45 protein-coding genes and 1 pseudogene are annotated in these 50,654 nt (G+C 68.7%); 28 read left to right on the top strand and 18 right to left on the bottom strand.

Annotation, left to right across the window (positions count from 1 at the left end; translation table 11 throughout):
• Positions 1-112: 112 nt before the first annotated feature.
• From E5S69_RS30840 to E5S69_RS30830, 3 genes are all read right to left on the bottom strand, one after another.
• Positions 113-604 carry a DUF421 domain-containing protein gene (locus E5S69_RS30840; RefSeq protein WP_171518114.1) on the bottom strand — a complete coding sequence of 164 codons (492 nt, stop codon included), beginning with the start codon at positions 602-604 and terminating at the stop codon, positions 113-115.
• A 142-nt stretch (positions 605-746) separates the two neighbouring features.
• On the bottom strand, positions 747-1,745 hold the full coding sequence (locus E5S69_RS30835; protein WP_171518111.1) for a Bug family tripartite tricarboxylate transporter substrate binding protein: 999 nt from the start codon (positions 1,743-1,745) through the stop codon (positions 747-749).
• 100 nt (positions 1,746-1,845) lie between these two features.
• Positions 1,846-2,940: a porin gene (locus tag E5S69_RS30830; RefSeq protein ID WP_171518110.1), complete on the bottom strand. Its 1,095-nt coding sequence runs from the start codon at positions 2,938-2,940 to the stop codon at positions 1,846-1,848.
• A gap of 329 nt (positions 2,941-3,269) precedes the next feature.
• Between E5S69_RS30830 and E5S69_RS30825 the strand changes: the two genes are divergently transcribed.
• The 13 genes from E5S69_RS30825 to E5S69_RS30765 all read left to right on the top strand — a co-directional run bounded on the left by E5S69_RS30825 (position 3,270) and on the right by E5S69_RS30765 (position 16,546).
• Positions 3,270-4,148: an alpha/beta fold hydrolase gene (locus E5S69_RS30825; protein WP_171518109.1), complete on the top strand. Its 879-nt coding sequence runs from the start codon at positions 3,270-3,272 to the stop codon at positions 4,146-4,148.
• A 258-nt stretch (positions 4,149-4,406) separates the two neighbouring features.
• On the top strand, positions 4,407-4,712 hold the full coding sequence (locus E5S69_RS30820) for a recombinase-like helix-turn-helix domain-containing protein (RefSeq protein ID WP_171518108.1): 306 nt from the start codon (positions 4,407-4,409) through the stop codon (positions 4,710-4,712).
• Positions 4,713-4,753: 41 nt separating this feature from the next.
• Positions 4,754-5,815, top strand: a complete 1,062-nt coding sequence (locus tag E5S69_RS30815; protein WP_171518107.1) for an aromatic ring-hydroxylating oxygenase subunit alpha — start codon at positions 4,754-4,756, stop codon at positions 5,813-5,815.
• On the top strand, positions 5,808-6,581 hold the full coding sequence (locus tag E5S69_RS30810; RefSeq protein WP_171518106.1) for an SDR family oxidoreductase: 774 nt from the start codon (positions 5,808-5,810) through the stop codon (positions 6,579-6,581). The genes E5S69_RS30815 and E5S69_RS30810 overlap by 8 nt, the downstream gene beginning before the upstream one ends.
• Positions 6,582-6,631: 50 nt before the next feature.
• Positions 6,632-7,168: a cupin domain-containing protein gene (locus tag E5S69_RS30805; RefSeq protein ID WP_171518105.1), complete on the top strand. Its 537-nt coding sequence runs from the start codon at positions 6,632-6,634 to the stop codon at positions 7,166-7,168.
• Positions 7,169-7,199: 31 nt separating this feature from the next.
• A complete protein-coding gene (locus tag E5S69_RS30800) occupies positions 7,200-8,051 on the top strand; it encodes an IclR family transcriptional regulator (protein ID WP_171518104.1) in 852 nt (283 codons plus the stop codon).
• Between the two features lie 5 nt (positions 8,052-8,056).
• On the top strand, positions 8,057-8,860 hold the full coding sequence (locus tag E5S69_RS30795; RefSeq protein WP_171518103.1) for an SDR family oxidoreductase: 804 nt from the start codon (positions 8,057-8,059) through the stop codon (positions 8,858-8,860).
• Positions 8,853-10,565 (top strand): thiamine pyrophosphate-binding protein, encoded by a 1,713-nt coding sequence (locus E5S69_RS30790; RefSeq protein WP_171518102.1) that lies wholly within the window; start codon positions 8,853-8,855, stop codon positions 10,563-10,565. Before E5S69_RS30795 ends, E5S69_RS30790 begins: the two co-directional genes overlap by 8 nt.
• Positions 10,566-10,577: 12 nt before the next feature.
• Positions 10,578-11,378, top strand: coding sequence for an aspartate dehydrogenase (locus E5S69_RS30785; protein WP_116339255.1), 801 nt, complete (start codon positions 10,578-10,580; stop codon positions 11,376-11,378).
• A 151-nt stretch (positions 11,379-11,529) separates the two neighbouring features.
• Positions 11,530-13,008, top strand: a complete 1,479-nt coding sequence (locus E5S69_RS30780) for an aldehyde dehydrogenase (protein WP_171518101.1) — start codon at positions 11,530-11,532, stop codon at positions 13,006-13,008.
• 23 nt (positions 13,009-13,031) lie between these two features.
• Positions 13,032-14,006, top strand: a complete 975-nt coding sequence (locus E5S69_RS30775) for a VOC family protein (protein WP_171518100.1) — start codon at positions 13,032-13,034, stop codon at positions 14,004-14,006.
• Between the two features lie 27 nt (positions 14,007-14,033).
• Entirely contained in the window at positions 14,034-14,990 is a 957-nt protein-coding gene (locus tag E5S69_RS30770; protein WP_171518099.1) for a PDR/VanB family oxidoreductase, read from the top strand.
• A 248-nt stretch (positions 14,991-15,238) separates the two neighbouring features.
• Positions 15,239-16,546 carry an MFS transporter gene (locus E5S69_RS30765; protein ID WP_216621507.1) on the top strand — a complete coding sequence of 436 codons (1,308 nt, stop codon included), beginning with the start codon at positions 15,239-15,241 and terminating at the stop codon, positions 16,544-16,546.
• 81 nt (positions 16,547-16,627) lie between these two features.
• On the opposite strand, the gene E5S69_RS30760 is transcribed toward E5S69_RS30765, so the two are convergent.
• The 3 genes from E5S69_RS30760 to E5S69_RS30750 all read right to left on the bottom strand — a co-directional run bounded on the left by E5S69_RS30760 (position 16,628) and on the right by E5S69_RS30750 (position 19,771).
• A complete protein-coding gene (locus tag E5S69_RS30760; RefSeq protein ID WP_171518098.1) occupies positions 16,628-17,581 on the bottom strand; it encodes a tripartite tricarboxylate transporter substrate binding protein in 954 nt (317 codons plus the stop codon).
• A gap of 133 nt (positions 17,582-17,714) precedes the next feature.
• The gene (locus E5S69_RS30755) at positions 17,715-18,602 is read right to left on the bottom strand and encodes an isocitrate lyase/PEP mutase family protein (protein ID WP_171518097.1); all 888 of its coding nucleotides are present in this window, start codon (positions 18,600-18,602) and stop codon (positions 17,715-17,717) included.
• Complete coding sequence (locus tag E5S69_RS30750; RefSeq protein WP_171518096.1) at positions 18,599-19,771, bottom strand: TauD/TfdA family dioxygenase; 1,173 nt, start codon at positions 19,769-19,771, stop codon at positions 18,599-18,601. Before E5S69_RS30750 ends, E5S69_RS30755 begins: the two co-directional genes overlap by 4 nt.
• A gap of 123 nt (positions 19,772-19,894) precedes the next feature.
• Here E5S69_RS30750 and E5S69_RS30745 point away from each other — a divergent pair, with 123 nt between their 5' ends.
• Positions 19,895-20,794, top strand: a complete 900-nt coding sequence (locus E5S69_RS30745; protein WP_171518095.1) for a LysR family transcriptional regulator — start codon at positions 19,895-19,897, stop codon at positions 20,792-20,794.
• A gap of 11 nt (positions 20,795-20,805) precedes the next feature.
• Here the strand turns inward: E5S69_RS30745 and E5S69_RS30740 are convergent, their stop codons facing one another.
• A complete protein-coding gene (locus tag E5S69_RS30740) occupies positions 20,806-21,333 on the bottom strand; it encodes a MarR family winged helix-turn-helix transcriptional regulator (protein ID WP_171518094.1) in 528 nt (175 codons plus the stop codon).
• Positions 21,334-21,653: 320 nt separating this feature from the next.
• Here E5S69_RS30740 and E5S69_RS30735 point away from each other — a divergent pair, with 320 nt between their 5' ends.
• From E5S69_RS30735 to E5S69_RS30705, 7 genes and pseudogenes are all read left to right on the top strand, one after another.
• A complete protein-coding gene (locus E5S69_RS30735; protein WP_423766674.1) occupies positions 21,654-22,652 on the top strand; it encodes a tripartite tricarboxylate transporter substrate binding protein in 999 nt (332 codons plus the stop codon).
• Between the two features lie 62 nt (positions 22,653-22,714).
• Complete coding sequence (locus tag E5S69_RS30730) at positions 22,715-25,006, top strand: xanthine dehydrogenase family protein molybdopterin-binding subunit (RefSeq protein ID WP_171518093.1); 2,292 nt, start codon at positions 22,715-22,717, stop codon at positions 25,004-25,006.
• Complete coding sequence (locus tag E5S69_RS30725) at positions 24,999-25,865, top strand: FAD binding domain-containing protein (RefSeq protein ID WP_171518092.1); 867 nt, start codon at positions 24,999-25,001, stop codon at positions 25,863-25,865. Before E5S69_RS30730 ends, E5S69_RS30725 begins: the two co-directional genes overlap by 8 nt.
• Before the next feature lie 9 nt (positions 25,866-25,874).
• Positions 25,875-26,351 (top strand): (2Fe-2S)-binding protein, encoded by a 477-nt coding sequence (locus E5S69_RS30720; RefSeq protein WP_171518091.1) that lies wholly within the window; start codon positions 25,875-25,877, stop codon positions 26,349-26,351.
• Positions 26,341-27,057 carry an SRPBCC domain-containing protein gene (locus E5S69_RS30715; protein WP_171518090.1) on the top strand — a complete coding sequence of 239 codons (717 nt, stop codon included), beginning with the start codon at positions 26,341-26,343 and terminating at the stop codon, positions 27,055-27,057. Before E5S69_RS30720 ends, E5S69_RS30715 begins: the two co-directional genes overlap by 11 nt.
• Positions 27,058-27,158: 101 nt before the next feature.
• Positions 27,159-28,010 carry an IclR family transcriptional regulator gene (locus tag E5S69_RS30710; protein ID WP_171518089.1) on the top strand — a complete coding sequence of 284 codons (852 nt, stop codon included), beginning with the start codon at positions 27,159-27,161 and terminating at the stop codon, positions 28,008-28,010.
• 36 nt (positions 28,011-28,046) lie between these two features.
• Positions 28,047-29,065 (top strand): annotated as a pseudogene (locus E5S69_RS30705) (Bug family tripartite tricarboxylate transporter substrate binding protein).
• On the opposite strand, the gene E5S69_RS30700 reads toward E5S69_RS30705, so the two are convergent.
• From E5S69_RS30700 to E5S69_RS30685, 4 genes are all read right to left on the bottom strand, one after another.
• Positions 29,052-29,897, bottom strand: coding sequence for an IclR family transcriptional regulator (locus E5S69_RS30700; RefSeq protein ID WP_171518088.1), 846 nt, complete (start codon positions 29,895-29,897; stop codon positions 29,052-29,054). The pseudogene E5S69_RS30705 and the gene E5S69_RS30700 sit on opposite strands and share 14 nt — an antisense overlap.
• Positions 29,898-29,967: 70 nt before the next feature.
• Complete coding sequence (locus E5S69_RS30695) at positions 29,968-31,104, bottom strand: FAD-dependent monooxygenase (RefSeq protein ID WP_171518087.1); 1,137 nt, start codon at positions 31,102-31,104, stop codon at positions 29,968-29,970.
• A 759-nt stretch (positions 31,105-31,863) separates the two neighbouring features.
• Complete coding sequence (locus E5S69_RS30690; protein ID WP_171518086.1) at positions 31,864-33,099, bottom strand: acyl-CoA dehydrogenase family protein; 1,236 nt, start codon at positions 33,097-33,099, stop codon at positions 31,864-31,866.
• A gap of 55 nt (positions 33,100-33,154) precedes the next feature.
• Positions 33,155-34,306 carry an acyl-CoA dehydrogenase family protein gene (locus E5S69_RS30685; RefSeq protein WP_171518085.1) on the bottom strand — a complete coding sequence of 384 codons (1,152 nt, stop codon included), beginning with the start codon at positions 34,304-34,306 and terminating at the stop codon, positions 33,155-33,157.
• A 255-nt stretch (positions 34,307-34,561) separates the two neighbouring features.
• On the opposite strand from E5S69_RS30685, the gene E5S69_RS30680 reads away from it, so the two are divergent.
• Together E5S69_RS30680 and E5S69_RS30675 are read left to right on the top strand one after the other, a co-directional pair.
• On the top strand, positions 34,562-36,109 hold the full coding sequence (locus E5S69_RS30680; RefSeq protein ID WP_171518084.1) for an AMP-binding protein: 1,548 nt from the start codon (positions 34,562-34,564) through the stop codon (positions 36,107-36,109).
• Between the two features lie 167 nt (positions 36,110-36,276).
• A complete protein-coding gene (locus E5S69_RS30675; protein WP_171518083.1) occupies positions 36,277-39,039 on the top strand; it encodes a LuxR C-terminal-related transcriptional regulator in 2,763 nt (920 codons plus the stop codon).
• 30 nt (positions 39,040-39,069) lie between these two features.
• Here E5S69_RS30675 and E5S69_RS30670 read toward each other — a convergent pair whose 3' ends face one another.
• Both E5S69_RS30670 and E5S69_RS30665 read right to left on the bottom strand, forming a co-directional pair.
• Entirely contained in the window at positions 39,070-39,741 is a 672-nt protein-coding gene (locus E5S69_RS30670; protein WP_171518082.1) for a nitroreductase, read from the bottom strand.
• Between the two features lie 33 nt (positions 39,742-39,774).
• Positions 39,775-40,650, bottom strand: coding sequence for a crotonase/enoyl-CoA hydratase family protein (locus E5S69_RS30665; protein WP_171518081.1), 876 nt, complete (start codon positions 40,648-40,650; stop codon positions 39,775-39,777).
• Here E5S69_RS30665 and E5S69_RS30660 point away from each other — a divergent pair.
• The 3 genes from E5S69_RS30660 (at position 40,649) to E5S69_RS30650 (ending at position 43,631) form a co-directional block, all read left to right on the top strand.
• A complete protein-coding gene (locus E5S69_RS30660; protein WP_336510624.1) occupies positions 40,649-41,839 on the top strand; it encodes a nitronate monooxygenase family protein in 1,191 nt (396 codons plus the stop codon). The genes E5S69_RS30665 and E5S69_RS30660 overlap by 2 nt on opposite strands.
• 4 nt (positions 41,840-41,843) lie before the next feature.
• Positions 41,844-42,311, top strand: a complete 468-nt coding sequence (locus E5S69_RS30655; RefSeq protein WP_171518079.1) for a PaaI family thioesterase — start codon at positions 41,844-41,846, stop codon at positions 42,309-42,311.
• Between the two features lie 144 nt (positions 42,312-42,455).
• Positions 42,456-43,631, top strand: a complete 1,176-nt coding sequence (locus E5S69_RS30650) for an acetyl-CoA C-acetyltransferase (RefSeq protein ID WP_171518078.1) — start codon at positions 42,456-42,458, stop codon at positions 43,629-43,631.
• Positions 43,632-43,802: 171 nt separating this feature from the next.
• Here E5S69_RS30650 and E5S69_RS30645 read toward each other — a convergent pair whose 3' ends face one another.
• The 3 genes from E5S69_RS30645 to E5S69_RS30635 form a co-directional block, all read right to left on the bottom strand.
• Positions 43,803-44,477, bottom strand: coding sequence for a histidine phosphatase family protein (locus E5S69_RS30645; protein ID WP_171518077.1), 675 nt, complete (start codon positions 44,475-44,477; stop codon positions 43,803-43,805).
• Positions 44,478-44,659: 182 nt separating this feature from the next.
• On the bottom strand, positions 44,660-45,346 hold the full coding sequence (locus E5S69_RS30640) for a TetR/AcrR family transcriptional regulator (protein ID WP_171518076.1): 687 nt from the start codon (positions 45,344-45,346) through the stop codon (positions 44,660-44,662).
• A 238-nt stretch (positions 45,347-45,584) separates the two neighbouring features.
• Positions 45,585-46,487: a LysR family transcriptional regulator gene (locus tag E5S69_RS30635; protein WP_171518075.1), complete on the bottom strand. Its 903-nt coding sequence runs from the start codon at positions 46,485-46,487 to the stop codon at positions 45,585-45,587.
• Positions 46,488-46,585: 98 nt separating this feature from the next.
• On the opposite strand from E5S69_RS30635, the gene E5S69_RS30630 reads away from it, so the two are divergent.
• Positions 46,586-47,236, top strand: a complete 651-nt coding sequence (locus tag E5S69_RS30630) for a glutathione S-transferase family protein (protein ID WP_171518074.1) — start codon at positions 46,586-46,588, stop codon at positions 47,234-47,236.
• 46 nt (positions 47,237-47,282) lie between these two features.
• Complete coding sequence (locus tag E5S69_RS30625) at positions 47,283-48,257, top strand: pyridoxamine 5'-phosphate oxidase family protein (protein WP_171518073.1); 975 nt, start codon at positions 47,283-47,285, stop codon at positions 48,255-48,257.
• Positions 48,258-48,264: 7 nt separating this feature from the next.
• Here the strand turns inward: E5S69_RS30625 and E5S69_RS30620 are convergent, their stop codons facing one another.
• Together E5S69_RS30620 and E5S69_RS30615 are read right to left on the bottom strand one after the other, a co-directional pair.
• Complete coding sequence (locus tag E5S69_RS30620; RefSeq protein ID WP_171518072.1) at positions 48,265-48,705, bottom strand: hypothetical protein; 441 nt, start codon at positions 48,703-48,705, stop codon at positions 48,265-48,267.
• A gap of 121 nt (positions 48,706-48,826) precedes the next feature.
• Positions 48,827-50,422 (bottom strand): exonuclease domain-containing protein, encoded by a 1,596-nt coding sequence (locus tag E5S69_RS30615; RefSeq protein ID WP_171518071.1) that lies wholly within the window; start codon positions 50,420-50,422, stop codon positions 48,827-48,829.
• Positions 50,423-50,654: the final 232 nt, after the last annotated feature.

Below are 50,654 nucleotides of genomic sequence, written 5' to 3'. Positions count from 1 at the left end.
TTCAGTTGCTCGTCGTGTCTCACCATGAAAAACACCCCAAGGTTGGATCGGCGTCCAACTCTTGGGGTGCAGTTCATCACCGGCGGGCTTTGCTTTTCTGGCCGAGGGTCTCTTATTTCTTCTTGATCACGCTGACCTTGCCGTCCGCCTCCAGGTACAGCGCCTTGACCTGGTCCAGCGAATCGACGCCTTCCTCGCGGTACTTGGCTTCGAGTTCCTCGTCGGTGATCGATTCGCGCCGCATGTTTTCGCGCAGCTTGGCGCCATCGCGCACCAGCAGCACCTTGCGCGGCGTGGCAAAGCGCTGGAATGCCGGGAAATGGAAGGACAGCAGGTCGATCAGCCGGTTCCAGGCGATCAGCGTGACCACCAGCAGCACGGCATCGGCGACGCTCTCGCCCTTGCCGGCCATGCCGTTCTGCGCCGCATCGGCAACGATCACGATCACCAGCAGGTCGGCAATGCCGAGCGAGCCGACATCGCGCCGCGCGACGAAGCGGAACAGCACGAACAGCGCCCAGTACATCAGCGTGCCGCGCACGATGATCTCGAGCGGCGAAAGGGTGAAGAGGAGGGCTTCGCGCCAGTCGAACGACAGGTCCATGCGCGAGACCCAGCAACTTCCAGGCCACATTGCAACGCAGGTTCCTGTGGTGCCGGCGCCGCCGCACCCGGGTAATTTTTACATCCGTAGCGTATGGTTTGCCGCGAGGCTGGGCCGACTAAGCCGGCCCAGCAGAGCCGGCTTAGTCGGCCTGGATGCCAAACTCCTTCACGACCTTGGCGTAGCGCGCCGTGTCGGCGGCGATCAGCTTGCTCAGCACGGCCGGGTCGCCACCCGAAGGCGTGACCGCGATGGTGGCCATGCGCGCCACCACGTCGGGCATCTTCAGGATCTCGTTGACGTGCGCGTTGAGCGTGCGCACCACCTCGGCCGGCATGTTCTTCGGCCCCAGCAGCGCCTGCCAGGCACCGATCTCGACGTCCTTGTAGCCCAGTTCGGCCAGCGTTGGCACGTTGGGCGCGAACGGCGAGCGCTTCGGATCGGCGACGGCCAGCGGCACCAGGCTGCCATTGCCCACGTACTGCGAAATCGCGCCGTAGGTGATGTAGGTGACCGGCACCTGGCCGCCGATCACGTCGACGATGGCGGGCGCCAGGCCACGGTACGGCACCTGGCTGATCTTGATGCCGGCGGACTTGTTGAACAGCTCGCCCATGATGTGCATCGGCGAGCCGTTGCCGGGCGTGGCATAGGTCTCGACCTTGCCGGCCTTGGCGCGTGCCACCAGGTCGCTGACCCTGGTGATGCCGGTGCCCTTGTTGACCACCACGAACAGCGACTGCGTGCCGATCTGGCTGATCGGCGTGAAGTCTTGCTGCACGTCGTAGCTGGCCCCGGTGCCGGTGCGCAGCACCAGCGGCGCGATGGCGACGGTGTTGGGCGCGAGCAGCAACGTGTGGCCGTCCGGATTGGCGCGTGCCACGTAGGCGCTGCCGATGGTGCCGGCGGCGCCGGTGCGGTTTTCCACCACCACGGATTGCTTCAGGCGCGGCGCCAGTTTCTCGGCAAGCATGCGGGCCAGCACGTCGACGTCGCCACCGGCAGGGTAGGCGACGACGATGGTGACGGGCTTGCTCGGGTACGCGCCCTGGGCAAGCGCGTTGCCCGCGCCGATCAAGGCGGCGGGGGCGAGCAGGGCGGCGGCCAGCGTGGCCAGGAGGGTGCGTCGTGCAGACTTCATGATGTTCATAGCTCGGTAAAACCGGGCACCTGCCCGGAGGCGGTGCCGCGTGGGGGAACCCGGCGCCCGGCGCCGGCGGCCCGGATGGATTGGGGCGGACTCAGAAGACGTGCTTGATGCCGAGCATCGAGCCCCACTGGTTCTCGCCCGGGCGCGGGGCGGAACCGGGCGAGCCCCCGCTCACCGACATGGCAAGCTGGCCGCTGTTATTGATAAAGCCCGCGGAGGCATAGACCGAGGTGCGCTTGCTGAAACTGTAGGTCGCGCGCAGTGCGTACAGCATGGCCTGGTTGTCGCTGCCGTGGTAGTTCAGGAAGTACACCTGCCCCGCCACGTTGACTGCCGGCGTGATGTCGTGCGAGACGCCGGCGTAGTACAGGTCGCTGACCGGCGTGGGGCTGCCCTCGTTGTCGCGGCGGATCCAGCCGGCGCCGAGCTTGGTGTTCTTCAGCAGCATGTAGCCGCCCAGCGACAGGCGATCGTCGGTCAGGTTGCTGTTGGTCAGTCCGGCGAAGGCGCCCGGACCGCCGCGCTGCGAGTCGTACGCCGCGATCACGCCCCAGGTCTTGTTGTCGTAGCCCAGCATGGCCGACCATTCGCGGCACGCCTTCTTGTCGGCCGGGTTCTCGCCGGCGCAGTTGGTGCCGGCGGGGCTGGGGCCCGCGTTGACCGCGTCGCGCCCGAAGCTGTAGGTGGCGCCCACCACGAAGCCGTTGAAGTTGGCCTTGTACGCGACCGCGTTGTCGGCGCGAGTATTGGGCAGGTAGCTGTCGAGCGAGCCGGAGCCGTGGACGTTGGGGCCCAGGATGTCGCTGTCCAGGATGGCCCAGAACAGCATCGTGTACTGACGGCCGAACGACAACTGGCCGTACGGATTGCTCAGCCCCACCAGCGCCTGGCGCCCGAACAGGCGACCGCCCTGGTTGGCATTGCCGGTGTCCGGCGAAAAGCCCGACTCCAGCACGAACAGGCCCTTCAGGCCGCCGCCCAGGTCTTCCGTGCCACGGATGCCCCAGCGCGACGGCACCGTGGCGGTGTTGTTGGGCATGCGCACCAGGCCGTTGCCGTTGGCGCCGACGTTGCTCACGTACTCGACACCGCTGTCGATCACGCCGTACAGCGTCACCGACGATTGCGCCGAGGCCAGCAGGGGGGAAGCCGCAAGCAGGGCCGCGGCGGTTCGTGCAAGTTTCATCTACCAGTTTCCTTCCGTTTTCCGTCTTGTGGTCTTTGGTCTTTTGGTCTTGTTCTCCGGTACCACTGCGGATGGCGGCACCGGATGTCCTTATCGCCTCTTTTGTGTTTTATATATGAAACATCAAACAACATAAGAAACGTTGAGCAAAATATAGCCGTGACTTTCCGGAAAATGTGAGGAGGGTTATCCCTAAAGCGAGAACTGCGGCGGACCGCAGCTGGCGCCACGCCGGGCTTTCCGGTCGCCCTATCGTTAACCCTGATCCCGCCGGCAACGGGGCAGCGCCTATGCTTGGAGAGTTTTATTTGCCAACAGTGGTTTTATATATGGAACAAAATATGTCCCTGACGACCCCGGAACCCGATCGCCGCCTGCTGGACGACCTCGACCGCGGGTTTGCCCAGGGGGTGGCGCAAGTGGGCGACGCGCGCGTGGCCTACCGCTGCGGCGGCGGGACGGGGCCGGTGGTGGTGCTGCTGCACGGCATCAGTTCCGGCGCGGCGTCCTGGCTGCCCTGCGCCAGCTTGCTGGCCGCGCATGCGCGCGTGATTGCGTGGGACGCGCCGGGCTACGGCGACTCCACCCCGCTGGCGCAGGCGCGCCCGGCCGCCGCCGACTATGCGCAGCGGCTCGAGGGGCTGCTCGCGGCGTTGGACCTGCAGCCGGCGCTGGTGGTCGGGCATTCGCTGGGCGCGCTGATGGCTGCCGCCTATATCGCCACGGCGCGACGGCTGCCGGCGCGGCTGCTGTTGCTGAGCGTGGCGCAAGGCTATGGCGCGGCCGGCAAGGAGGCCCAGGCCAGCGCGGTGGCACGCCAGCGCCTGGAGGCGCTGGCCGCGCAGGGCGTCGACGGGCTGGCCCAACGCGGCCCGGCGCGGCTGCTCAGCGAAGCGGCCGATGCCGGCGCGCAGGCCTGGGTGCGCTGGAACATGCGGCGGCTGAACCCGGACGGCTATCGCCAGGCCGTGGCGATGCTGTGCGGCGACGACATCGACGCCTACCTGGCGCGCCGTCCGCCACAGGTGCCGACGCAGATCGCCTGCGGCGGCCGCGACGTCGTCACCACGCCGCCGGCCTGTGCCGCGCTGGCCGAACGCTTCGGCTTGCCGTTCTCGCTGATCCCGGATGCCGGCCATGCTTGCTATATCGACCAGGCCGCCGCCACCGCGCGGCTGATCCGCGCGGCCCTGCCTGCCGGCGACTGACCCTTCGAAACGGCGCCTGCCGGCGCTGGTCCAGCGGGTAGCGCGGCGCAGAAGCCTCAACTTCTCAGCCAACCCGCAGCCAACCCACCCAGTAGCGGGTTAACCCCAGTCAATTTTTATGTCGCGGTTGTCTATAGTCGTACCTGTGTTCAATATCTAAACCAGTGTTTCATTAGTAAAACTTAGCGCGGCCACCGGCAGACGGCTGGACGCGCACGTGGAACACGGTCCCCGCAGCAAGACATGGAGCCAAGCGCAATGGAAAGCCTCTCGTACAACCCGAACCTGGTGCCCTGGGAGCGTCCGGCGCCGAACAACGTGGCAGGCAAGGGCCATATCGAGCAACCCGGCAAGGTCGCCAACATCGTCTGGCAGACCCGCGCCGCTGCGCCGAGCGCCTACGAAAACGCGCTGGGCGATGCCCTCGAGGCTGCGTTCGAAGGCGGCGCGCAGAACCCGCAGGACATCGTGCGCGCGTTCAATGACGCCGGTTTCCTCGGCGTTGACGGCCAGCCCTGGACCGAAGCGCGCTTCCTGGCCGAAATGCGCCGGCTGGGCGCCTGAGTCCGCCCCGTCCACGTCCAGCCCCGAAGCGAGAAAACCCCATGGAATCGAACAAGCAAGCCCGCACCGAAGCCCGCCTGAACAGCGGCCTGCGCAACTATTGGTACCCCGTCGCCGCCTCGTGGGCGGTATCGCATGCCCCGATCGGCATCACGCGACTGAGCCAGAACATCGTGCTGTGGCGCGACGGCGCCGGCCAGGTCCACGCCCTGGAAGACCGCTGCCCGCATCGCGGCGCGCGCCTGTCGATGGGCTGGAACCTGGGCGACCGTGTCGCCTGCTGGTACCACGGCGTGGAAGTCGGCGGCGACGGCCAGGTCAAGAGCGTGCCGGCGGTGGAAAGCTGCCCGCTGGAAGGCCGCACCTGCGTGCGCAGCTACCCGGTGCAGGAGAAGGCCGGCGCAATCTTCCTGTGGTTCGGCGACCAGGCCCCGCAGGGCGAGGGCAGCCCCGACGAACTGCGCCTGCCCGAGGAGCTGGCCAGCGACGAGCACAGCCACTTCCTGTGCGTGGCGCACTGGGACTGCAACTACCGCTATGCCATCGACAACGTGATGGACCCGATGCACGGCGCCTACCTGCATGCGGTGTCGCACTCGATGGCGTCGGGCGAGAAATCTGCCGTGATGCAGATCCGCGAGACCGAGCACGGCCTGGTGTTCGAGAAGACCGGCCAGCGCGGCGTCAACTTCGACTGGGTCGAATTCGGCGAGACCGGCACGCTGTGGCTGCGCCTGGCGATCCCGTACCGCGCCAAGGTCGGCCCCGGCGGCCCGTTCGGCATCGTCGGCATGGCTACGCCGGTGGATGAGGACCACTGCATGGTGTTCTTCTGGCGCACCCGCCACGTGCAGGGCTGGGAGCGCGACGTATGGCGCTTCCTGTACCGCAACCGCCTGGAGCAGCTGCACTGGGACGTGCTCGAGCAGGACCGCGTGGTGCTGGAGATGATGGCCCCCAACGCGCGCGACCACGAGATGCTGTACCAGCACGATGCCGGCATCACGCGCGTGCGCCGGCTGCTCAAGCGCCGCGCCGAGCAGGAAGTCGCCGACGAGCCGGTGGCCATGCTGCAACCCGCCGGAGCCGCCAGCCATGCCTGAGGCGACCCAGCACAACACGCTGCTGGCCGGACGCAAGGTGCTGGTCACCGGCGCCGCGCGCGGCCTGGGCCTGGCCTTCGCCACGTCGCTGGCCGAAGCCGGCGCCAGCGTGGCGATGGCCGATATCCTGGCCGAGCGCCTGCAGCAGGAAGCCGATGCGCTGCGTGCGCGCGGCCTGAAGGTGGTGCCGGTCACGCTGGACCTGTCCGACCCCGCCTCGGTGCAGGCCTGTGCCGACGCCGCCGTGAAGGCCCTCGGCGGCCTCGATGGCCTGGTCAACAACGCCGCCGTGACCGACTCGGGCGGCCGTGACGCCGGCGCCATCGATATCGCCACCTGGGACCGCGTGATGAACGTCAACGTGCGCGGCACCTGGCTGATGACCGCCGCCTGCCTGCCGGCGCTGCGCGCCAGCGGCCGTGGCGCGGTGGTCAACCTGGCCTCGGACACGCCGCTGTGGGGCGCGCCCAACCTGCTTGCCTACGTGGCCAGCAAGAGCGCCATCATCGGCATGACCCGCTCGCTGGCACGCGAACTCGGCAAGGACCAGATCACGGTGAATGCCGTGGCCCCGGGCCTGACCCTGGTCGAGGCCACCGAATACGTGCCCCAGCACCGGCACGACCTGTACCGCGAGCAACGCGCGATCCAGCGCGAGCAACTGCCCGACGATGTCTGCGGCGCCGTGCTGTTCGCCTTGTCCGACCTTGCCCGCTTCGTGACCGGACAGACCCTGGCGGTCAACGGCGGCTTTGTCATGCACTGATCCACCGATCCACGATCCACCGAAAGCCACATCAAGCAGAAGGAATCCAAATGAGCGATCTTTCCCAACAACAGAACATCAAGCGTTCCTGGGACCAGCCGGAGGGCGCCTCGTTCGACCAGTGGATGGAAAGCCGCGTCGCGCGCTTCTCCACGCGCAAGTACGACTGGGACGCGCTGAAGTTCCAGGCCGACCACGACCCCAAGTACCGCCGCGCGCAGATGCGCTACCTGGGTACCGGCGGCACCGGCGTGGCCGCCGACACCAACACCGTGCCGTCGGAGCACTTCACCTTCTCCACGATGATCATCCCGGCCGGCCATGAAGGCCCGTCGCATATCCACACCGACGTGGAAGAGGTGTTCTTCGTCATGCGCGGCAAGATCAAGCTGATCCTGGAAAAGGACGGCGAGCGCTTCGAGACCATCCTGACCGACCGCGACCTGGTCTCGGTGCCGCCGGGCGTGTACCGCGAGGAAATCAATATCGGCGACGAAGACGCGCTGATGTGCGTGATGCTCGGCGCCCAAAAGCCGATCACGCCGACCTACCCGCCCGAGCACCCGCTGTCGAAGATCAAGCGCTGATGCGCCCTCGGCCCGACCGCACGCACCGACCATGAGCACCCACGCCATCCCGACCACGCCGGCCGCCAACGAGACCCCGGACAAGTACATCGTCCCGGGCCTGGAGCGCGGGCTGCGCCTGCTCGGCGAGTTCAGCAGCAAGGACCGCACCATGTCGGCCGCGGAACTGGCGCGCCGCCTCAAGGTGCCGCGTTCCACCGTGTTCCGCCTGCTGGCCACGCTGGAAATGCTGGGCTTTGTCGAGCGCGCCGATGGCGGCCGCGATTTCCGGCTGGGGATGGCGGTGCTGCGGCTCGGGTTCGAGTACCTGGCTTCGCTGGAGCTGACCGAGCTGGGCCGACCGCTGCTGGAGCGGCTGCGCGACGAAATCGGCTACCCGACCAACCTGGTGGTGCGCGACGGTCGCTCGATCGTCTACGTGGCCAAGGCGGTGTCGCCGCGCCCCTTCGCCAGCTCGGTCAACGTCGGCACGCGTTTGCCGGCGCATGCGACGGTGCTGGGCCGGGTGCTGCTGGAGGACCTGACGCTGGCGGAACTGCGCGCGCTGTATCCGGAGGCGCAGCTCGAAGTGTTCTCCGACAGCACGCCGCGCACGGCCGATGCGCTCTTCGCCATCGTCCAGCGCGACCGCGAGCGCGGCTACGTGCTGCAGGAAGGTTTTTTCGAATCGAGTATCTCGACCATCGCGGCACCGGTGCGCGACCGCACCGGCAAGGTGGTGGCGGCGCTGGGCGCGACCATCCCCGCCGCGCACATCGACCCGGAGCAGCTGGACGCGATGGTGGAGAAAGTCAGGGATAGCGCGGGCGAGCTGTCGCGCCTGCTCGACTACCGGCCGTCGCTGCACAGCGCCGGCAAGGTCGTCAATCTGTATCGGGAGTGAGGACAATGTCCATGATTGATCTCGGCGGCAAGGTTGCCGTCGTTACCGGCGGGTCCTCCGGCATCGGGCTGGCGACCGTCGAGCTGCTGCTCGAAGCGGGCGCCGCCGTCGCCCTGTGCGGCCGCGACGAAGCCCGCCTGCGCAGCGCCGAAGCGCGATTGCGCGAGCAGTTCCCGGGCTGCCGGCTTCATGCCGCCACCTGCGACGTGCTCAGGCCGGAGCAGGTCGCCGCCTTTGCCGCCGACGTGCAGGGCAGGTTCGGCAACGTCGCCATGCTGGTCAACAACGCCGGCCAGGGCCGCGTTTCCACCTTCGCCAATACCGAGGACGCGGCCTGGATGGACGAGCTGCAGCTCAAGTTCTTCTCGGTGATCCACCCGACGCGCGCGTTCCTGCCGCAGCTCGAGCAGTCCGGCCAGGGCGCCATCGTCTGCGTCAACTCCCTGCTGGCACAGCAGCCGGAGCCGCACATGGTGGCCACTTCCGCCGCGCGCGCCGGCGTGCTGAATCTGGTGCGCTCGATGGCCACCGAGTTCGCGCCCAAGGGTGTGCGCGTCAACGGCATCCTGATCGGGCTGGTTGAATCGGGCCAATGGCGCCGCCGCTTCGAGGCGCGTCCCGAAGAAGACCGTCACCTGGACTGGGCCGCGTGGACCGCGCGCCTGGCCCAGCAGAAACATATTCCACTTGGCCGCCTGGGCCTGCCGGTCGAGGCAGCCCGCGCCATCCTGTTCCTTGCCTCGCCGTTGTCTTCGTACACCACGGGCAGCCATATCGATATCTCCGGAGGACACTCCCGTCATGCCTAATCAACACCAGTACGAACCACAGCAGGTCACCGTCGGCTGCGCCATCACTGCCTTCCTCGAGCAATGTGGGGTCAAGGCCGCCTTCGGCGTGATCTCGATCCACAACATGCCGATCCTGGATGCCATGGGCGAGCGCGGCCAGATCCGCTTCGTGCCGGCGCGCGGCGAGGCGGGCGGCACCAACATGGCCGACGCCTATGCGCGCACCACCGGCGGCCTGGGCGTGTGCCTGACCAGCACCGGCACCGCCGCGGGCAATGCCGCCGGCGCCATGGTCGAGGCACTGACCGCCGGCACGCCGATGCTCCATATCACCGGCCAGATCGAGACCCCGTACCTGGACCAGAGCCTGGCCTACATCCACGAAGCGCCGGACCAGCTCACCATGCTGAAGGCCGTGTCGAAGGCCGCCTTCCGCATCCGCAGCGCCGACACCGCGATCAGCACCATCAAGCTGGCGGTGCAGACCGCGCTGACGGCGCCGACCGGCCCGGTCAGCGTGGAGATCCCGATCGACATCCAGGCCGCGCTGATCGACATGCCGGTCGACCTGCAGCCGCTGCCGGTGCCGCGGCACGTGCCGTCGCCGCACGCACTGGATGCGCTGGCCGAGCGCCTGGCCAAGGCCCGGCGCCCGCTGCTGTGGCTGGGCGGCGGCGCGCGCCATGCCAGCAAGCAGGTGCAGCGCCTGCTGGACCTGGGCTTTGGAGTGGTCACCAGCACGCAGGGCCGCGGCATCGTGCCGGAGGACGATCCGCGCTCGCTGGGCGCGTTCAACCTGCACAAGCCGGTCGAGGCGTTCTACCAGACCTGCGACGCGATGCTGGTGGTGGGCTCGCGACTGCGCGGCAATGAAACCCTGAAGTACGAGCTGAAGCTGCCGCGACCGCTGCTGCGCATCGATGCCGATCCCGCCGCCGAAGGCCGTTGCTACATGAGCGACTACTTTGTCAGCGGCGACGCAGCGCTGGCGCTGGATGCGCTGGCCGACCGGCTCGAGCAGCGCATGCAGGTCGACCCGGCCTTCGCCGCCGACCTGCGCCGCGCGCACGACACCGCCGTCAGCGGCCTGGTCGATGGGCTCGGCCCGTACTCGGCGCTGGTGCAGGCGCTGCAGGGCGCGGTCGGCCGCAACTTCAACTGGGTGCGCGACGTGACCGTGTCGAACAGCACCTGGGGCAACCGCCAGCTGCGCATCTTCGACTCGCGTGCCGGCGTGCATGCGCTGGGCGGCGGCATCGGGCAGGGCCTGGCGATGGGCATCGGCGCCGCGATCGGCGCTGCCGCCACCGGCTCGGGCAAGAAGACCTTCACGCTGGCCGGCGACGGCGGTTTCATCCTGAACCTGGGCGAGCTGGCCACCGCGGTGCAGGAACGCGCCGACATGGTGATCGTGCTGATGAACGACAAGGGCTACGGCGTGATCAAGAACATCCAGGACGCGCAGTACGGCGGCCGCCGCCACTATGTGGACCTGCATACGCCGGACTACGCCACGCTGGCGAAGTCGCTGTCGCTGCGCCACGCCCGCGTCAGCAACCTGGCCGAGGTCGGCGCCGCACTGGAAGCGGCCAGCTCCGAGTCCGGCCCGTTCCTGCTCGAAATCGACATGCTGTCGATCGGTTCCTTCAAGACCATCTTCGCCGGCCCCCCGGTGAACAAGGACGAAGAGCCGGCGCGCGAGCAAACCACTGTCACGGCCTGAGGGAGACCCGCGATGCTGCATGTGTCCATGGTTGGCTGCGGCGCGATCGGCCGCGGCGTGCTGGAATTGCTCAAGAGCGATCCGGACGTGGTGTTTGACGTGGTGATCGTGCCCGAGCACACGATGGACGAGGCTCGCGGCGCGGTCTCCGCGCTGGCGCCGCGAGCGCGCGTCGCCACGCACCTGGATGACCAGCGGCCCGACCTGCTGGTCGAGTGCGCCGGCCACCATGCGCTGGAAGAGCACATCGTGCCGGCGCTGGAGCGTGGCATTCCGTGTATGGTGGTGTCGGTGGGCGCGCTGTCCGAACCGGGCATGGCCGAGCGGCTGGAAGCCGCGGCACGCCGCGGCGGCACGCAGGTGCAGTTGCTGTCGGGCGCGATCGGCGCCATCGATGCGCTCGCCGCCGCCCGCGTCGGCGGGCTTGACGAGGTCATCTACACCGGCCGCAAGCCTGCGCGCGCCTGGACCGGCACGCCGGCCGAGCAGTTGTTCGACCTGGACGCGCTGACCGAGACCACGGTGATCTTCGAAGGCACCGCGCGCGACGCCGCGCGCCTGTACCCGAAGAACGCCAACGTCGCCGCCACGGTGTCGCTGGCCGGCCTCGGGCTGGACCGTACTTCGGTAAAGCTGCTGGCCGATCCGCATGCGGTGGAGAACGTGCATCACGTAGAAGCGCGCGGGGCGTTTGGCGGGTTTGAGCTGACCATGCGTGGCAAGCCGCTGGCGGCGAACCCGAAGACCTCGGCGCTGACGGTGTTCAGCGTGGTGCGGGCGCTGGGGAACCGGGCGCACGCGGTATCGATTTGATTGGAAGGACAGGGCGCTAACGATCGCTGGCGGTTTGCTCCCCTCTCCCGCAAGCGGGAGAGGGGGTTCCGCAGCAGCATTTGAGAATGCCGTCGCAACAGGACACCGCAGCAAGATCCCGCAGGCAAAGACAGACTTAGCAGGCAACGACATGAAACACCAAGAAGTACTCCCCATCTGCATCGCGGGCGAATGGCGCCTGGGGACCGGCGACCGCTACGGCACGCGCTACCCCGCCACCGGCGAAGTCGTCGCCGAGCTCAACGCCGCCAGCCTGGCTGACGTGGAAGAAGCCGTGCAGGGCGCTCACCACGCTTTCCTCACCAGCGGCTGGGCGCAACGCAAGCCCCACGAGCGCGCCGCCGTGCTGTACCGCGTGGCCGAGCTGATCCGCGCCAAGGGCGAGCAGCTGGCGCAGCGTCAGCGCCTGGACAACGGCAAGCCCATCAGCGAGACGCGCGCGCTGGTGGCCAGCGCCGCTGGCACCTTCCAGTTCTTTGCAGCGGCTTGCGAGACGCTGGAAGAGACCATCACCCCGCAGCGCGGCGACTGCCTCACCATGAGCGTCTACGAGCCCATGGGCGTGGTCGCGGCGATCACGCCGTGGAATTCGCCGATCGCCAGCGAGGCGCAGAAGATGGCGCCCGCGCTCGCAGCCGGCAACGCCGTGGTGGTCAAGCCTGCCGAGGTCACGCCGCTGATGGCGCTGGAGCTGGCGCGCATCTGCGAGGAAGCCGGCGTGCCCAAGGGCCTGATCAGCGTGCTGCCCGGCAAGGGCTCGGTGATCGGCGACGCCATCACCAAGCATCCGCTGGTGCGGCGCGTGTCGTTCACCGGCGGCACCACCACCGGCAAGCACATCGCCCATATCGCCGCCGACAAGATGATGCCGGTGTCGCTGGAGCTGGGCGGCAAGTCGCCGACCATGGTGTTCGACGATGCCGACCTGGACCACGCGGTCAACGGCGTGCTGTACGGCATCTTCAGCTCGTCGGGCGAATCGTGCATCGCCGGTTCGCGCCTGTTCGTGGCGCGTTCGCAGTACGAGGCCTTCATGGACCGGCTGGCGCACGGCGCGGCGCAGCTGCGCGTGGGCGATCCCGCCGACGAACGCACGCAGATGGGGCCGCTGATCACCGACCGCCATCGCGATTCGATCGAATCGTATGTCGCGGCGGGCGTGGACGAAGGCGGGCAACTGCGCAGCGGCGGCGTGCGCCCCGACGTGGCCGGGCTGCCAAATGGCTATTTCTACACGCCGACCATCATCGAGGGCCTGGATAACCACGCCCGCATCTGCCAGGAAGAGATCTTCGGGCCGGTGTTGGTGGCGATCCCGTTCGACGACGAGGACGACCTGATCGCGCAGGCCAACGACAGCGTGTACGCGCTCGCCGCCGGCATCTGGACGCGCGACTACAAGCGCGCCTGGCGCGTGGCCCGCGCGGTGCAGGCGGGCAATGTGTGGATCAACACCTACAAGCAATTCTCGATCGCGACGCCGTTCGGCGGCTGGCGCGACAGCGGCCTGGGCCGCGAGAAGGGACGACTGGGCATCCTGCAGTACATGGAGCAGAAAAGCGTGTACTGGGGCCTGAACGAACAACCGCTGCCGTGGGCCAACCACTGAACCCGGCAAGCTGGAGAGAAGCCATGATCAAGGTATTGGGAATCGACGAGATCGTGTACGGCGCGGATGACTTCGACGCCTGCCGCGGTTTCTTCACTGACTGGGGCCTGGCCATCAAGCGCGATGACGCGCAGGGCCTGGACTTCGAAACGCTGAACGGATGCCGCGTGCTGGTGCGCCGCATCGACGATCCCTCGCTGCCGCCCGCGATCGAGTCCGGCCCGACGCTGCGCGAAGTGGTGTGGGGGGTCGAATCGCAGGCATCGCTCGATCGTCTGGCCGACGCGATCGCCGATGCGCCGGGTTTCGTCAGGCAAGGCGAAGGCGCCACGCTGCGCATCGGCTGCACCGATCCGAACGGCCTGGCGGTGCGTTTCCAGGTCACGCGCAAGCACGAGGTGCAGGTCGAATGCGCGCTGATGAACACCTGGAACGACAAGCCGCGCATGAACCAGCGCAGCCCGATCTACGACCACGCCACGCCGATCGAAGTCGGCCACGTGGTGTTCTTCGTCAAGGACGTCAAGGCCACCGAGCAGTTCTATGTGGAGAAGTTCGGCTTCGTGCCGTCCGACCGCTATCCGGACCGCGGCGCGTTCCTGCGCTGCGCGCCGGACGGCGGCCACCATGACCTGTTCCTGCTGCAGCTGCCGGAACCGAAGAGCGGCCTCAACCATGTCGCCTTCACCGTGCGCGATATCCATGAGGTGTTCGGCGGCGGCATGCACGTGTCGCGCAAGGGCTGGGACACGCAGCTTGGCCCGGGCCGGCATCCGATTTCTTCCGCGTACTTCTGGTACTTCAAGAACCCGGCTGGCGGCCTGATCGAGTACTACGCCGACGAAGACCAGCTCGACGAACACTGGGAGCCGCGCGCCTTCGAGCCGGGCCCGACCATGTTTGCCGAATGGGCGATCGAGGGCGGTATCGACGGCAACACGCGCCGCCAGAAGAACGCCGGTGGCCCGGCAGGCAAGTTCCTGACCGAGAAGCGGTAAGCAGCAGCGCAACAGAAGGAAGCAGCAATGAGTGCCCACCAGTCCCTGACCCTGCGGGTCCAGGCCATGCGCTACGAAGCGCGCGGCGTGGTCAGCATCGAACTGCAAGACCCCGAAGGGAAGACCCTGCCCGAGTACAGCCCGGGTGCCCATATCGACCTGCACCTGGGCAACGGCCTGGTGCGCAGCTACTCGCTGTGCGGCGCGCCGGAAACGCGCACCCGCTACACCGTGGGCGTGCTGCTGGACCGCGGCAGCCGCGGCGGCTCGCGCTACGTGCACGAGCAGTTGCGCGTGGGCGCCACGCTGACCGTGGGCGCGCCGCGCAACAACTTCGAACTGGACGAGAGCGCCGCGCATACCGTGCTGGTCGCCGGCGGCATCGGCGTCACCCCGATCGTCTGCATGGCGCGCCGGCTGGCCGAGCTGGGCAAGTCGTTCACGCTGATCTACTGCGCGCGTTCGCGTCCCGAGGCGGCGTTCGTCGAAGCGCTGTCGGCCTACGGCGACGCGGTGCGCTTCCATTTCGACGACGAAGCGGGGGCGCCGCCAGACCTGAAGGCCCTGCTCGGCGGACTGGACGCACAGACCCACTTCTACTGCTGCGGCCCCGGGCCAATGCTGAATGCGTTCGAGGCCGCCTGCGCGGCGCATGCCTACGCCAATGTCCATATCGAGCGCTTTGCCGCAGATCCGTCGACCGAGGCGGTGCAGGAAGGCGAATACGTGGTGCAGCTGTCGCGCACCGGCTCGCTGGTCAGGGTGCCGTCGGGCAAGTCGCTGCTCGACGCGCTGCTCGACTCCGGCGTGGAAGTCGAATACAGCTGCCGCGAAGGCGTGTGCGGCTCGTGCGAGACCGCCGTGCTGGAAGGCTGCCCCGACCACCGCGACAGCGTGCTCAGCAACAGCGAGCGCGCCAGCAACAAGACCATGATGGTGTGCGTGTCGGGGTGCAAGGGCGGCAAGCTGGTACTGGATTTGTAGGCCTGGATTGGTAGGCCAGTTCCCCGAGTGTTTTCTCCCCTCTCCCGCAAGCGGGAGAGGGGAGAAACCCCCAAAGACTCAAACCGAGAAGTCCCGTGCTAACCCAGAGACAAGACGCAGCGTCCCCCGGCGCACCGGTGGCCGCCACCGCAGGTATCGTCACCGCGGCGGACAGCGCCGGCCAGAGCGCGGCGAGCGCGCGCCGCGGCCCGCTCACGCGCGGCAACATCGTGGCCCGCATCGAGCGCATGCCCGGCAACGCCATGCATGTGCGGGCCCGGCTGCTGATCGGCCTGGCCACCTTCTTCGACGGCTTTGACGTGATCGCCATCGCCGCGACGCTGCCGCTGCTGATCGCGCAGTGGTCGCTCACGCCAGGCCAGATCGGCTTCCTGATCGCCGCGCCTTCGGTCGGCCAGCTGGTCGGGGCGCTGCTGTTCCCGGGGCTGGCCGAGCGCTTCGGGCGCTTGCGCTCGATCGGCTGGAGCGCGGGCATCATCGGCCTGATGAGCCTGGCGTGCGGCTTTGCCCCGTCGTTCGAGATCTTCGCGTTGTTGCGTATCGTGCAGGGCCTGGGACTTGGCGGCGAACTGCCGGTGGCCGCGACCTATATCAACGAAGTCACGCGCGCCCATGGGCGCGGGCGCTTCGTGCTGCTGTACGAAGTGGTATTCCCGATCGGGCTGATGGTGTCCAACGGCATCGGTGCCTGGCTGGTGCCGCACTACGGCTGGGAAGTCATGTACTTCATCGGCGCCGCGCCGCTGGTGCTGTTCTTCATCCTGCGTCGCGTGATTCCGGAATCGCCGCGCTGGCTGGCGGAGAAGGGCCGGCTGGAAGAGGCCGATGCCGCGCTGCGCGCGTTCGAGGCGCGCGCCCGCACGCCGTTGCCGCCTCCGGCTGATGCCAGCGCCTACGAACGCATGGGCCAGCACCCGCGCCGGCGCGTGCGCGACCTCGTCAGCAAGGCCTATCTCGGCCGCACGCTGGCGGTGTGGATGCTGTGGGCCACCTGCGGCTTTATCCAGTACGGGTTGTCGACCTGGCTGCCGACGGTCTACAAGACTGTCTACCATGCGCCGCTGCAGCTGGCGCTGAACCTGGCCGCCGGGGCCTCGGTGCTGGGCGTGGTGGGGTCGCTGGTCTGCGCCATGATCGTCGATAAGGTCGGGCGCAAGCCGGTGATCAACGTGTCGTTCCTGCTGTGCGCGCTGTCGCTGGTGCTGGCGGGGGTGTTCCATGCCGCCAACGTGTATGTGGTCGCGACCCTGTGCGCGCTGGCGCTGGGTTTCCTGGCCAGCGGCTTCATCACGGCCTATGTCTATACGCCGGAGCTGTATCCGACCAGCGTGCGCGCCATGGGCTGCGGCCTGGGCGGCGCATGGCTGAAGCTGGCGGCTATCTTCGCGCCGGGGCTGATCGCCAGCACCATCGGCAGCGGCGACCTCAGCTTTGCCTTCTTTGCGCTGTCGGTGGTGCCGGCGCTGGCGGCCGTCACCGTGCATTGCCTCGGCATCGAGACCAAGGGGCGGGTGCTGGAAGAACTGGAGGTCTGAACGGGCGCTTGCGGGTCCCGTGCTCTCGTGACAGGGTTGCGCCGCGATCCGGCGCGGCCCTTTTTTTCTTGCGCGGGGCGCTCAGTTCATGCGCGTGCCCGTGACCGCCACCACCTTGCTCCAGCGCGCGATTTCCGCCTGCAGGAACTGCGTGAAGCGGGCCGCATCGTTGCCCACCGGCACCAGTCCCTCCGAGGCCAGGCGCTTGCGCATTGCCGGCGAAGCGACCGCCGCACGCACCGCCTGTTCCAGCTGTGCCACCACGTCGGCCGGCATGCCGGCCGGCCCCAGCAGGCCATACCACGAGCTGTAGTCGAAATTTGGCACCACCTCGGCGATGGGCGCGATCTGCGGGAACGCGGGCAGGCGCTTCAGGCTGCTGACGCCCAGGCCCTTGACCTTGCCGGCATGCAGCAGCGGCTGCACGGTGGCGACGTTGCCCAGCAGCAAGTCGGCCTGCCCGGCGACCACGTCGGCGATCGCGGGGGCAGCGCCCTTGTACGGCACGCTGACGAGGTCGATGCCCGCCTCCTGCTTGAACATCTCTCCGGCCAGGTGGTTGGCGCTGCCAAGACCCGCGACGGCGATGCTGAGCTTGCCGGGCCGGGATTTGGCCAGCGCGACCAGCTCGCGCACATTGTTCGCGCCCAGGTCCGGGCGCGACACCAGCAGCAGCGGCGAGGTGGCGATCAGCGAGATCGGCGTGAAGTCCTTGATCGGGTCGAACGGCTTCTTGTCGAACAAGGCCGGATTGATGGCGTGGCTGGTATAGCAGAGCAGCAGCGTGCCGCCATCGGGGTCGCCCTTGGCTACGGCGGTCGCCGCGATGTTGCCGGCCGCGCCGCCGCGGTTCTCGACGATATAAGTGTGTTTCAGGCGCTGCTCGAGTTCGGCGGCAAGCGCCCGTGCCACCAGGTCGGTGCCGCCGCCGGGCGTGGCGCCGACCAGCAGCCTGGTCACGGCTGGGGCGGCCTGAGCGCCACCGGGCAGCATCGCGCTGGCCGCCAGCAGCGCGAGGAATTCGCGTCGTTGCATCGGTTGTCTCCGTTTCTCTGCTTATGTTTCTGGACGATGGGGGCATCGTCAAAGCGGCTTGCGAATCGCCTGCGGCGGGGCAAGTCCGTCAAGGGGCGTCGGGCTGGCGCCGGCAATGGCGTGGTGCCCAACGTCAGTCGCCGTCGGCGTAGCGGCGGCCGGCGTCGAGCAATTGGGGCGTGCCGAGCAGCCGGTTCAATGCATCGAAGTCGTTCATCTCCTGCTTGAAGGCGCGGGTGCTGCCGTCCGCCTTCAGACCGGCGAAGTAGCGCTGCAGCTGGTGCGAGGCGAAACGCACGGTGCCGCCCGGGTAGATCACGATGCGGTAGCCGCGCGCGCCCAGTTCGGCCGCGCTCTGGATCGGGGTCTTGCCGCCCTCGACCATATTGGCCAGCAGCGGCACGCGCGCGGAGAAGCGCCCGCAGACGCGGTCCATGTCAGCGGCGGAAACCACGGCCTCGATAAACAGCCCATCGACGCCGCAGGCCAGGTAGGCTTCGGCGCGCTCGATGGCGGCGTCGAGACCTTCGACGGCAACGGCGTCGGTGCGCGCCAGGATCAGCGTGTCCGGGCTATGGCGCGCGTCGAGTGCGGCACGCAGCTTGCCACACATCTCCCGGACGGGAACCAGCGACTTGCCCGCGAGGTGGCCGCAACGCTTGGGAAAGCCCTGGTCCTCGAGCTGGATCATCGCCGCGCCGGCGCGCTCGAACGCGCGTACCGTGCGCTGTGTGTTGAGCGCGTTGCCGTAGCCGGTGTCGCCGTCGACGATCACGGGCAGCGATACGCGGTCGGTGATGCGCGCCAGCACATCGGCGGTCTCGGTGGCCGTGGTCAGCCCGACGTCGGAGCGGCCCAGCAGCGTGTAGGCAACCGCGCCCCCCGACAGGTACAGTGCCTCGAAGCCGGCCTGCTCGGCCAGCAGCGCGCTGAGGGCGTCGTAGACGCCGGGCGCCAGCAACGGCTCGGGCCGGCGCAGCCGCTGCTTCAGTGAGGGGGAAGGCGTGCCGCCGCCGTTCATGCGGTGGCTCCCGCCGCGGCCCTGGCCGCCTGTCCGGCCAGGATGCGCGCCATGTCTTCCTGGCGCACCTGGGGACGCCAGGGCTCGAACAGCATGCCGAGCGCGGCCGCCTGGCGTTTCTCGTAGTCCAGGAACGCCTGCGTGATCTCACTGCCGCGCACGCCGCCGCGCACCGATCCGGCACGCACGTCGCCGTAGTACTCCTTCCAGTCATCAGGCAGCGGTTGCGAGCCGGGCACGGACAGCCACAGGCGGAACAGGTGGCGCTTGCGGTCCGGCTCGTCAAAGTCCTCGAACGGCGTGCGCGAATGCAGCGTGACGTAGTTGTTCAGCAATTGCAGGTCGCCCTGTTCCAGTTCCATGGTGAAGCACAGCAGCTCGCTCGGCATCAGCTCGTCGAGCAAGTCCAGCGCTTCGACCTGGGCCGGCGTCAGGCGCGGCAGTTCGGCAAAATCGCGCTGGGCGGCGTCGGTGTTCTTGCGGTTGGCGCGCGCCGAGAAATACTCGGGATGGCTGCCGAAGACCGGGCAGCGGTAGTACGGTGGCTGGCTGGGATCCTGGGTGCCCTGGTAGCTGTGGAAGAAGGAACCCTTGAGCACCGGAATCAGGTCGGGGCGGCGGCGCTGGACTTCGTCATGCAGTGCGATCGAACTGATCACCTTGCTGGTGCCGCCCGCGCGCGCGGTGCGCCGGCACAGCAGGCCGACCACGTCGCAGGAGTCCTGGTGGAAATCCAGGCCGGCGTTGGTGTTGTACCCGCGGCCGCCCTTGACCTTGTATTCGCCGCCTTCATTGCGCACGTCGTTCATGAACTGGCTGGCCCGGTTCTGGGTGCGGCCGACGCCCATGTACAGGCTCATGCCCCAGTAGGCCAGGCGCGATTCTTCCTCGGTCCATTCGTCGACCGGGAAGCCCTTGACCAGGCACATCCCCCAGCCGCGCTGGGTGATGTCGATGGCGCGCTGGAGCACGGCGCGCGCGGCATCGTTGAGCGGGAAGTCCGCCTGCTGCATCTCCAGCAGCGGCTTGTCCAGCGCCTTGGCGTGGCTGAGCGCGTCGCGCATTCCCTGGATCTCCGTTTCGCTCATGCGCAGGATCCACGAGCGGTCCTCGCGGGCTTGCTGGGCGGTCCAGGCGACGGGGCGTGGCGATGCGGCGATGACTGACATGTTCCGGGCTCCTCCGTGTTCTGCGTCTTGCAGGGGTCGTTCTCAATCGGATGAGCCCAGTCTAGCGAGGTCGCCTATGATTAGAAAAGCGAACTTATTTGAGTTGCCTGATAAGAATTTTTGATGAAGATAGAAACCTTCCGTACGCTCGAGAGCGTGCTGCAAACCGGTTCCTTCGCCGGGGCCGCGCGCCAGGCCAACGTCACGCCCAGCGCCGTCAGCATGCAGATGAAGCAGCTGGAGCAGTACCTCGGCAAGCCCCTGTTCGACCGCTCTGGTCTGCAGGCGCGGCCCAACCAACTGGCGCACGAAGTGGCCGACACCATGCGGCGGGCGTTGCAGGACCTGGAGGCGCTGCGCGCCGGCGGCGGGCTGGTGGTGGAGGGGGTGGTGCGGCTGGGAGTGATCGAGTCGCTGCAGCCGGTCGTGCTGCCCGGGCTGGTGCGCTACGTGCGCGAGCGCCATCCCCGGCTGGAACTGCGCCTGGTGCGCGGACGCAGCAGCACGCTGACGGCGTCGGTCAAGGCTGGCGATATCGATGCGGCGCTGGTGGCGCAGCCCGTGGCCGGCGGTTCGGCGCGGCTGCGCTGGACGCCGATGATGCGCCGCGAACTGGTGCTGATCGCGCCCCCGGGCGCGACCGAGCCCAACGCGGCCGCGCTGTTCCGGCAGTACGACTGGATCCGCTATGACCGCAATACCGTGTCAGGGGCGATGGCGGCGCAATATGTGCACACGCATGTGTCCGGAATCCGCGGCACGCTGGAATTCGACAGCGCGCCGGCGATCGTGGCGATGGTCAGCGCGGGGCTTGGCGTATCGATCCTGCAGGGGCCCGATCCGACGCTGCTGCAGAACTACCCGGTGCGGCTGGTGCGGCTGGGCCGTTCGGCGCCGGTGCTGACCCTGTCGCTGGTGACCCGCAAGGGGGATGACGACAACCGCTCGGTGGCTGCCGTGCGCGACGCCATGCGGCAGACCCTGGCGACATACCAGCGTCAGAGCGTGGCGGCGCGCCACTGAAGCCGCCGCGGTCAGGCCTGCGCGCGCAGCAGCTTGCGCAGCCCCTGGTACACCGCCTCGCGCTCCTGCGGCGACAGTTGGCGGATCACCTCCGCCTGGCCGCGCCGCGCCAGCGGCATCACCTGGTCATGCAGCGCGGTGCCGGCTTCGGTGATCTCGCACAGCAGCTTCTTGCGCGGCGTGTTGCCGGCCGAGGCCAGTTGCACCAGCCCGCGGTCTTCCAGCAGCCGCAGCGTGCGGCTCACCAGCGCCTTGTCCGAGGTTGATTGCGTCACCAGTTCGGCAAACGGCAACGCGCGCGCATGCGCCAGCAGCGCCAGGATGCGCCATTCCGGCACGGTCAGGCCGAACTGTTCCGCATAAGGCTTGGTGACCGTGCTGCGCAGCGCGGTCACCAACTGGCTCAGCATCGTGGTCAGGAAGTTATCAACGGTCAGGCCGCTGCCGGCCTCGTCGAGGTCGGTCCAGGGGCTGGTGTTGTCGGCGGGGGTGGTGGCGGGCGCGGGCTTGCCGTGGGCGGGCGCGGCATCACGGGACATGCGTTCCTCTTGGTCTGGTCTGCCGGCCAGGATGCGTGGCCGGTGGGCGGGGCAGATTGTCTCACAGGCGCTTGCCAATGCCGCCATCGTATCTCCACCCGGTGAATGCAGAATGACCCTAATAAATGGTTGTTAGTCAATTGGTATTTAACGTAAGTTGAGTTGTCAACTTACGCGACCTACGATGTTTGTGTTCCCTGATGGGATCAACGTTTTACCAATAAAACAACCGAATAGAGTTGTAACGCGAGCCAACCGTGTTTTCGCGACGTGCTGACCGCCACGCCGGCGTCGCGAGTGCGCCCCCACAGGAGCTGTAGATGAGACAACGTCCCCAACGCCCCCTTGCCGGTTTCGTCGCCGCCACGGCCATGGCCGCGCTTGCGCTGGCCGCCGGCAGTGCGCTGGCCACCGCCGCCTATCCGGCCAAGACCGTGACCATGGTGGTGGCCTACCCGCCCGGCGGCGACACCGACGCCATGGCCAGGCTCTACGCCGACAAGCTGTCGGCCCGCCTAAAGCAGCCGGTCATCGTCGAAAACCGACCCGGCGCCGGTGGCGTGGTTGGCGCCGCGTTCGTCAGCCGCGCGCCGACGGACGGCTATACGCTGCTGTACACGCCCAACCCGTTCACGCTGGCGCCGATGGTGCTCAAGCTGGCGCCGTCGGCCAGCTATGACCCTCTGCACGGCTTCACGCCGGTGATCCAGACCGCGGTGCAGGCGGTGCTGCTGGTGGCCAACCCGCAGGCGGGCGTCAAGACCGTGGGCGAGATGGTGGCGGCGGCCAGGGGCGGCAAGGCGCTGACCTATGGCAGCCCGGGCGCCGGTTCGCCGATGCACGTCGCCGGCGAGATGCTCAATCGCGCCGCAGGCGTGAAGATCCAGCACGTGCCCTACAAGGGCGTGGCGCCGGCGGTCAACGACGTGGTGGCGGGACATGTGAACTTTGCCTACGTCACGCTTGGCCCGGTGGCGCAGTACCTCAATACCGGCCGGCTGATCGCGCTGGCGATCACCGATGCCCGGCGCTCGCCGCTGCTGCCCAACGTGCCGACGCTGGCCGAGTTGGGCTACAAGGACGTGGTGGTCGGCGCGTGGCACGGCGTGATGGCGCCCAAGGGCACGCCGCCCGAGGTGGTCAAGGTGCTGAACCAGCAGCTCAACGACGTGCTGCGCCTGCCCGACGTGGCCGACAAGATGGCGACGTTCGGCGCCACGCCCGTGGGCGGCGCACCGGCCGCGCTGGAGAAGGTCAACGCGGCCGACTACGAGCGCCTGGGCAAGGTGATCCGCGACCTGGCGATCACCGCGGAATGACCCGCGCCAGCGCCATCGCATCGCCGTCACACCCCATGAACAACGACAGTCAGGAGGCCGGCATGAGCAAGGCCATCGTGGGCGCGTCCACGCCGCAGGTGACCGCGCGGGAAAAGGTCATGGGCCGCGCGCAGTATGCCGGCGACCTCAAGCTGCCCGGCATGCTGCACGCCAAGGTGCTGCGCAGCCCGCACCCGCACGCACGCATCGTGCGCATCGACACGACCGCCGCGAAGGCACTGCCAGGCGTGAAGCTGGTGGCGACCGGGTACGACGTGCCCGCTCGCCACTGGGGCCCGCACCGCAAGGAGCAGCGCATCCTGGCCTGCGGCGTGGTGCGCCATGTCGGCGAGGAAGTGGCCGCGGTGGTGGCGGCCAGCGAGGAAATCGCGCGCGATGCGCTGGACCTGATCCACGTCGAGTACGAGGTCCTGCCCGCACTGCTGACGCCGGCCGCGGCCCTGGCGGAGGGCGCGCCCGAGATCCACGCCGGCACGCGCAATATCGGCCATGAAATGCGCATCGTGCGCGGCGACGTCGATGCCGCGTTCGCGGCCTGCGCCGCGGTGTACGAAGCCACCTACGACATGCATTCGCAGTACCCGGGCTATCTCGAGCCGATGGCGTCGGTCGCGGCGCAGGACGGCAACGGCCGGCTCACGGTGTGGGCGTCGACGCAGTCAGTGTTCCTGGCGCGGGCGCGGCTGGCCGAGGCGCTGGACCGGCCGGTGTCGAGCCTCCGCGTGGTGCAGGCCACCACCGGCGGCGGCTTCGGCGCCAAGATCGTCGAGGAAAACAACAGCCTGATCTGCGCTTACCTGGCCAGCCGGCTGGAGCGTCCGGTGCGGCTGGTCAACAACCGGCTGGAAGACTTCCAGGGGGCGCGCGCCAGCGTGCCGATGCAGGTGTGGCTGCGCCTGGGCCTGTCCGCCGACGGCGTGATCCTGGCCAAGGACGTGCGCATCACGGCCGAGTGCGGCGCCTACTCCGGACTTGCCGGGGATGTGATGCACGTTACCGCCATGCGCAGCGACAACATGCACCGCATACAGAACGTGCGCTCGCACGCGGTGATGGCCTATACCAACAACCCGCCGCGCGGCGCCTTCCGCGGCTTCGGCGGGCAGCAGATGCAGTTTCCGCTGAACTGCCACCTGACCGTGCTGGCCGGCATGCTGGGCATCGACCCGATCGAAGTGCACAAGCGCAATGCCATCGGCGCCGGCGAGACCAGCGTGCATGGCTGGAAGATCAGCAGCACCGGCATGGCCGAATGCCTCGACATGACGCGCCGGGCCATCGGCTGGGACGAAAAGCGCGCGGCGCCGCGCGGCACCGGCACGCGCCGGCGCGGCGTCGGCATTGCCGCGGCGATGCATGTCAGCGGCAACCGCACGCTGGGCAACTGGGACGGCTCGACCATCTTGCTCAAGATGAACGAGGACGGCCGCGTGATGCTGCAGACCAGCGAGTGCGACATGGGGCAGGGCGCCAATACCATGCTCAGCCAGATCTGCGCGCAGGAACTGGGCATACCGCTGTCGCACGTTACCGTGATGGCGCCCGATACCGATACCGCGCCGTTCTGCCTGGGCTCGCTGGCGTCGCGCGTGACCATTATCTCCGGCAACGCGGTACTGCGCGCGGCGCGCGAGGCGCGGCAGAAGCTGCTCGCGCTCGCGGCGGAAAAGCTCGGGGTGGACGCGCAGCAGCTGGTGATCGCCGATGGCCGCATTGGCGTGCCGGGGCAGCCCGGCCAGTCCGCCACGCTGGCCGAGATCGCGCGCCTGCATATCTTCCGCCACGGCGGCGAGGGCATCCACGTGCGCGCCAGCTACGACGCGCCAACGGTGATGCACGATGCCGATTACTACGGCAACGTCGCGCCCGCGCATTCGTTCGCGGCGCAGGCGGTGGAGGTGGAGGTCGATACCAGCACCGGCCAGGTCACCGTGATCGACAGCTTTGTCGCCGACGACTGCGGCAAGGCCATCAATCCGCTCGCCGTGCATGGCCAGACCCATGGCGCCACCGTGCAGGCGATCGGCTGGACCCTGTACGAGAACCTGCAATACGAGGATGGCCGCCTGATGAACGGCAACTTTGCCGACTACACCATGCCGACCGCCGACGCGGTGCCGATGCTGCGCACCGACGTGGTCGAGTCGAACGATCCCAACGGCCCCTACGGCGCCAAGGGCGCCAGCGAGACCGCGATCCTGCCGGGCGCGGCGGCGATTGCCAATGCCGTCTTCGATGCCGTCGGCGTGCGCATCCAGTCGCTGCCGATCACGCCGGAGAAGGTGTTGGCGGGCCTGCGCGAACTAAATAAAACGGAGGCCGCCAGTGCGTGACTTTGCCTTTCTTGAGCCGGCCACCGTGGCCGAGGCCAGCCAGATGCTGGCCGACCTGGGCGACAGCTGCCGCATCTTTGCCGGCGGCACCGCGCTGATGCTCGGCATGCGCCAGCGCATGCTGACGCCGAGCCACCTGGTCTCGCTGGGCCGGCTCGACGCGCTGCGCGGCATCACCTTCGATGCGCGCGAGGGTCTGCGCATTGGCGCGCTGGCGCTGCACGCCGAGGTCGCGCGCTCGCCGCTGGTGCAGGCGCACTATCCGATGCTGGCCAGCATGGCCGCGCGCGTGGCCAATCCGCAGGTGCGCAACCAGGGCACGCTCGGCGGCAACCTCTGCTATGCCGACCCGGCCACCGATCCGCCCGGCTGCCTGATGGCGCTGGGCGCGCAGGTCGTGGTCAGCGGCCGCGGCGGCGAGCGCGTGATCGGCCTCGAAGACTTTCTGGTCGACTACTACGTCACGGCTCTGGCGCCGGATGAGATCGTCACGCAGATCCGCCTGCCCGCGCCGGCTGCCGGAGCCGATGGCCGCTATGCCCGCTTCCTGCGCACGGCCGCCGAGCACCGCCCGCTGGCCAGCGTGGCGCTGGCAGTGCGTCGCGAGGGCGCGTTCTGCATCGAGGCCCGACTGGCGGTGGGCGCGTCCACGCCGGTCCCGGCCCGGCTGCGCCGCGCCGAGGCAATGCTGGCCGGCAACAACGTGACGGCGGACCTGGCCGCGCAAGCCGCCGCCATCGTCGCCGCGGATATCAACGCGGTGTCGGACGCGCGCGGGTCCGCGGCGTACCGGCGCGAGATGGTGCGGGTGATCGCGCGCCGCACCATCGCCGAGGTGTTCGGCGTGGCATCGGAGTAAGGAGTCCCCATGAACCAAGTCAGTATCGAACTCACCGTCAACGGCGAAGAACATCAGGTGGAGGTGCCGGCGCGGCGCCTGCTTGCCGACCTGCTGCGCGACGACCTCAACCTGACCGGCACCAAGCGCGGTTGCGAGACCGGCATCTGCGGCGCGTGCTCGGTGCTGGTCGACGGCGAAGTGGTCAAGTCCTGCCTGATGCTGGCGGTGCAGGCGCGCGGGCGCCATGTGATGACGGTGGAGGGACTGGCCGCCGACGGCCAGCTGCATCCGCTGCAGCAGTGCTTCATGGACCATGGCGGGCTGCAGTGCGGCTATTGCACCCCCGGTTTCCTGATGGCTTCGTGCGCGCTGCTCGCCAACAATCCCAACCCGACCGAGGAAGAGGTCCGCCACGGCCTGAACGGCAACCTGTGCCGCTGCACCGGCTATGTCGGCATCGTCGAATCGGTCCTGTCCGCCGCGGAGAAAATGCGTGGAAATTGAAAAGACCCTGGTCACCGCGGCGCCGCCGGCGCGCGTGTGGGCGCTGCTGCTCGACCCCAACGTGATGGGCGCGTGCGTGCCCGGCATGGCATCGATCGAGGTGCTGAGCGATGTCGAGTACATCGCGCACATGGCGGTCAAGATCGCCTTTATCAACGCGCGCTTCCGGCTGCATACGAAGATCGTCGAGACGCGCGCGCCGCATTACCTGCGCACCGAGGGCACCGGCGAGGACGCCTCGGTGGCCAGCTCGCTGCGGCAGTCGAGCGAACTGTTCCTGACGGCGCTGGACGATGGCGGCACGCAACTGCGCATCAAGGTGCAGGTGGATGTGCTGGGCCGGCTGGGCACCTTCGGACTGAGCGTGATGAAGACCAAGGCCGACCGGATGTGGGACGAGTTCGGCGCCAACCTGCTGGCGCGGCTGTCGCCGCAAGTTGCGCAGCCTGCGCCCGAGCCGGTGGCCATGCCGGGGCCCGCGCCGCAAGCCGCTGCCGTCGCAGCGGCGGCGGTGGCCAACGGCGATGCGGTGCTGCCGCCGCCAGTCCGCGCGGGACTGTGGTCGCGCCTGTTCGCGCGCAGGCCCCATTCCGACATTTGCGTCGAACTGCGCCGCCGCGACGAGACCGTGGTGGTGCGCTGGCCCGCGGCGCATGGCGAACAGTGCGCGGCGTGGCTGCGCGACTACCTGCGCCAGGGGGCCTAGCGGCTGGCTGGCAGAGGCTGTCCGCAATACGGGTACCCTAACGGGTGCGGGCGTGATATATGAGAGCGTTGCGCCAAGACCGACTATTGCAGAGACAGACCATGACGACCGATTCGCCGCAGGAAGCGACGCAGGAAAGCGGCCAGGAGGGCGCGCCCGAAAGCGCGCAGGACAAGTACATCGTGCCCGGACTGGAGCGCGGCCTGCGCCTGCTCGGCGAATTCAGCAGCCGCGAGCGCACCCTGTCGGCCGCCGAACTGGCGCGCCGGCTCAAGGTGCCGCGCTCGACGGTGTTCCGGCTGCTGGCCACGCTGGAAATGATGGGTTTCGTCGAGCGCACCGACGGCGGGCGCGAGTTCAGGCTCGGCATGGCGGTGCTGCGCCTGGGCTTTGACTACCTGGCCTCGCTCGAGCTGACCGAGCTGGGCCGGCCGCTGCTGGACCGGCTGCGCGACGAGATCCACTACCCGTGCAACCTGGTGGTGCGCGACGGGCGCTCCATTGTCTACGTGGCCAAGTCGGTGGCGTCGCGCCCGTTTGCCAGCACGGTCAATGTCGGCACCCGGCTGCCCGCGCATGCCACCGTGCTGGGGCGCGTGCTGCTGGAAGACCTGTCGCTGGCCGAGTTGCGCGCGCTCTATCCGGAAGAGCGCCTCGAGGTCTATTCCGAAAGCACGCCGCGCACCGTCGGAGAGCTGTACGAGATGGTCCAGCGCGACCGCCAGCGCGGCTATGTGCTGCACGAAGGCTTTTTCGAGGCCAGCATCTCCACCATCGCGGCGCCGGTGCGTGATCGCAGCGGCAAGGTGGTGGCGGCGCTGGGCGCCACCATCCCGGCCGCGCGCATCGAGCCGGACCAGCTCGACCACATGGTGGAACAGGTCAGGCGCGCCGCGGCCGAGCTGTCGCGCCTGCTCGACTACCGGCCGGAGGTGCCCAGGCCGTTCGCCTGAGGGCAGGGTGCCGCCCGTCATCCGAGGAAAATCAAGATGCAGCAACGCAAACAACCGAACCGGCCGCCGCTGCGGCGGCAATGGCTGGCCGGCACGGCGCTGACCGCGGCGCTGGCGGTGTGCCTGCCATGGCAGGCCGCGCAGGCGGCCGCTTGCGCCAATGTGCGCATCGTGGTGCCGTTTCCGGCGGGCGGCCCGGCCGACCAGCTGGCGCGCACGCTCGCGCACGGGCTGCAGCAGCGCCGCGGCACGCCCTTCGTGGTCGATAACAAGCCCGGCGCCAACGGCAATATCGGCATCGACGCCGTGCGGCGTGCGCCGGGCGACGGCTGCACGCTGCTGGTGGCCCCCGCCGGCAACCTGACCATCAACCCGACGCTGATGCCCGCGCTGAGCTACAGCGTCGAGCGCGATTTCCGGCCGGTGTCGCTGCTGGCGGGCTCGCCCAATGTGCTGGCGGTGCATCCGTCGGTGCCGGCGAACTCGGTGCAGGACCTGATCAAGCTGGCAAGGCAGGCCGACCAGGCGGGCAAGCCGCTCGGCTATGCCAGCCCCGGCGTCGGCAGCGGCCTGCATCTGGCCGGCGAACTGTTCCGCAACCGGGCCGGCATCACGCTGCTGCACGTGCCCTACAAGGGCACCACGCAGGCGCTCAACGACGTGGTGGGCGGGCAGGTGCCGATGCTGTTCGGCACATGGCCGACGCTGGCGCCGTTCATCCAGTCCGGCGCGCTGCGCGCGCTGGCGGTGACGCAGTCGAAGCGCTCACCGGCCGCGCCCGGCGTGCCCTCGCTGGCCGAACAGGGCGTGCCCGGCATCGAGGTCAGTTCCTGGTATGCCCTGCTGGTGCCCAGGGCTACGCCGCAGCCCGCGGCCGATGCGCTCGGCGCCGAGGTGCGCGCGCTGCTGGCCACGCCCGCGGTGCGCACCGAACTGCAGCGCCAGGGCATGGAGCCGGTGGGCAGCACGCCGCAGGCGCTCGAGACCCGCATCCGCGAGGAAAAACCGCGACCTGGGCCAGGCTGATCCGCCAATACGGGATCACTGCGGAGTAGCGGCGCCGCGGTATCCCAGCAGCCCCGACAGGTCGCGCGCGGCCTGCCTCACTTCCTTCGCCACGCGCTCGCGCAGCGCGCCATCGGCTTCAAAGCGCTGCTGCGGCCCGGCCACGCTGATGGCGGCGATCACCGCGCCGTCGGCGCCGCGCACCGGTGCCGCGCACGAATCGATGCCCGGTTCGTAGGCGGAGAAACTCCATGCGCAGCCGCGTTCGCGGTCGGCGGCCAGGATCTCGGCCAGCCGCGCGTGGGTGGCCGGGCTCTGCCCGGTGACGGTCGGCAGCGGATCCGGCCCCAGCAATTCGCGCAGCGTCTCAGGGGGCAGTTCGGCGATCAGCATCCGGCCGGGCGTGGTCAGGTGCGCGGCGACGCGGCTGCCCACCTGGATATTGCTGACCAGCGCGGCCGCCGGCATCTGCCGCAGCAGGTAGAGCGCAGCGCCGCCATCGCGCACCGCAAGGTAGGCCGACAGCTGCAGCGATGTACTGAGGCGGGCCAGCACGCGCCCGGCAAAGCTGGTCAGGTCGTTCGAGGCCAGCACGCGCGAGGCCAGCTTCAGGAAATTGAAGCCGACCTGGTGGCCGCCCTGCGGCAGCCGCTCGACCATGCCTTCATGCTCGAGCGTATCCAGCAGCCGCATCACGGTGACCCGGTTCACGTCGATGCGGCGGCCGACCTCGCTCAGGTTGGCGGTGGCGCCGCCTTCGGCGATAAAGCGCAGCAAGCGCAGGCCGCGGATGACCGGCGACACCAGCTGGGCCTCGCGGGTGTCTTCAGGCGCGGCGCTGTCGTCGAGGTCGGGTTCGGTCGGCGTGGGGGACTTGGGCATCTTGGCGTTGGCAATCCATGGAAAACGGCCGCGCAGGCGGCCGTGCTTCGGTGAAACGCGGCCCGCGGCTTCAGCCGAGGGCGACGTTCCAGGCGTCGTAATCGTACACCCAGTCGGCATTGCCGCCTTCCTTGAGCCAGGCATTGCTGCGCGAGCCGATCTGGATGCGGCTGGTGCGTTCGTGGCGCGCGGCCTGGTAGCGCGCCAGCGCGGCCGGCACGCCGGCGGCGCCGTCGTGCGCGGCCTCGGCCAGGCAGCGCGCCAGCACCACGCCGTCCTCGATCGCCATGCCGGCGCCCTGCGCCATGAACGGCATCATCGGATGACAGGCGTCGCCCATCAGCGTGACCGGGCCTGCTGACCACGCCGGCAGCGGATCGCGCACGTACAGCGCGGAGATCAGCACCTCGTCGCAGGCATCGAGCAGCGCGCGCGCCTCGGCATGGAAGCCGGCATAGGCGCTGCGCAGGTCTGCCACGCGGCCCGGCGTGGTCCACGATTCATGGCGCCAGGCTTCCTGCGCGACGGTGGCGAAGATAAAGATGTCGCGGCCGCGGTTAAGCGGGAAGGTGACGATTTGCGTGGCCGCGTCCGGGCCCCACCATTTGGTGAAGGCGCCCAGGTTGGGCACGCCGGCGAGGCGCTCGGCCGGCACTACGGCGCGATAGGCCACCACGCCGGTGAAGATCGGGCTTTCCTTACCGAACAGCGCGGTGCGCACGGTGGAATGGATGCCGTCGGCGCCGACCAGCACGTCGACGTGCTCGTGCGTGCCATTGGCAAAGCGCAGCGTCGCGCCATCGGCTCCGGGCTCGATCGCCACCGCCTGGTGGCCGAGCCGCACGCAAGCGGCCGGCACGGCGGCTTCCAGCGCAGTCATCAGGTCGGCGCGGTGCATGGTCAGCTGCGGCGCGCCGTAGCGGCGCTCGGCCTCTTCCTGCATCGGGAGCCTCGAGGTCTCGGCGCCGGTATCCCACATGCGGCTGATGCGGTGGCTGGGGCGTGCGGCGGTCTCGCGCAGAGCCTCGCCGACGCCCAGCCCGTCCAGCGCGCGCACTGCATTGGGGGTCAGGTTGATGTCGGCGCCGACGCGGGCGAAGCGGGGGGCTTGTTCGTAGACGATTGCGTCCAGGCCGAGTTTGCGTAGTGCGATGGCGGCGGCGAGGCCGCCGATGCCGGCGCCGTTGATTCCGATTTTGAGGGGCATGTTTGCAGCTGGTTGGTGGCTATGTTCAAAAATGAACTAGATGTTCATAAAAATATATAGGCGTGAGAGGGTGGACGTCAATTGCGGGGGAACCCTAGGGAGTTAGGGGGCGCCGCTTTATCGTTCTTGGCGGGCGCGGCTGTTTCGCCGGCGTAGCCCGCGAGTCACTTTTTGTCCGAGCGACAAAAAGTAACCAAAAAACGCGTCGCCTGAGCGGCTGGCTATAAATTACGCGGCGTGGGTCATATGGGCGGCGGTGCGTGCCGTTTGGATGTGGGTGCCCGTTCGAGCCTGCTACGCGAGGTGAGTCAGGGATAGTGCCTCCGATCACCCACTATCGGACAAGCCCCATGCAGGGCGTAGGCCGCCGGCTGCTAGCCGCAACGGGGGACGCCTGCGGCTGCTGCGCAGGGCCAATAGGCGCTGGCGGGCATTGAGCGTTTGCGCGCAGCGCAGTCGAAGGCGTTCCTATGGCAAGGCCAGCAGCAGGGGGCCACTGACCGCTCTGGGCTCGTTCAAACACCACTTCAACGCCCCTCCCACCGTCGCGCACCCCTGCGTCAGGCAGTCCAGCTATGCGAGGAAGCAAAGCCCCGTACGAAAACCCCCAGGCACACTACGATAAGACATGCCGCCCGCAGGGCAGTAAACGCGCTTTTTGGTTACTTTTTGTCGCTCGGACAAAAAGTGACCCGCCCAGCAGGGCGGAACCCGGCGGTTCAAAAGCCGACAGCATGTCACCAACAGCGACCCAGCCCTTCAAAGCCCCAACACAATCTTCGCAATGATATTGCGCTGAATCTCATTGGATCCCCCATAGATCGACGCCTTACGATAGTTGAAATAGCGCGGCGCCAGCACGGCCGCATAGTCCGGCCCGACCCGCGGCGCCGCCTCGCGTCCCTGCAGTTGCGCCCAGGTGTCCTGCACGAACGGCAGTGCCGCGGGCCCCGCCGCCTCTACCGCAAGCTCGCTGGCCGCCTGCAGGGTTTCGGTGCCCGTGAGCTTGAGCATGCTCGACGCGGCGCCGATCGAGGTGCCCGATTCCACGCCCGAAAACACCCGCAGTTCCACCGCTTCGAGCGCGGCCGCGCGCAGGTGCAGCGCGGCCAGCTTGCGGCGGAACACCGGATCGTCCAGCAGCCGGCCACCGTCGTCGCCAGGCTGCTCCGCCGCGATCTCGGCGATCTTGGACAACTGCTTGCGCAGCATCGGGCTATACGTGCCTCCGCGCTCGAACTCCAGCAAGTACTTGGCATAGGTCCAGCCCTTGCCTTCCTCGCCGATGCGGTTCGCCACCGGCACCCGCACGTTCTCGAAGAAAACCTGGTTCACCTCCTGCTGGCCAGGCATGGGGCCATCCAGCGTCGGCAGCGCAGACACCGTGATGCCGGGCGTATGCATGTCGAGCAGCAGGAATGAAATTCCTTCCTGGCGCTTCGATTCGCGGCTGGTGCGCACCAGGCAGAACATCCAGTCGGCCCATTGCGCGTGCGTGGTCCAGATCTTGGAGCCGTTCAGGATGTAGTGCTCGCCATCGCTATCGGTGCCGTGGTCGGCGCGCAGCTGCAGCGACGCCAGATCGGAGCCGGAGTTGGGCTCGGAGTAGCCCTGGCACCACCAGACGTCGGAGCTGAGGATGGGCGGCAGGAAGCGCTGCTTCTGCTCGGGCGTGCCGTACTTCATGATCACCGGCGCCACCATTTTCAGGCCCATCGGCGACACCGGCGGGCATCCCGCGGCGGCCAGTTCGGACTGGAAGATAAAACGCTCGGCCGCGCTCCAGCCGGGGCCGCCGTACTCTTTGGGCCAGTTCGGCGCGGCCCAGCCGCGCGCGTGCAGCGCCTTCTGCCAGCGCACCTGGCCGGCCTTGTCGAGGTAGCCGTTCTTGGACTGCGCCATCATGGCGCGCAGGTCGGCGTCATAGGCCTGGGCAATCCAGGCGCGCACTTCTTCGCGGAACTGCAGGTCTTGCGGGGAGAAATCGAGATGCATCGACGGGCCTCGCTGGGGAATCGACAGGGTTGTGTGCGTCGCTGTTGCGGCGGGCTCAGGCCGCGGCCTGCGCGGGATAGAGCAGTTCGGCGTAGCGGCGCAGGTGGTGCTCGGCCGAGCCCATCTGCAGGTCGATGGCCGTGACGCGCTTGAAGTAGTGGCCCACCGCCAGTTCCTCGGTCACGCCCATGCCGCCGTGGATCTGCACCGCGCCCTGGCCGACAAAGGCGCCGGCCTGGCCAGCCTGGATCTTTGCCGCGCACGCCGCCTGCGCGCGCACCGGCGGCGCGCCGGCGGCCTGCATGGCGGCCACCTGCGTCAGGGCCACGGATTGCTCCAGCTGCATGTACATATCGGCCATGCGATGCTGCAGGGCCTGGAAGGTGCCGATCGGCACGCCGAACTGCTTGCGCTGGCGCGCGTAGTCGATGGTGTCGGCCAGCATGCGTGCCATCGCGCCATTGGCTTCGGCGGCCAGTGCGATCATGGCCTGGTCGCACAGGTGCTCGACCAGCGCAAAGGCTTCGCCTTCGGTACCGATGCGCTGGCTGGCCGGCACCTGCACGTTGTCGAGCAGTACCTCGGCGGCGCGCTGTCCGTCGAAGGTGGGATACGCACGCAGCGTCACGCCGGGCGTATCGCGCGCGATCCAGAACAGGCTGATGCCGCGCGGGTCCCGGCGCGCGCCGCTGGTTCGTGCGCTGACCACCAGGTGCGAGGCGAGCGGCGCGCCAGCGACGGCGTGCTTGTGGCCGCTGAGCCGGTAGCTGTCGCCCTGGCGCGTGGCGCTGGCCTGCACGTCGTGCCGGCAGTAGCGGCTGGCGGGCTCGGCATGGGCCCAGCCCACCGTGGCCTCGCCGCCGATGATGGCCGGGATCCATTGCGCGGCCAGCTCGGGGCTGCCGTGCATCAGCGCGCCGCCGCCCAGCACCACCGTGCCCAGGTAGGGCTCCAGTACCAGGTGGCGCCCCAGCTGTTCCATGACCACCATGTGCTCGACCGCGCCGCCTCCAAGTCCGCCCAGCCGCTCCGGGAAGGCCGCGCCGAGGATGCCGAGGTCGCGGGCAAACGCGCGCCAGCAGTCCGGGCGCCAACCCGCCGCGGATTGCGCCGCCGCGCGGCGGGCTTCGAAATCATAGTGATCGGCCAGGTAACGCGCGAGCGTGTCGCGCAGCATCGACTGTTCTTCGCTGAACTGGAAATCCACCTTGGCTCCTTCGGATAAGGGTGCGGTGTGAGGGCGGTAGTCTGGCGGGCATCTTCCGGCCAAGCCGCCCGGCGGCGCATCGTCGCATCGGACGAAGCTGGCCAGCTGGCTGGCGGCGACTTCTTTTTGCGGCGCTGCGGCAAAAAGCGGCCGATGCCGCTTCGTCGCTTCCGACGATGGTGGAACCGGCCAGGGTTCCGAGAATGCGGAACCGGCATCCGCCGTGCCACCATCCCAGTCGAGGAGTTCCACGCCATGCATCCGCACATCCACGCGCAGCGCACGCCCGACAAGCCCGCCGTCATCATGGGCAGCAGCGGCGCCGTCGTCACCTACCGCGAGCTGGACCAGCGCTCGAACCAGGTCGCCCACCTGTTCCGCAAGCTGGGCCTGCAGCCCGGCGACCGCGTGGCCTTCATGGTGGAGAACCATCCGCGGCTGTTCGAGCTGTGCTGGGGCGCGCAGCGCAGCGGCATCGTCTATATCTGCCTGAGCACGCGCCTGAACGCCGCCGACGCGGCCTATATCGTCAATGACAGCGGCGCCCGCCTGCTGGTCACCACGCACGCGCAGGCCGAAATTGCCGCGGCGCTGACCGGCCAGACGCCCGCCTTGCAGGGGCGCCTGATGCTGGACGGCACGGTGCCGGGCTACGACGACTACGCGGCCGCGCTGGCCGGCTGCCCGGCAACGCCCATCGACGACGAGGTGACCGGCGGCGACATGTTGTATTCGTCCGGCACCACCGGCCGGCCCAAAGGTGTGTACGCACCCCCGTCGAGCCCCGACATCGAGGCGCCGACGACGCTGACCGCCCTGTGCCAGCGGCTCTACGGCTTCGACGCCGACACGCGCTACCTGTCGCCCGCGCCGCTGTACCACGCCGCGCCGCTGCGCTACACCATGACGGTGCAGGCGCTGGGCGGCACCGCGGTGGTGATGGAGCATTTCGACGCCGAGCAGTTCCTGCGGCTGGTGCAGCAACACCGCATCACCCACACGCAGCTGGTGCCGACGATGTTCTCGCGCATGCTCAAGCTGCCCGAGGCGCAGCGGCAAGGCTATGACGTATCGTCGCTGCGCGTGGCGATCCACGCGGCGGCGCCATGCCCGGTGCAGGTCAAGGAAGCCATGATCGCGTGGTGGGGACCGGTGATCTGGGAGTACTACGCCGGTACCGAAGGCAATGGCGTGACCGTGGTCGATACGCCGGAATGGCTGGCGCGCAAGGGTACGGTGGGCCGGGCCATGGTCGGCAAGCTGCGCATCTGCGGGCCCGACGGCGCGCTGCTGCCACCTGGCGAGCCGGGCACCATCTACTTTGCCGAGGGCCGCCCCTTCACGTACCACAACGACGCCGCCAAGACCGCCGAGACGCGCCATCCGCAGCATCCGGACTGGAGCACCATCGGCGACGTGGGCTACGTCGACGCGGACGGTTACCTGTACCTGACCGACCGCAAGGCCAACATGATCATCTCCGGCGGCGTCAACATCTACCCGCAAGAGGCCGAGAACCTGCTGATGACGCATCCGAAGGTGATGGATGTCGCCGTGATCGGCGTGCCCAACGAGGATTTCGGCGAAGAGGTAAAGGCCGTGGTGCAGCCCGCCGAGATGGGCGAGGCGGGGCCAGAACTGGCCGCCGAGCTGATCGCGTTCTGCCGCGCCAACCTGTCTGCCATCAAATGCCCGCGCTCGGTGGACTTCGAGCCCGAGCTGCCGCGCCTGCCTACCGGCAAGCTGCTCAAGCGGCTGCTGCGCGACCGCTACTGGGCCGGGCACGCCAGCAAGCTGGTGTGAAGCACCGGCAAACGGTGCAGCCCGCTGCGTGCGTTTGAGCGAGCGCAGCGGTTTACGTCATAATTCCTCGCTACACCACAGCCACGGCCACCCGCCTGCGTCTTGCAGCCGGGGGCGCATCGCGCGCCCGTCCAGGGCCGCGATGTGCGGGAGACGACAAACAGCCAATGGCAAGTATCGAGGAGACCGGACGGCGCACGCCGCCACCTGCCGGCGCGGCATCGCTGGCCGCCAAGCTGCGCCCGCCGCTGCTGACGCCGTTCCAGGTCCAGCGCGCGGCGATCTGCGAGGCCGTGTGCGCGGCGGGCTTCGTCAAGCTGGTGCTGGTGCGCGCGCCCGCCGGCTTCGGCAAGACCACCGCCATGCTCCAGTGCCGCGCGCGGCTCGAGGCCGCCGGCGGCCGCACCGCGTGGCTCACGCTGGACCGCTCCGACAATGACACCTCGCGCTTCCTCGGCTCGATCGAGGCCGCCATCGCGCAGGGCCTGGGCAGCGGCGGGCCGGACCGGTCGGCGCGCCAGGCGCTGGCGCAGGACCCGGGCGAGCAGGCGCTTGCCCTGATCGATCGCCTTGCCAGCCATCACGGCGACTTCACGCTGTTCCTTGACGATTTCGAAGCCGTCCAGAACGCAGCCGTGGCCGGACTGGTCTGGCAGCTGGTGGAAAGCCTGCCGCCGGGCTGCCGCGTGGTGATCGGCACGCGCTGGGTGCCCGAGACCGGCCTGGCGCGCCTGCGCGCGCGCGGCGAACTGCTCGAGATCGAGCCAGCGCAGCTGCGCTTTTCCGCCGACGAGACCGCGTCCTTCCTGCGCCAGGCGCGCGGGCTGAAGCTGGAGCAGGCCGCCATCAGCGTGCTGCACCGGCGCACCGAGGGCTGGGCCACGGCGCTGTGGCTGGCGTCGGTGGCGCTGGAACGGCGCACCCAGCCAGAGGGCTTTATCGCCGGTTTCTCGGGCTCGAACGCGGCGATTGCCGATTACCTGGTCGAAGACGTCTTCCTGCACCTGCCCGAGCCGGTGCGCGACTTCCTGCTGCGCACCTCGATCCTGGACCAGCTGTGCGGGCCGCTGTGCGACGCGGTGTGCCAGCCCGCCACCGCCGGCAGCAGCGAAGACATCCTGGCCTGGCTGGAGCGCGCCAACCTGTTCCTGCTGCCGCTGGAGAGCGAACGCTACGGCGAACGCGGCTCCGGCGCCGCGTCCGAGCAATGGTATCGCTATCACAGCCTGTTTTCCGGCTTCCTACGCGCGCAGCTGGCGCAGGCCATGCCCGAAGCCGTGCCGCAGCTGCACCTGTCGGCGTCGCGCTGGTATGAGTCGCAGGGGCGCCTGGTGCCCGCCATCGAACATGCCTTCGCCGCCGGGGCGCTGGCGCCTGCGCTGCAGTTGCTGGATGGCGCCGCCGACGACCTGCTGGCGCAGGGCCGCATGCGCCTCCTGACGCGCTGGCTCGAGGCGGTGCCGGCCGAGGAACTGGCCCGGCTGCCCAAGCTGCAGATTGCGCGGGTGTGGGCGGTGTCGTTCACGCGCGGGCCGGCCGAAGCCATCGCGCTGCTGCAGCAGATCCCCACCGCGGGGGCGGCCGGCGACCTGCTGGCCCATATCCGCGCTCTGCGCCACATGCTGCTGAACATGATGGACCGCTTCGACGACGCGCGCGCCTTTGCCCGCAACGAGCTGCCGCCGTTGCCGATGGGCTATGCCTTCCCCGACGCGATCCTGGCCACCTCGATGGCGCGGCTGGCGGCGGTGGCGGGCGACTATCCCGAAGCGCGCCGGCTGCTGCAGGTGGCGCGGCATGCGGTGCGCGGTTCGGACAGCAACTTCAACAAGATTTTCTCGGAATCGGTCGAAGGGCTGATCGATTTGCGCCAGGGGCGGCTGCAGCAGGCGCTGGCCCGTTTCCGCATTGCCGCCAGCACGATGCTGCCGAACCGTTTCGGCCCCACCAATGGCAACGCCATGGCCGGCATTCTCCTGGCCGAGGGCCTTTACGAAAGCGGCGATTCCGAACGCGCCAGCCGCCTGCTCAACGTCTACTTGCCGCTGTCGCGCGACCTCGGCCTGCCCGACCAGATCATCACCGGGCATGCGGTGCTGGCCCGCATCGCCTTCGAGCGCGGCGAGGCCGACCAGGCTCACGAATGGCTGGCACAGCTCGAAGCGCTGGGACACCATCGCGGCCTCACGCGGCTGGTGATGGCCGCGATGCTGGAGCGCGCCCGCCTGGCGTTGCGCCAGGGCAATGTGCACGCCGCGCAAGAGGCGATCGAGCGGGCCGCCGATCCGGCGCTGTGGCGCACGCGCCCCGGGGTCAGCTCCTTTGCCAGCGATGTCGAGGACATCACGCTCGGCCGGCTGCGGCTGGACCTGTATGCGCGCCCCGGCACGCCGGTGCGCGAAGCGATCGAGCGCGAACTCGCGGCCGCCGCCGGCAACCAGCTGATGCGCCGTGCGCTCAAGCTGCGCATCCTGCTGGCGCAGGCATGGCAGCGCACCGGCGATGGCGCGCATGCGCTGGTGGTGATGGGCGAGGCGCTGCGCTTCGGCGCGGCCGAAGGCTTTGTCCGCATCTTTGCCGACGAGGGCGACGATGTGCGCCGGCTGGTGGCCGACGCCTGCGCGCGGCAGGCGGCCAGCCTGCCGGCTCCCTACGTTGAAAGGCTGCTGCAGGCTTGCGGCCTGGCCGTCGCGGAGCCGTCTGCCGGCGCTGGCCGGCCGGCGCCGGCGGCGCTGGTGGAACCGCTGACGCCCAAGGAGCAGAAGGTGCTGCACCTGCTGGCCGAGGGCTATTCCAACGTCGCCATGGCCGAGCGCCTGTTTGTGTCCGAGACCACGGTGCGTACGCACCTGCGCAATATCAGCGCCAAGCTGCACGCCAGCAATCGCACCCAGGCGGTGGCGATCGCGCGCCAGCTTGGCCTGCTTTGATCCGCAACCCGCCGGCCGCCCGGTGCCAGTTCAAATGCCCATGAACTCGGTGAATTCCGCCAGCGGCGCGCGCTCGGCGCGCAGCTGGTTGGCGGGCGCCGCGGGGTCCTCGTAGCCGATCGCCATGCCGCTGAACAGCATCCGTTCGGCCGGCAGCGCGAGGAAATCGGCAACGGTCTGCGGATACATTGCCCAGCACTCCTGCGCGCAGCTGTCCAGGCCTTCCTCGCGCAGCAACAGCATCACCGTCTGCAGGTACATGCCGAGGTCCGACCATTGCGGCGGGCCCATGCGCCGGTCTACCGTGCAGAACAGCGCGAGCGGTGCGCCGAAGAAGGTGAAGTTGCTGGCGAACTGCGCCAGCCGCCGCGCCTTGTCCTCGCGCGGAATGCCGAGGTGGTGATAGAGCGCCTCGCCCACCTGGAAGCGGCGCTCGCGGTAGGGCGAGACCAGTTCGCGCGGGTAGATGTCGTACTCGCGCGCTTCGCCGGCGGGCGCCTGGGCAATGCGTTCGCGCATGACGCCGAGCAGGCGCTGCAGCGCCTCGCCGCCGACCACATGGATGTGCCACGGCTGCAGATTGCCGCCTGACGGGGCCCGCGCGGCGGCATCGAGCACGCGGCGGATGGTGTCGGGCGCAACGGCCCGGGGCAGGAAGCCGCGGACGGACTTGCGGCTGGCGACGGCTTGGCTGACTTGCATCGGGACTCCGGAGAATAGATCGATTCGAGCGGCTCAGGCGAAGGGCGGTTCGCCGGTCCAGTCGAAGAAGTCCGGCATGTCCCGCGACACGGTTTCCGGGAACGCGGCGGGGCGCTTTTCCAGGAATGCGCTGACGCCTTCCTTGACGTCGGCGGAGCGGCCGCGCGACTGGATCGCGCGGCTGTCCAGCTTATGTGCTTCCATCGGGTGGCTGGCGCCGGCCATGCGCCAGATCAGCTGGCGCGAGATCGCCACCGAGACCGGGGCGGCATTGGCGACGATTTCGCGCGCAATCGCCTGCGCTGCCGGCAACAGGTCTTCGGGTGCGTGCAGCGAGCGCACCAGGCCGCGCTCGTGCGCCTCCTGCGCCGAGAACACGCGGCCGGTATAGCACCATTCCAGCGCGGTCGAAATCCCGACCACGCGCGACAGGAACCAGGACGACGCCGCTTCCGGCGTGATGCCCCGGCGTGCAAAGACAAAGCCGAACTTGGCGTCGGTCGAGGCCAGCCGGATATCCATCGGCAGCTGCATGGTCACGCCCACGCCGACCGCGGCGCCGTTGACCGCGGCGATCACCGGCTTGAGGCTGCGGAAGATGCGCAGCGACACGCGCCCGCCGCCATCGCGATGCGCGCTGTCCGGGCTGGCGCCATAGCGCTTTTCGAAATCGAAGGTGGAGCTGCCGCCGGACAGGTCGGCGCCGGCGCAAAAGGCGCGGCCGGAGCCGGTGACGATCACGGCGCGTACGTTGTCGTCGGCATCGGTGGCGTCGAACGCGGCGATCAACTCGTGCATCATCTGCGCGGTAAAGGCATTGAGCTGGTCCGGGCGGTGCAGGGTGATGGTGGCGACGCCGTCTTCAACGGCGTAGCGCAGGGTTTCGAACGAAGGCGTGGCTTGCGTCATGCTGGCTCCTGCTGGAAAAAGGGGAGGGATGCCGGGACGGGGGCGCCGGCAGCGGGGCTCGGCCAACACTAGTGCAGAATGCGCCGCCCGCAATCGTCGCTTCCGACGAGGCTGGGACGCCGCGCCTGGCCGTAGACTGGCGTGCATCCCACGGCAGCACCGCCGCGTCACAATACCGCCCGTGCGCCGTGCCGGCGCAGACAGCAAAAGGACCACCATGAAGACACGCATCACCGAACTGCTTGGCATTCGCTACCCGATCATCCAGGGCGGCATGCAATGGGTTGGCTACGCTGAAATGGCCTCCGCCGTTTCCAACGCGGGCGGCCTGGGCATCCTGACGGCACTGACACAGCCCACGCCCGAGGCCCTGGCCGACGAAATCCGCCGCTGCCGCGAGATGACCGACAAGCCGTTCGGCGTGAACCTGACCCTGCTGCCCTCGATCAATCCGCCGCCGTACGCGCGCTACCTCGACGTCATCATCGAGAGCGGCGTCAAGGTGCTCGAGACCGCCGGCAACAACCCCAAGGAACATATCGCGCGCGCCAAGGCCGCGGGCATCAAGGTGATCCACAAGTGCGTGGCGGTGCGCCATGCGCTGTCGGCCGAGCGGCTGGGCGTGGATGCGGTGTCGATCGACGGTTTTGAATGCGCCGGCCATCCGGGCGAGGACGATGTGCCGGGCATGGTGCTGATCCCGCAGGCGGTGCGCAAGCTGTCGATCCCGGTGATCGCCTCGGGCGGCATCGCCGACGGACGCGGCATGGCGGCGGCGCTGGCGCTGGGCGCCGAGGGCGTCAACATGGGCACGCGCTTCTGCGCCACGCGCGAGGCGCCGATCCACGACAACGTCAAGCAGGCGCTGGTCCAGGCCAGCGAGCGCGACACCAACCTGATCTTCCGCACGCTGCACAACACCGCGCGCGTGCTCAAGAACGCCGTGTCGGACGAAGTGGTGAGCATCGAACGCCGTCCCGGCGGCGCGCAGTTCGAGGACGTCAAGCACCTGGTGGCCGGCGTGCGTGGCAGGGCCGCGCTCAAGGCCGGTGAAACCGACGGCGGCATCATCAGCGCCGGCCAGTGCGTGGGCCTGATCGACGACGTGCCCAGCTGCGAGGAACTGATCGCGCGCATGGTGGCCGATTGCCGCGAGCACCTCAGCGTGGCCTCGCGCTACTTTGCCTGACGCCATGGCCGAGGCCGAAATCGAGGCGGCGATGACCCATGCCATCGCCGCGCCGGCCGAAGCCGGCGCCGACGTGCCGGCGGGCTTTATCCCGCTGCGCCGGATGAGCGGCTACATGGCCGGCTTCGGCCAGCTCTACCTGCACGCCGAACGCCGCACGCTGGCGGTGCGCATCGACGAGAGCCACCTGAACAACCTGGGCATTCCGCACGGCGGCATGCTGGCAACGCTGGCCGATACCGCGATCGGCATGATGATGTCGCTGGAAACCGGCCGCGCCAAAAGCGCGGTGACGGTCAACCTGAGCCTCGACTATCTCGACTCCGCGCGCCTGGGCGACTGGGTCGAAGCGCGCGTGGAGTTCGACAAGCTCGGCTCGCGGCTGCGTTACGGCACCTGCCGGCTGTTCAGCGGCGAGCGCTGCCTGTTGCGCGCCACGGCGATCTTCGCGGTGCTGGCGCCGCGCGCCTGAGCGGTGCGGCAACTTCGTCGCTTCCGACGACGCTTGCCGACACCCGCGGCGCAACAATAGCCCTCGACGCTGCCGGCACCCGCGCCGGCATGCCGCACAACACCATGGCTGCCACGGCGGCCCGCATCGAACCAAGGAGATCACATGGCAGAGGCATATATCGTCGCGGCGGTCCGTACCGCCGGCGGCCGCAAGGGCGGCAAGCTGTCGGGCTGGCATCCGGCCGACCTGGCCGCACAGGTGCTCGACGCACTGGTGGAGCGCACCGGCGCCGATCCGGCGCTGGTCGAAGACGTCATCATGGGTTGCGTGAGCCAGGTCGGCGAGCAGGCCGGCAATGTCGCGCGCAATGCGATCCTGGCCTCGCGCCTGCCGGAAAGCGTGCCGGGCACCTCGGTCGATCGTCAGTGCGGGTCTTCGCAACAGGCGCTGCACTTTGCCGCGCAAGCGGTGATGTCGGGCGCGATGGACATCGTCATCGCCGCCGGCGTGGAAAGCATGACGCGCGTGCCGATGGGCCTGTCGTCGCAGTTGCCCGCCAAGAACGGCTTCGGCGTGCCCAAGAGCCCCGGCGTCGAAGCGCGCTACCCCGGCGTGCAGTTCAGCCAGTTCACCGGCGCCGAGATGATCGCGCGCAAGTACGACCTGGCGCGCGAGCAACTCGACGCCTACGCGCTGCAAAGCCACCAGCGCGCCATCGCCGCCACCCAGGCGGGCCGCTTCAACGCCGAGATCCTGCCGGTGGAAGTGCGCACGGCCGACGGCGCCAATGGCGAGATGCACACCACCGACGAAGGCATCCGCTACGACGCGACGCTGGAAAGCATCGGCAGCGTCAAGCTGATCGCCGAAGGTGGCCGCGTGACCGCCGCGACTGCCAGCCAGATCTGCGATGGCGCCGCCGGCCTGATGGTGGTCAACGAGGCAGGTTTGAAGAAGCTGGGGGTCAAGCCGCTGGCGCGCGTGCACAGCATGACCGTGATCGGCCATGACCCGGTGGTAATGCTGGAAGCGCCGCTGCCGGCCACCGAGGCCGCGCTCAAGCGCGCCGGCCTGCGCATCGGCGATATCGACCTGTTCGAAGTCAACGAGGCCTTCGCACCGGTGCCGCTGGCGTGGCTCAAGGCCACCGGCGCCGATCCGGAGCGCCTGAACGTGCATGGCGGCGCCATCGCGCTGGGCCATCCGCTTGGCGGCTCGGGCGCCAAGCTGATGACCACGCTGGTGCATGCGCTGCATACGCATGGCAAGCGCTACGGCCTGCAGACGATGTGCGAAGGCGGCGGGCTGGCCAACGTGACCATCGTCGAGCGCCTGTAAAGCATCGAGGCGGCGACACAGTGTAGTAAAGGGAGAAGGACCGGCGGCGCGGGCATGTCACAGTGCCCGCGCCAGCAGCCGGCGCAGGAAAAGAAATGGCCGCGAAATCGCGGCCATTTTCATTTGGCTGAGCGGATAGCGCCGGGCCAGGGCCCGCGCCAGCGCTCGGTGTCAGGCGAAGGTGACCGCGCTGCGCCGGTCGGCACGCTCGAGGTGCGGCACGTTGTTGAAGCTCAGCAGCCGCTGCACGCCGCGGCCGACAATGATTTCGCAGAACGCGGTATTGCGGAACTGCAGGTTCATCTCGATCGCGGCCTGCGCGGGCGCGCCGAGCAGGTCGGCGGTGGCCCGGCCGATGGCGCCGCCAGAGCTGACCACCAGAATCGCATCCTCGCGCGTCGCGCCCTCGCTGGCCTGCGCCAGCGCGCCGGCGATGCGCGCGCCGAAGTCGGCCCAGCTTTCGGGCATCTCGGCCAGCCCGTTCTGCGTCCAGGCCGCATAGGCCGCGCGGAAAGTGCGCCAGTAGTCGTTGTAGTCGCCGTTCTGGTGGGCGCGGTGGTCGGCGCCGCCCGTATGGCACCGGTACAGCGCCTCGCCGTCGTACTCGTTCAGCCCCGGATGCGAAACGACCGTCGTCTGTGGCTGCCCCATGCCAGCCAGGATTTCCGTGGCGGTATCCTGCTGGCGCACCAGCGTGCCGGCCACTACGCGGCTGAAGCTGACCCCGCGCTCGGCGAAATACTCGCCGAGCCAGCGCGCCTGCTGCCGCCCGGTCGACGACAGGCAGTCGTAGTTGGCTGCGCCAAACGAGGCTTGTCCATGCCGGACGAGGAAAAGCGTGGCCATGAGCGGTTCCGGTAAATCATTGAGGCGGATAGGGCTGTCCCGGCGAGGCACCTGGGGCGATCCGGGCGCCGGGCTCGGAGCGGAGCGAAGCGTGGGCCCATTCTATGGAGCGCCGGTGCCCGCGCCAAGCAAGCGCCGCGCAATTCATAGCAGCCATGGCCTGGCTGCATTACCGGGCAGGCTCAGGCCGCCTCGGCCAGCGGCACGCCGAGATAGCCGGCCATCAGGCGATTCAGCTCGGTGATCAGCCGTTCGTCGTCAAGATGCAGCGGCCCGGAATCATTGAGCACGGCATTGACCAGCACGCTGAACACGGCCTGCATGGCAAACCGCACGCGCAGCTCGGCCGTCTCCGCGGGCAGTGGCAGGCGGGGCACCAGCAACTGCACCATGCGCTCCACGATCGCCTCACCGTTCTGGCGGTGGGGCAGCCATTCCTCGGGGCGCGTGGACGCATGGCGCAGCGATGCGCGCATTACGCCACGGTTGGCCAGCGTGCCGAGCACCATGAACCTGGCGGTTTTTTCCAGCAGCACCTGCGTGGCGACATCTTCCCAGCGTTCCTGGGCCAGGTAGCGGTCGATCGATGCCGAAGTTTCTTCCATCACCAGCGTGCGCAGGGCCTCGAAATAGGCCATCTTGTCGCGGAAGCGCCCGTAGAAGGCGCCTACCGATACCTGGCACGCCGCAGCGATCTGCGCCACGGAAACCGCGGCAAAGTCGCGCGTCGCCAGCAGTTCGCGGCCTGCGCCCAGCAAGGCCTGTTCGGTCTCGCGCGCGCGGCGCTGGCGCGGCGGCTGCAGGATCGAGGGCGTGTCGATACGGGGGAAGGAAGCGTTGGCGGTGAAGCCGGAAGGCGTTGCTGACATGGGCATATTCCGTATTCGAATTCGGATTCGAATTTGAAAATACCGGTGCGCACGGCAATGCGTCAAGGGTTTTGTCGCGCGGCCCTGCAAATGTTCCGCGCAGATGCCGTCGGCGCACCGTGGTGCCAGCCTGGGGCCTTGCCATTTGCCGATCGGGACGCTCAGAACATTCCGAACCCGAGCGCCATGCGCCGCCGCGTGTGATGGGGCGCGGCAATCGGCAATCACACGACAGGGCCTAGTTGAAGCGGGGGCTCAGCTCGTCCCGCATCCAGTCGATAAAGGCGCGCGTGCGCGCCGGCAACAGCCGCGCGTGCGGATAGATCAGCGATAGCGGCCAGGCGGGCTGCTCGAAATCCTCCAGCACGATGCGCAGCTTGCGCTCCTCGACCAGCTGCGCGACCTGGTACGACAGGAAATGGCCGAAACCGGCGCCGGCCGCACAGGCCGCCACGGCGGGCGCGGTCTGGTTGAACTCCAGGTTGCCCGACACCGGCACATGGAACTCGCGCTCGCCTTCGCGGAAGGTCCACCAGTGCGCATGGTTGCCGGTGAAGCGCACGCAGTTGGCGCTGGCCAGCGCGTCGGGGTGGCGCGGCACGCCATGCTTGCGCAGGTAGGCGGGTGTGGCGACCACCACGCGGCGGATGTGGCCGACGGATTGCGCCACCAGCGTGGAATCGGCCAGCGGGCCGATGCGCACGCCCACGTCCAGGTCTTCCTCGAGCAGGTTCACCACGCGGTCGGTGAATTCCATGCGGCAACGCACGCGCGGATAGCGCTGCACGAAGCGCGTCACCGCTGGCGCCACGTACATCTGCCCGAACAAGACCGAGGCGGTCAGCGTGAGCTGGCCGCTGGGCTCGACATGGCTGGCGCTCAGGCCCGCCTCGACTTCGTCGATATTGGCCAGGATGCGCCGGCAGCCGTCAAGGTAGCTGCGCCCCTCGGCGGTCAGCGACAGCCGCCGCGTGGTGCGGTTCAGCAGCCGCACCTGCAGTTCGGATTCCAGCGCCGCGAGCGTACGCACCACCGCCGGCAACGAGGTATGCAGCGACGCCGCGGCCGCCGTCAGGCTGCCATCGTCGACGATCCGCACAAAGGTCTGCATCGCACGTAGTTTGTCCATGGCGGCAAGCATTACTCCATTTTGTGGAGTAGTCAAATATCAAAGCCTCTATTTATTGCAGCGTCGCCGGCATCCAGAATCCGTCCATACCAACCGCTCAGGAGAGTGCCATGCCCCACACGAATGCCCCCGCAGTGCCCGCCAGGCCGCTGGTGTTGTACCGTTCGCCGGTATCCGGCCACGCGCACCGCGCCGAGCTGATGCTGGGCCTGCTTGGCTTGCCGTATCGGCTGGTGGATGTTGACCTGCGCGGCGGCGAGCAGCGCGGCGAGGCCTTTCTGCGCCTGAACCCGTTCGGCCAGGTGCCGGTGCTGGATGACGACGGCGTGGTGCTGGGCGATTCCAACGCGATCCTGGTCTACCTGGCCACGCGCTATGACGACGGCCGCTGGCTGCCGCGGGATCCTGTCGGCGCGGCCCGCGTGCAGCGCTGGCTGTCGGTGGCTGCCGGCGAGATTGCGTTCGGCCCGGCAGCGGCGCGCCTGGGGGTGCTGTTTGGCCGGCCGGTGCCGATGGCAGACGCGGTCGCGCGCGCGCAGCGGCTGTTTGCGCTGATGGAGCCGATCCTGGCGGCACAGCCGTTCCTGGCCGCCGAACACGCCACCATTGCCGACGTAGCCGCCTACAGCTATATCGCCCGCGCGGAGGAAGGCAACGTGCCACTGGCACCGTACCGGGCGCTCAACGCCTGGCTGCGCCGCGTGGAAGCGTTGCCCGGTTTCGTACCGATGCTGGTATCGAAGACCGGCCTGGCCGCATAGCCTTTGCGCCGGCGAGCATCAACCCTGGAGTTTTGACGGAGCGCTCATGGACCTGCCCACCTGGCCGCATGCCGGCCTGCCATTCCACACCGGCGAACTCGCCGCACAACAGCGCGCAGGTAAGCGCGAACGCATGGCCGCGGCGGGCCCGCGCGTGATCCGTGGCGAGATGCCGGACCAGCACCGCGCGTTTTTCGCGCAACTGCCATTCCTGCTGGCCGGCGCGGTCGATGCCGACGGCATGCCGTGGGCCACGTTGCTGGTGGGGCCGCCGGGGTTTGCGCAGACGCCGGACGCCACGCATCTGCGCATCGACGCCGTGCCGCTGCCTGGCGATCCACTGGCCGCGGCGCTGGAGCAGGGCGCCCGCATCGGGCTGCTCGGCATCGAGCTGCCTACGCGCCGGCGCAACCGCATGAACGGGATCATCGTGGCGCGGGATGCGGCGGGGCTGACGGTCGAGGTCGAGCAGAGCTTCGGCAACTGTCCGCGCTACATCCAGTTGCGCGACGTAGCCATTGCCGAGCCGGCTGCCGCGCCTGCGGCCTGGCACGGCGACGCGCTGGATGCGCACGCCAGCGCCTGGCTGCGCGGTGCCGATACGCTGTTCATCGCGTCCGCCCATATGGTGTCGCCGCAAGACGAGGGTGAGCACACCGGCGGGGTCGACGTCTCGCACCGGGGTGGCAAGCCTGGCTTTATCCGCGTGGACGACGCCCATACCCTGACGTTCCCGGATTTCAATGGCAACAATTTCTTCAACACGATCGGCAACCTGCTGGCCGACCCGCGTGCGGGCATCGTCGTGCCGGATTTTGCCGACGGTTCGCTGCTGCATGTGGGCGGACGCGCCGAAGTGATCTGGGAGGGAGCGGAACTGACTGCCTACGCCGGTGCCGAGCGGCTGGTGCGCCTGCATGTCGAGCGCGTGGTGCGGCGCGAGCGCGCGCTGCCGCTACGCTTCGCCTTTCGGGAGTTCTCGCCGGTGCTGGCCGATACCGGTGCGTGGCCTGAACGCTGAGCTGCGTTCAGCCGCGCCCCCGGTATTTGAGCGCGGCGCAACGCCCGGCCAGCGCGGTGATGCAGCAGGCATCGCCGCGCCACTCGCCGCCGGTCACGATGCCATCGGGGCTGGCCACCAGCTTGCGCTGGCAGTGCCCCGGAACGGGGGTGCGCTCCATGCCGGCATCGCGCGGCCCGCTGCCCGGCGGCCGCGCCGCCGGCACAGAATCGGTCCAGACGTAGGCGGTGCCGGCGGGAAGCGCCTGCACGGCCTGTGGCGGACCCCACTGCCGCTTCGCTTCCTCCACGGGGATGTTCTTCCAGGAATCGATGATGCCTTGCATCGCGCTGGTCCCGCTCCCGGCGCAGGCCGCCATCATGGCCGCCGCGGCCAGGACCGCCACATGCGCAAGCCTGTGGGGGACGGCGCGCGCGGCGTATGCAAAACGGGCGGAATTGGCGGGCATGGGAACTCCACATCGGCGCAGCCGGCGGCGGGGGCTGGTCTGTGGAGACTAGCGGAGCCGTCACATCTTGCAAGCGCCTTTTGGGGGCTGGCGTACAGATTGCGGGGCCTGCGAGGCCGGGCTAATCGGCAAACAAGCCCACGGTTTGCTGGCCGGCGAGGGCAGCGGCTTTGCGCGGCGCATTTGCCGACGCCGCGCGGGCAGGGCGCGCGGCTTCGGCGGACGCGTCCGGCGCGGTCAGTGTGAAAGCCCGCTGCACGGACAGGGGCAGCGCGTTGGCCATCCATTGATCCCGGCGCGGCGCCAGGATCTGGTAGGTATCCAGGTCGAAATGCGCTGGCGCTGCGGCCAGCGCGCTGGCTTCCTCCAGCGTGGCGGCGCAGCCCAGGTAGCACCACTCATCCACGACATGCCACCACGCACGCGCGCCATGTTGCTCGCGCCAGGCAACCGGGCCGTCGAACGGCCATGGCACCAGCGCGATCGGCGCCAGCGCCTCGGCCAGCCGGGCGCGATGTTGGCGCGACGACTCCACGCCGATGCAGGCCCCGGCGCAGCGGTGCACCTGTCGCGCAAAGCAGGGACTGCCACGGCGCGTGGTTTTCTCCAGCGACAGTGTGGCCATGCACAGACCGTGCTCCTCGGCTAATGCGCGCAAGCGCGCTTCCGCCGCGCCGCGGCTGCCGAAGACGCCGAACAGGTCGCGATGCCGGCAGAAATCCGTGTTGCGATCCGAGCGCAGGCGCGGCACCGGCAACTGCTGCGGCATTTCCCAGGCGTACAGCCTGGTATTCCGGCGCAGCAACTGGTTGTGCACGGGCTGCATGGCTTTGACGAGTTGTGCCTCCAGCAGCAGCGCGCCGGTCTCGCCGCCGGTTTCGCGCCACTCGACGCGACGGACCAGCCGCGCCAGCCGCATATCCTTGCCATAGCGGTAGTCGCCCGAAAAATGGGCGCCGATGCGCTGGCGCAGGTGCACGCTCTTGCCGACATAGAGCGGCACGTCCTCATCGCCATAGAATATATAGACGCCCGGCGCCGCAGGTACGTCTTCGAGAGCGGTTTCCTCCAGGCCAGCCGGCAGGCTGGCGCGGCGCACCAGTGTGCGCACGGCCGCTTCCACCAGGTCGACAGAATACGTGGCATGGATTTTCTGCCAGAACTGCCAAAGCAGCTCCGCATCGGCCAGCGCACGGTGCCGGCCCTTGGGCGTCAGGCCGAAGCGGGCGATCAGTGCGTCGAGGCCATGCCGTTCAACTGACGGAAACAGCGAGCGCGAGAGCCTTACGGTACACAGCACATCGGCGCGGAAGGTTACGCCGGCGCGCCGGAACGCATTTTTCAGGAAGCCATAGTCGAAGCGTGCGTTATGGGCCACGAACAGCCTGCTTTGCAGGCGCTCCGCGAGCGACTCGGCCAGCGCTTCGAAGGTGGGCTGGCCGCGCACCATGTCGTCGCTGATGCCGGTCATGCGCTGGATAAACGGCGGGATCGACATGCCGGGGTCGAGCAGGGTTTCCCACTCGACAATCCCGTCGGGGCCGACTTCGACTACGCCGATCTCGGTGATGCGGTCACGCTGGGCATCCGCGCCGGTGGTCTCCAGGTCGACAAAAACAATAGGACGGGACAACGCCGCGGCCAGTGAATGGGCATCGAGCAGGCGTGCGCCGTCCGCTGGCAGGCGCGACGGCAGGTAGGTGGGCAAGTCTGGCATTTGCAGATTCTAAAGGGCTGCCCAGGGCGTTATGAAGAAGTTTTCAATCACCGCTTGCCAAGCCCGTCGCCCTCGCTTATTATTCGCCCCCTCGCAACACCACGCGGCTCCTGCAAGGCAGGCGCAGCAAGGGATGCGGGGTTGGCCGGAAGGTCGGCGCAGCAAGGTTTGCAGCGCTGACGGCAGCAAAAAAGATTGCTGCAAACGGTTGACGAAACGAAGAAAGCTCTGC

The sequence above is a fragment of the Cupriavidus necator genome, from assembly GCF_013141915.1.
Taxonomy (GTDB): domain Bacteria; phylum Pseudomonadota; class Gammaproteobacteria; order Burkholderiales; family Burkholderiaceae; genus Cupriavidus; species Cupriavidus necator_B.
Note: the sequence above shows the minus strand (reverse complement) of the source record. Positions and strands in the feature narration are given on the sequence as shown.

Coding starts and splice junctions, on each gene's coding strand:
- E5S69_RS30780 (WP_171518101.1), top strand. CDS start 11,530: ATGAAACACCAAGAAGTACTCCCCATCTGCATCGCGGGCGAATGGCGC.
- E5S69_RS30805 (WP_171518105.1), top strand. CDS start 6,632: ATGAGCGATCTTTCCCAACAACAGAACATCAAGCGTTCCTGGGACCAG.
- E5S69_RS30645 (WP_171518077.1), bottom strand. CDS start 44,477: ATGGCCACGCTTTTCCTCGTCCGGCATGGACAAGCCTCGTTTGGCGCA.
- E5S69_RS30640 (WP_171518076.1), bottom strand. CDS start 45,346: ATGTCAGCAACGCCTTCCGGCTTCACCGCCAACGCTTCCTTCCCCCGT.
- E5S69_RS30755 (WP_171518097.1), bottom strand. CDS start 18,602: ATGAACGGCGGCGGCACGCCTTCCCCCTCACTGAAGCAGCGGCTGCGC.
- E5S69_RS30825 (WP_171518109.1), top strand. CDS start 3,270: ATGGAACAAAATATGTCCCTGACGACCCCGGAACCCGATCGCCGCCTG.
- E5S69_RS30795 (WP_171518103.1), top strand. CDS start 8,057: ATGTCCATGATTGATCTCGGCGGCAAGGTTGCCGTCGTTACCGGCGGG.
- E5S69_RS30630 (WP_171518074.1), top strand. CDS start 46,586: ATGCCCCACACGAATGCCCCCGCAGTGCCCGCCAGGCCGCTGGTGTTG.
- E5S69_RS30790 (WP_171518102.1), top strand. CDS start 8,853: ATGCCTAATCAACACCAGTACGAACCACAGCAGGTCACCGTCGGCTGC.
- E5S69_RS30655 (WP_171518079.1), top strand. CDS start 41,844: ATGGCCGAGGCCGAAATCGAGGCGGCGATGACCCATGCCATCGCCGCG.
- E5S69_RS30710 (WP_171518089.1), top strand. CDS start 27,159: ATGACGACCGATTCGCCGCAGGAAGCGACGCAGGAAAGCGGCCAGGAG.
- E5S69_RS30745 (WP_171518095.1), top strand. CDS start 19,895: ATGAAGATAGAAACCTTCCGTACGCTCGAGAGCGTGCTGCAAACCGGT.
- E5S69_RS30635 (WP_171518075.1), bottom strand. CDS start 46,487: ATGCTTGCCGCCATGGACAAACTACGTGCGATGCAGACCTTTGTGCGG.
- E5S69_RS30765 (WP_216621507.1), top strand. CDS start 15,239: ATGCCCGGCAACGCCATGCATGTGCGGGCCCGGCTGCTGATCGGCCTG.
- E5S69_RS30770 (WP_171518099.1), top strand. CDS start 14,034: ATGAGTGCCCACCAGTCCCTGACCCTGCGGGTCCAGGCCATGCGCTAC.
- E5S69_RS30775 (WP_171518100.1), top strand. CDS start 13,032: ATGATCAAGGTATTGGGAATCGACGAGATCGTGTACGGCGCGGATGAC.
- E5S69_RS30730 (WP_171518093.1), top strand. CDS start 22,715: ATGAGCAAGGCCATCGTGGGCGCGTCCACGCCGCAGGTGACCGCGCGG.
- E5S69_RS30675 (WP_171518083.1), top strand. CDS start 36,277: ATGGCAAGTATCGAGGAGACCGGACGGCGCACGCCGCCACCTGCCGGC.
- E5S69_RS30760 (WP_171518098.1), bottom strand. CDS start 17,581: ATGCAACGACGCGAATTCCTCGCGCTGCTGGCGGCCAGCGCGATGCTG.
- E5S69_RS30820 (WP_171518108.1), top strand. CDS start 4,407: ATGGAAAGCCTCTCGTACAACCCGAACCTGGTGCCCTGGGAGCGTCCG.
- E5S69_RS30625 (WP_171518073.1), top strand. CDS start 47,283: ATGGACCTGCCCACCTGGCCGCATGCCGGCCTGCCATTCCACACCGGC.
- E5S69_RS30830 (WP_171518110.1), bottom strand. CDS start 2,940: ATGAAACTTGCACGAACCGCCGCGGCCCTGCTTGCGGCTTCCCCCCTG.
- E5S69_RS30735 (WP_423766674.1), top strand. CDS start 21,654: ATGAGACAACGTCCCCAACGCCCCCTTGCCGGTTTCGTCGCCGCCACG.
- E5S69_RS30840 (WP_171518114.1), bottom strand. CDS start 604: ATGGACCTGTCGTTCGACTGGCGCGAAGCCCTCCTCTTCACCCTTTCG.
- E5S69_RS30700 (WP_171518088.1), bottom strand. CDS start 29,897: ATGCCCAAGTCCCCCACGCCGACCGAACCCGACCTCGACGACAGCGCC.
- E5S69_RS30720 (WP_171518091.1), top strand. CDS start 25,875: ATGAACCAAGTCAGTATCGAACTCACCGTCAACGGCGAAGAACATCAG.
- E5S69_RS30650 (WP_171518078.1), top strand. CDS start 42,456: ATGGCAGAGGCATATATCGTCGCGGCGGTCCGTACCGCCGGCGGCCGC.
- E5S69_RS30680 (WP_171518084.1), top strand. CDS start 34,562: ATGCATCCGCACATCCACGCGCAGCGCACGCCCGACAAGCCCGCCGTC.
- E5S69_RS30670 (WP_171518082.1), bottom strand. CDS start 39,741: ATGCAAGTCAGCCAAGCCGTCGCCAGCCGCAAGTCCGTCCGCGGCTTC.
- E5S69_RS30620 (WP_171518072.1), bottom strand. CDS start 48,705: ATGCCCGCCAATTCCGCCCGTTTTGCATACGCCGCGCGCGCCGTCCCC.
- E5S69_RS30660 (WP_336510624.1), top strand. CDS start 40,649: ATGCTGGCTCCTGCTGGAAAAAGGGGAGGGATGCCGGGACGGGGGCGC.
- E5S69_RS30800 (WP_171518104.1), top strand. CDS start 7,200: ATGAGCACCCACGCCATCCCGACCACGCCGGCCGCCAACGAGACCCCG.
- E5S69_RS30835 (WP_171518111.1), bottom strand. CDS start 1,745: ATGAAGTCTGCACGACGCACCCTCCTGGCCACGCTGGCCGCCGCCCTG.
- E5S69_RS30615 (WP_171518071.1), bottom strand. CDS start 50,422: ATGCCAGACTTGCCCACCTACCTGCCGTCGCGCCTGCCAGCGGACGGC.
- E5S69_RS30815 (WP_171518107.1), top strand. CDS start 4,754: ATGGAATCGAACAAGCAAGCCCGCACCGAAGCCCGCCTGAACAGCGGC.
- E5S69_RS30785 (WP_116339255.1), top strand. CDS start 10,578: ATGCTGCATGTGTCCATGGTTGGCTGCGGCGCGATCGGCCGCGGCGTG.
- E5S69_RS30740 (WP_171518094.1), bottom strand. CDS start 21,333: ATGTCCCGTGATGCCGCGCCCGCCCACGGCAAGCCCGCGCCCGCCACC.
- E5S69_RS30665 (WP_171518081.1), bottom strand. CDS start 40,650: ATGACGCAAGCCACGCCTTCGTTCGAAACCCTGCGCTACGCCGTTGAA.
- E5S69_RS30810 (WP_171518106.1), top strand. CDS start 5,808: ATGCCTGAGGCGACCCAGCACAACACGCTGCTGGCCGGACGCAAGGTG.
- E5S69_RS30750 (WP_171518096.1), bottom strand. CDS start 19,771: ATGTCAGTCATCGCCGCATCGCCACGCCCCGTCGCCTGGACCGCCCAG.
- E5S69_RS30695 (WP_171518087.1), bottom strand. CDS start 31,104: ATGCCCCTCAAAATCGGAATCAACGGCGCCGGCATCGGCGGCCTCGCC.
- E5S69_RS30690 (WP_171518086.1), bottom strand. CDS start 33,099: ATGCATCTCGATTTCTCCCCGCAAGACCTGCAGTTCCGCGAAGAAGTG.